The organism is Kitasatospora sp. NPDC002965, from assembly GCF_040611255.1.
Classification (GTDB): Bacteria; Actinomycetota; Actinomycetes; order Streptomycetales; family Streptomycetaceae; genus Kitasatospora.
The window spans coordinates 1-54,748 of the sequence record NZ_JBEXNT010000045.1; the positions used below are offsets into that span (position 1 = coordinate 1).

The window sequence follows — 54,748 nt, forward strand, 5'->3', positions numbered from 1 at the left end:
GGCCGGACGATGTCCGGCCCGGGCCTCTTCACGTCCGGGCTTCCTCACGTCCGCCGCCCGTGCGCCACGGCTCCGGCCGCGCTGTCCGCGCGGAGGAGGTGGCGCCGGATCACGTGGGGAACTCGCCGTACCAGAAGCGTTCGAGGATGTACTTGGGGAGGTACCCGGACTCGACGCCGACGGGGAACTTGCCGTCGTAGGCGAGGCAGGCCATGGCGAACGGGCCGAGGGGGAGGGCACCGTCGACGTCGGTGGCACGGTCCTCGTCCAGGGTCCAGTAGGCCTTGTGGAGGTTGAGGGCCTCGGCGAGGGCGGGGCCGAACTCCTCCTTGCGCCCGCGCACGAAGTGGTAGAAGAGGTTGAGCGGGGGATACATGATCCCCTGCAGCGCGTCGACCGGGGTGTTCGGCGAGGCCTCGGGGGTCGCGGTCGCGAACGCCGCCGTGAGCTTCTCGACCAGTTCGGGCCGGCGGAGCCAGTAGGTCTGCTGGACGTCGACCCAGTGGAAGACGAACTCGTCGTAGGCGCCCTCGGCCGCGCGCAGCCGCTCCAGCGGGATCTCGGCGAGCCGGGTCATCCGCTGCCGGTCACGGCAGATGACGGCCAGCCAGAACGCGCTGAACCAGTTCCCGGCGTTGGCGAACTTCCGCAGGCCGATCGCCTGGACGGTCCGCTGCTTGTCCTCGATGAAGCACTCGACCGTCCCCTCGTCCGTCCCGGTCACGGCGAACAGGGCGTCGCCCAGCTGCATCGCGACGACCGCGGCCTGCCAGGTCTCCAGCCGGCTGCCTTCCGGGTCGGCGGCGATGTGGGACTGGAACGCGAGGACGGCGGTGCTGAAGGCGAAGTCGATCGATTCGGCGGACCGTTCGAGCCGGTCGACCCGACCGGAGACCGCCTGGCTCTGCCGGTCGGCGAACGCCTCCGCATCGGGGCGGGGCACCAGATGGCGTTCGACGGTCACGGTCACGGAAGAGTCCCCTTGCTGATGTCGAACCTCTGGTACAGAAGGCCATTGTAGCTACCGGTGTTGTAGTCGCCCTTGACGACGACATAGTCGAGCTTGCCGGGGGTGTCGAGCGCCTTTTCGATTTTCTCGACGAGGTCCGTTTCGCCGCGCTTGGTCATTTCCCGCAGGATGTCGAGGAAGTATTCCCGGCTTCCCTGGGAAACGGCCTGGCCCTTGACGCCGGGCATGCCGGAGGGCGAGGGGAGGTCGCGCTTGCCGAGCTCCGTCTTGGGGCCGCTCTTGGCCTCGATGACCAGGACGCGGCCGTCCTCGTGCACCCACACCTGGTCGAACTGGTCGCTGCCGCTCTTCGGGCCGAGGAGGGTCTCGCTCTCGAACCCCTTGTAGTGCTCGGCGACGAAGTGGTACTTGGCGGCGCCTTCGCCGAAGGCCTCGGCGGCGGTCCCCATCTCGGTGTGGGACGCCCGGTAGACGCCCTGGGCGTCCGGATGACCGGTGCGGTTCATCCAGTCCGTGACGAGGTTGTCCCACTTGATGGCGTTCTGCTGCTTCAGCGCGAGGTCGTCGAGGATCTTGAGCCGGACGGGATCCGTGACCTTGTCCGCGCCCAGCGGGACCTCGTCGATGTCGAGGTAGTGCGGGTCCGGCGCCTCGGGGGAGTCCTTGGCGCGGATCCACGGACCGTCCTCCGACAGCTTGGTGAGCTGCGGCGGGGGGAATCCGCTCTCGTCGATCGGCTTTCCGCTCAGGCGGCGGCCGAGGATGTTGTAGTGGTCCTCGAAGTAGCCGGGCTCCTCGTTGGCCCGGTAGACCTGGATCTCCTCGATCTGGCCCTTGTCGAGCCGGCCGCGCTCCCCGTACGGGTTCGGGCCGTCGAGCATGGTCGCGGGACGGGGCACGGGCTGGCGCGGGGTCGCGGCGTTGTCGCCGGCGCCGGCCGCGTTGTCGGCCGTGCCGGCCGGGCCGGTGCCCGGGGTGTTGTTGCCGTGGGTGCCGCCGCCGCCCGGACCGTCGTTGCCGTGCGAGCCGCCGCCGCCCGGACCGTCGTTGCCGTGCGAGCCGCCGCCGCCCGGGGTGTTGTTGCCGTGGGACCCGCCGCCGCCCGGACCGTCGTTGCCGTGGGACCCGCCCGTGGTCGGGCCGTCCCCGCCGTGGGTGCCGTGGGTGCCGTGGGTGCCGGGGGTGACCGGGCTGTCGCCGCTTCCGCCGCGCGGGGCGTTGAGGTCGTTGCTGGGGCCGTGGCCCGCGTGGCCGCCGGGGAGGTTGTCGCCGGCGTTGACGCGTCCCGTGGGGAAGTTGTCCGCCGGGTTGACCCGCCCCGTGGGGAAGTTGTCGGGGTTGACGCGTCCGGTGGGGACGTGGTCGGCGACGTTGACGGGGCCGGACACGTCGGAGGTGAGGCGGATGCCGTCGTTTCCGCCGCGGGCGCCGGCGCCGACCAGTTCGCGGGTGTCGACCTTGACGGGGGTCTCCGTCTTGAGGGGCGCGTGGTCCTTGGCGGGCCTGTCGACGATGTCGGGCTTGGCCTCGTCGACGTGTTGGGTGATGTTGCCGCCGGCGTCGTAGATGTTGCCCTTGGGGTCCATGAACCGCGGTGGGCCGTCGACGGGGAGTTTGACGGTGCCGGTGGGCAGGGTGGTGGTGTTCTTGGGGAATTTGACGGTGTCGTCGCCGACCTTGAACGCGCCGTCGGGGACGGCGACGTTCTTGGGGATGCGGATGGTGCCGTCGGGGAGTTTGAGGGCGCCTTCGGGGAGGGCGACGGCCTTGTCGATGTTGATGGTGGGGACTTCGAACTTCCCGAGGCCCTTGAGGCTGGTCATCACGTCGCCGATTTTGGTGAAACCGGCGCCGGCGCCCTTGAAGAGGTAGGTCATCGGGTCGATGACCCTGCCGGCCTTGCCCGCGAGGGAGATGGCCTTGGCGGCGGCGCCCGCCTTGCCTGCGCCGGAGGCGGCGCCGCCCGCGCCGCCGGTGAAGACGGTGGTGAGGACGTTGAAGGTGACGGCTCCGGCGGCACGGGAGGGGTTGGAGCCCCACTGGTCCCAGGCGAGGAGGGCCTTGCCGGTCTCCTTCATGGCGGTGCGGGAGTCGCGGAGCCAGGAGGGGAGCTTGTCGTCGGGGACGGCGAGGAAGAGCGGTCCGACGCCGGGGATCGCGGTGATGGCGAGGCCGGTGGCGAGTTTGGCGAGGCCGGTCCAGGCCTGGCCGGCGGCGTCCCAGCCCTGGAAGCCGACGAGGGTGCCGAGGCCGACGAGGGTGCCCCAGACGCCGTCGACGATGACGCCCTTGCCGAACTCCCAGGCGTGTTCCCAGACCTGCCACCAGGGGATGGACTCCTCGACGGCCTCGCCCCAGGGGAGGGTCTTGGACTGCTTCAACGCCTCGGCGTCGTAGCCGTACATGTCCTTGCCGTTGGAGCCGTCGTTGACCTTGAGCGGGGAGCCGCCGACGAGCGCGACGATCTTGGCGTGGGCGGCGCGTTCGACGGCCTGGAACTGGGTCCAGACCTCGGCGATCTCGTTGCGGCGGTCGTTGTTCTCGTCGACGAGGTCGCCGTCCTCGCGCCACTTGTCGTCGCTGTTGGCCTTGTTGCGGAAGGTCTCGGCCTCGTGCTTGAGGTCCTGCAGCTTCTTGACGATGGGGGCGGCGTCGCGGCTGTAGGTGCCGAGTGCGCCGGCGATGGTGCACAGGTCGGTGCTGAGTTTGAGGCCGAGGTCCTGGACGGGTTTGGTGGTCGCGAAGAGTTGCTCGGCCTCGGGCGCCTGGTAGAAGGCGCGCAGGCCGCCGAAGCTGGTGTGGACGTTGCCGGTGGCGGTGGAGATGGCGGGGCCACTGGTGGAGATGGCCTTGACGTTGGCGTCGAGGAGCGCGAGGTTCCCGGTGAACACCGGGACCTCGGACGGGTTGACCGGCTTGTTGTCGGTCACTTCTTGCCCCCCGGCTGGTCGCGCAGGGCTTCCAGGTTGATGGCCCGCGCCGCGTCCTGGGCCTGCTTCGCCGCCGTCAGGTCACCTTCGAGGTACTCGTTGGTGGCCTTCACCGCGCCGCGCAGGCACGCCTCGATCCGCTCCGACATCGACTTCAGCTCGGCCTTCCGGCCCTCCAAGTACTGGCTCAGCGCGGCCGCGACCGGGCCCATCGCCTTCTGCGACAACGGGGGCGCGCCGACCGGCACCGGCCCCTGCAGGCGGGTCTCCGACTGCGAACCGGGCACGGCGGTGCCCGCGTTCTGGGCCGCCTGGGACAGGTTCGTCATCAGGGTGTTCAGAGCTGTCTCCAGATCACCCGCATGCCCGCCGACAGTCTTCAACTGCCCCTGTACGCCCTGTGGCTTGATGTCCCAAGCAACCATCAACAACCCCCGTTGTCAGACCGTCCGGCAAAACCCGTTCGGCCGTGTTCAGCCGATGTTGGCGACGGCGGCCTTCGCCCGTGCCAGCGTCTGCTGGGCCGTGCCGTCGTTCTGCTCCAGCGTCGTCTTCAGCAGCTGGACGATGTTCCGCACCTCCTGCGAGGCGTTCTTCCAGCGCAGTTCCTTGGCGTGGTAGTCGTCCGCCACACCGTCGGCGGTGAAGTCCGCGATGGCGGCCTTCACCTGCGCGTCACGCGCCGCGATCACCTGTTCCAGCTGGCCGATGACCAGCTGGAGGTTGCGCTGCGCCTCGGTCGAGGCGCCCGAGTCGTACGAACGGCGGTCCGTTCCACCGGCCATCACACATCACTCCCCGTTGTGGTTCCAAGGTTCTGACGAAGGCTCCGGGGCCGTTCGTCAGCGGCTGCCCGAGAAGCGGGCCGCGTCGAAGTTCGCCGACGCCATCTGCTGCTTCGCGTTCTGGCCCTGCTCCTGGTCGCCGGAGCCGAAGGCCTGTTCCATGCCCGACTGGCCGCCCAGGATGGCCGACAGCGAGGAGTTCAGCGCCTGGGTGATCTCGTCCGACCGCGACTTGAACGAGTCGAAGGCGACCTTGCCCTGGCCGTTGAACTTGCCCTCCAGCGGCTGGGCGGCCTGCACCAGCTGCTTGATCAGCGTGCCCAGGTCCGCACTCGACGTCCGGGACCCGGACATCAGCTTGGTCAGCGCCTGCGTCCCCATGTCGAACTTCATACCGCTCCCCCGTCCGCTCGACCGAATGAATGTCTATCCAACTTGCTACCAACGTTCTATCAACTCCCCCCGACAACGCAAGCTGTCGGGGGGGACCGTGACGAACATATGACAAGGTGAAGGTGACTTCACGCGCCCTTCAAATGCCGCACCAGCCGCTCGAAGTCGGCCCACCCGGAGAGGTCGGACGGGTCCCCGGGCAGCGGGTAGTAGTAGGCGGGCCGGGTCTTCGGACCGAGCGCCACCGGCTGCTGCGACAGCGGCGTGCGCCGGGCACGGTCGTCCGGCAGCGCCCGGACCTCCTCCGCGCCGAGGACGAAGGCCAGCGGCACGCCCGGGCCCTCGAAGCGGGGCGGCACCGCCAGGTCGCGGCGGGCCCTGCGCAGCTGGAGGAGCATCGACTGGAGCCGGTGCCGGGTGACCAGCGTCTCCGCGACCCCCGGCAGCGCGTCCAACGGCGGCTCCTCGTCGGCCCCGTAGCCGAACGCGAGGGTCACGTCCTCCTCGACCCCCGCCTTGGTCCGGGTGACCTTCAGCGTGGCCAGACCCGGCCGCTCCGGGCTGCCGACCACCACGAACCAGGTCGGCTCGGGCGCCCGCGAGTGCGCGAGGTCGGTCAGCCGCCTGAGGGACCAGGGCAGGTTGGCGGGTTCGGCGGTGCCCCAGCCGGCCGGGGGCTCCCCGGTGAGCTCGCGCCAGACCGTCTCCAGGGCGCCGCCGAGGACCAGCCGGTCGTCCGCCGGGTGGACCGTCCGGAACGTGACCGCCAACTGCCGTTCGGCGCAGGCCCGGACCTCCTGGTACGCGGCCGCCACCGGGGTGCGCGGATCGTCGGCGGTGGCGTCCGCCGGCACCACGGTGGCGAACATGCCCTCCTGCCAGCGCAGCACCGCGCCCGTGTGCCCGTCGTAGTAGCCGTCGCGATCGTCCTGGACGACCCAGCGCGACGGCCAGCCCGGCAGGTTCGCGAGGACGGCGGGGGAGAGCGTCGTCCCGGCGGGGGTGACGATCTGCAGGCCCCGGCTGCTGGCGGCGGCGGCCCGGAAGGCGTCGGAGAGCCAGGCGGTCATGGCGACCACCGGGCGGTCCATGATGACCACGGCGACCTTGTCGGTCAGTACGTCGACGGCGGGCTGGGCGGCGGCGGGCGCCGGCGCCGCGGTCAGGCCCGCCGTCTCCACCACGGCCGTCGACCGCGCGGCCTGCGGCGGCCACGCGCTGCCCCCGGACAGGGAGGCCAGCCGGGCCGCGAAGGCGCCCGCGAGCCGCTCCGCGTCCGGGACGCCGGTGGTGGCCCGGGCCTCCGTCCACCAGAACGGGACCCGCGGCGGGTTCGCGCCGAGCAGTCGCTCGGCCTCGCCCCGGACCTGCACCAGCAGCGGCGCCTCGACGGAGAGCAGCGGCCGGCCCTGCTCGTCGCAGAGCTGGATGACCGCGTCCTCGCCCGCCGTGTTCACCAGCTTGTCGGGCCCGCCGGCGAGCAGGCCGGCGAGCACGCTCCAGGGGTCGGGCATCCGCGGGGTGAGGGTGATGACGTCCTTGGTCATGGGGTCGTGAGGTCCTTCGGGGTGGCGGTCGTACGGGTGGCAGGCGCGCGAGCGGTCGGGCGGGCACGCGTTCGGCTGTGCGGGGCGTCCGGGGTGTCCAGGACGCGGGGAACGCGCGGAAGGGACGGGCGGTGCGGTCAGTCGGCCGTGTAGACGGTCTGGATCAGGCGGTTCTCCTGCCCCCGGCGGACCAGGACCCCGCGCCCCGCGGGCTGCTGGGAGGCGTAGACCCCGGGGAACAGCTGGCCCTCGCCGCGGTCGCCCGCCATCACCACCGCGGTCGCCCCCGACTCGCGCAGGGCCTGCACCAGCGGCTCGTACATGCCGCGCGAGGCGCCCGCCACCCGGCGGGTCAGCACGAAGTGCAGACCGATGTCCGCGGCCGAGGGGAGGTAGGGCAGGAACGGTTCGAGCGGGCTCTGGCCGGCGGTGGTGAGCACGTCGTAGTCGTCGACGAGCACCACGATCCGCGGGCCGCCGCCCCAGCTGCCGGCTTCCAGCGCGTCCAGCGGCGCGTTCTCGTCGGGCAGCCGGCGTTCCAGCTCGGTGGAGACGCCGGCCGCCAGGCCCGCGCACATCCGGGCGTTGTACGCGTAGCCGCCGCTGTACTCCTCCGGGATCACGCCGCGCAGGCTGCGCCGCGGGTCCATCACGGCGAAGACCAGTTCGTCCGCGCCGTGCCGCTCGATCAGGCCGGCGGCGAGGGTCTTCAGCAGGTTGGTCTTGCCGCACTCGCTGTCGCCCATCACCAACAGGTGCTGGTCGTGCCGGAAGAGGTCCAGCAGGACGGGTTCCAGCGCCGCCTGGTCCAGGCCGAGCGGGACCCGCTTCGGCTCGGCGACCGGCCCCGGGAGCAGGTGCGGCTCCAGGACGTGCGGCAGGACCCGGACGGGTTGGGCGACCTCGCCGCTCCAGGTGGCGCGCACGGTGCGGGCCGTCTGCTCCAGGACGGTGCCCAGCTCCGCGGTGTCGGCGAGCCCGTCGGTCCGGGGCAGGGCGACCTGGGCGAAGAGCCGGCCGTCGGTCAGGACGCGGCCGGGCTCGTCGGCGGCGAGGGTCGCGGCGAGCTTGCGCTCGATGCTGGTCTCGGTGGGGTCGTTGAGCCGCAGCTCCACGCGGGTGCCGAAGTTCGACTGGGTGGCGATGCGGACGTCGTTCCAGCGGAGCATGCCGGCCACCACGTGGATGCCGTAGCCGCCACCGCGCTTGAGGATGTCGACGACGGCGTCGTCGAGGTCCTCGAAGTCGTCGCGCAGCGCGCCGAAGCCGTCGATGACGAGGACGATCTCGGCGGACGCCAGCCGGGGCAGCCGGCCCGCCGCGTGCAGGGTGCGCAGCTGCTCGACGGAGTCGATGTTGTGGTCGCGGAAGACGTTCTCGCGGGTGGTGAGCATGGTCCGCACCTCCTCGACCGTGCGGGCCGCCCGTTCGCGGTCGGCGCGGCCGGCGATGCCGCCGACGTGCGGCAGCCCCGACAGGGCCTGGAGGCCGCCGCCGACCAGGTCGAGGCCGTAGACGCCGACCTCCTGCGGGGTGTGGGTCAGCGCGAGCGAGAGGACGAGGGTGCGCAGCAGCGTGGTCTTGCCGGACTGCGGGCCGCCGATGACGGCGGCGTGGCCGCCCGCGACCGTGAGGTCCAGGAACCACTCGCCCTGCCACTGCTTCGCCGGGTCGTCGAGGAGCCCGAGCGGCACCTGGAGCCGTCCGCGCCGCCGGGCGAGCTGCAGCCCGCGCGGACCGACGTCCAGCGGGCCCGCGATCGCGTCGAGCGGGACGGCGCCGGGCAGCGGCGGCAGCCAGATCTGGCGGGCGGGGTCGGCGGCGTGCTCCAGCTGTCCGACGATGACGCCGAGTTCGGTCGGGCCGGTCTCGCGGCGCCGGGTGGCCGGCTCCCGCTGCTCCTGGCCCTCGGGCCGGGACATGCTGTTGAACGCCGGGTACTCCAGGGCGAGCGGTCCGCTCTGTTCCTGTTCGCTGCGCTGGACGGGGCCCCGGTAGCCGCCGGAGACGTAGCTGGCCTTGAAGCGCTCGTAGTGGCTGGTGTCGACCTTGAGGTAGCCGAAGCCGGGCAGTGGCGGGAGGTGGAAGGCGTCGGTGGTGTCCAGGACGGTGCGGGACTCGTCGGCGGAGAAGGTCCGCAGGCCCAGCCGGTAGGACAGGTAGGTGTCCAGGCCCTTCAGGTTGCCGCCCTCGATGCGCTGGCTGGACAGCAGCAGGTGCACGCCGATGGAGCGGCCGATCCGGCCGATCGACAGGAAGAGGTCGATGAAGTCGGGCTTGGCGGTGAGGAGTTCGCCGAACTCGTCGATGACGACGAACAGGTGCGGCAGTGGGTCCAGATCGGGCCGTCGTTCGGCGCGCAGGGCGGCGTAGGCGCCGATGTCGGCGACGTTGCCCGCGTCCTTGAGGACCTGCTGGCGGCGCTTGACCTCGCCCGCGAGCGAGGCGTGCACGCGCTCGACCAGGCCCGCCTGGTTCTCCAGGTTGGTGATGACGCCGGCGACGTGCGGCAGTTCCGCGAAGGGGGCGAAGGTCGCCCCGCCCTTGTAGTCGACCAGGACCAGTGCGAGGTCCTCCGGCGGGTGCGTGGCGACGAGGGCGAGCACCAGGGTGCGCAGCAGTTCGGACTTGCCGGAGCCGGTGGCGCCGACGCAGAGGCCGTGCGGCCCCATGCCCAGTTCGGAGGACTCCTTCAGGTCGAGCAGCACGGGCTCGCGGGAGTCGCTGATGCCGATGGGGACGCGGAGGAAGGCGCGTTCGCCGCGGGGCGCCCAGAGCCGGCCGAGGTCGAGGCGGGCGACGTCGTCGATGCCGAGCAGGTCGGCGAAGTCGACCGGGCCGGACAGCGGGGCGTCGACGAGCGACTCGGCGGACAGCCGCAGCGGGGCGAGCATCCGGGCCAGGCCCTCGGCGAAGGGGACGCCGACCTCGTCCACGGTGCCGTGGGCGCTGATCGGCTGCTCCTCGCGCAGGTCCTCGATGACCACCCGGTCGCCGTCGACGGTGATCCGCAGACCGATCTGTCCGGGTTCCTGGATCCGCTGTTCGAGCAGGTGCAGCACGGTGACGCCCATCTCCCGCAGCCCGACGGCCTCGTCGGGGAGCGGCAGGTCGACGGCGTCGTCGCCGTGCCCGTCGGCGATCACGAGCAGTCGGGAGGTCATGGAGAGGGCGTCCTGGCCGGACAGGCCCCGGCGCACCTCGGCCGCGTAGGAGGCGCGGCGGCGCAGTTCGGGGCCGAGCTGCTGGGCGAGCTGGGCCACGGAGGGGGCGATGCGGCGGGCGGCGACGGGACCGTCGAGCTGCTCGGTGTCGAGCAGGTGCGGCATCCACTTGGCCCACTCCCAGTCGGTGAGCCGGTCGCCGGGCACGGCGAGCGCGACGGTCACGTCGTCGGGTGCGTGCAGGGCGGCGGTCTGGACGAGCAGGGCGCGGGCGACGCGCAGGCAGTCCTCGCGGGGGCCGACGACGCTGATGTCGCCGACGCGGTCGAGCGGGACGGTGAGCGGGAGTTCGGTGCCGGTGCGGAAGCGGGTGGTGAGCGCCGAGGCCTCGTTGAGCATGAAGCGGTCCGGCGGGGTGAGGACGGACGAGCTCTGCTGACCGATCCGCAGGTCCCGGACGGGCATCTCGCCGGTGCCGACGCGGACCCGCAGGAAGTCGCCGTCGACGCGGCGGCGCTCCCACAGCCGGGCCGGGTCGCGGACGATGTCGTACAGGGCGGGCGGCGGCGGGTTGAGGACGCCGGCGTGCTCGCCCCGGTCGCGCTCCTCGCCGGCGAGTTCCTCGCGGAGGTCCTCCAGGTAGGAGAGGTACGCCTCGCGCTGGGTGCGGCGGGTGCGCTGGGCCTTGCCGCGCTGGGAGAAGACCAGGCCGAGGGAGCCGATGACGGTGACGACCAGGACCAGCGCGCCGAGGGCGGCGAACTGGCTGTTGCGGACGACCGTCATCATCACGACCGAGGACATCACGCCGGCCACCGGCAGCAGCGACATCGCGATGTTGCCGGCCTTCCCCTCGGGGAGGTTGGGCGGTGCCTCGATGGTGCGGGCCTCGGGGGCGGCCGGGGGCCTGACGGTCCTGGCCGGGCGGTGGATCAGTCGGGTGCTCATCGTCAGTGGCGCTTCTGGGAGAGCTCGAAGACGTCCGCGGCGAGCCGGGTGGCGGTCGTCCGGGTGGCCCGGGTGAGCAGGTCGGTGCGGATGGTGCCGCCGGCCGCGAGGTGGCGGTCGTACCGCAGGAGGTGGACGCTCGTGCCGGTGGAGCGGAGGGTGCGCACCGCGGCGTCGAGGTCGACGCCGGAGTGCGGGGTCTGCTCGGTGACGACGACGACCGTGCCGGCGATCACGTGCGGCGGCAGGCCGCGCATCCACTGGAGGACCTCGTGGGTGCTGGCGACGCCGTCGAGGGTGGCGGGGGTGGTCAGCACGCGGGCCTGGGAGGCGGAGAGCGCGACGCGGGCGACCTCGGCGGGCAGGGTCTGGCAGTCGACGACGGTGATGCCGAAGTAGCGGCGCAGGGCGACCATGACGCGCTGGTAGCCGCGGGCGTCCAGCATCGTGCCGATCTGGCCCTGGCTTCCCGGCAGCAGCCAGGAGTTGTTGCGGAGCTGGACGAGGTAGCCGGTGACGTCGAGCAGCGACATCTGCGGCTTGACGATGTCGGCGACGTCGCTGGTGGTCCACCGCACGGTCTCGGCGCCGAGCTTGACGGGCAGCGAGCCGAGCGCCGGATCGGCCTCGACGAAGAGGACCGGGTCCTTGCGGTAGTGCGCGTAGGTGGTGCCGAGCAGCGCCGCGACGGTGGACTTGCCGGCGCCGCCGCGGATGGAGGTGACGGCGATCTGGCGGCCGGTCGTGACCGGCTGCTGGAGGATCTCGGCGGTGCGGGTGGCCTCGGCGACCTCGCGGGCGGCGGACTTGGAGACGTTCTTCCAGACGGCGCGGGCGACGCGGGTCGCGAGGGCCTCGCCGCTGCGGGGCTTGCGGGCGACGGCGGCGAGGTTCCGGTCGACGGTGGGCCGGGAGTCGGGGGACCGGGGCGCGACGGCCTGCCGGCCGGGGGCGGCGCCCTGCGGCTGTCCGGCGGGGGCCTGCTCGTACCCCTGCCCGTACGCCTGTCCGTATCCCTGCTCGTATCCCGGTGCCGACCCCTGTTCGGGAGCGGTGAGGGCCTGGGCGAAGCTCTGCGCGGCGGTGGCCTGGGCCTGGTCCAGGGCCTGCAGCTGGGCCTGCGCCTGGGCCCGGGCCTGCGCCTGGTCCGGCGTCGGGCCGGGCACCGGGGCCCTCAGATCGCGCAGGACGTCGCCCTGCCAGTTCTCTCCGTTCGGCATGCCTGCAACCGCCCCTTCCACTCCACGTACCGCCCCGCCCGGAGCTCCTGTGCGTTGACTCGGAAACCGACTTCGACGTCGGTTCAGAACTTGTCGAGCAGTTGCCCGTACACCCCGAACACCCCGACGGCCAGCGGGAACAGCCCCACCATCCCGACGGACTCGACGAGGTCGGCCAGCCGCCGCAGCCGGACCTGGGTGTGCTCGGGCGGCTGGACCGCCAGGACGAGCAGCGGCAGCAGCGCGGCGGCGCACAGGACGGCCAGCGCCCCGGCACCCCCGCCGTGCCGCATCCACAGCAGCGCCAGGCGCACCACGAGGACCCCCGAGGCGGTGAACAGCGCCACGACCTCGGCGACCAGGGGGAAGGCCCGGGCCCGGGAGAGCAGCACCACGGCGACCAGTGACGGCAGCGCCACGGTCCAGACGTCCGGCTCGGCGGTCAGGGTGAGCAGCCAGCCCGCGCCGGCGGCCGAGACCGCGGTCGCGATGGTCGCGAGCGCCAGCCCGCGGTGGGTGGCGGCCAGGGCGTTGCCCACCTCGTGGCGGCTGACGGACGCTCCGCCGGAGCGGCGGTCGTCGAGCGCGGTGAGCCCCGATCCCATCAGCGCGAGGCGTGGCAGCAGTCCGAGCAGCACCACGGAGAACACCGCCATCACGGCGCCGATCCGGGCCGGGTCGGCCCCGGTGGCGGCGACGGCCTCCCACACGGCGGTGATCGCGGCGACGGAGACGGCGCCGATCAGACCGCCGCGGCCGAGCGGGGAGAGGACGCCGAGGAGTGCGACCGTCACGGTCAGCGCGCCCGCGACGGCGGCCAGCCGTACGCTCGCGGACCAGTCGAAGGCGTCGGCGGCGCTCCACGCGCCGAGGACGCCGAGTCCGCCCGAGGCGAGCAGGAGCGCGGTGGCCAGGCCCCGGTTGCCCTTCCCGATCCGGGCGACGAGTGCCCCGACGACCGCCAGCGCGGCGGCGAGGCCGAGCAGGACGCCGGCCAGCGCGTCGAGCGCGAACTCGCGCCGGGCGAGCAGGGCGGCGGTCACCGCGAAGGCGACGGTCGCCACGCCGGCGCTGCCCCGTCGGGCGGCCGGGCGCCAGCGCCAGGCCTGGAGGTTGAGGTCGTCGGCCACCAGGTCGATGACGTCGTGCACGACCGGGGCGGGCGGCGCGGAGTGGGTCCGCACGAGGCGCAGGACGGCGCCGTCGGCGACCCCCGCCGATTCCAGGGTGCTGTCGTGCGGCAGCGCGGAGCCGTCCGGCGTCATCAGCTGACGCGCCATGGGCCGGGACGCGGTCCGGTCGTCGAGCAGCTGCAGGATGTCCGGGAGCAGCACCCCGATCGGGGTGTCGGCGGGCAGGACCACGTCGGCCTGGCGTCGCTCCCCGATCAGGGTCACCCTGCTCTGCCGTGCCGGGGAAGTCGTTGCTGTGCTCACCACTTGTGGGAACCTATCATCGCGCCCTTTTCGACCTCTCGGACCAGTGCTTCCACGTCGCTGCCATGTCCGGGGTGCTACGGCCCGGTCGGGCCGGACGACGGCGAGGGGCTCGCCGTCGGCGCCGGACCCGGCGATCCGGTCGGCCCGCCGTACGGCTGCACCTGGCGTTGCTGCTGCTTCTGCTGCTCCGCCTTCTGCTTCGCGAGCGTGGCCTGGAGGAACGACCAGCCGACGCAGCCCGCGCAGAGGACGGCCGCGATGGCGATCCCCGCGAACACCTTCCCGAGCCGTTCGTCCGCCGCCCGGCGCACCCGCTCCGCGCCGAAGAGCAGCGAGTCCCGCATCCTGCGGCGGCGTACCGCCACCGACTCCAGGAGCTGACTGTCGTAGTCCCGTGCCATTCGCCGCCTGCCGTCTCCCCCGTGTGCTGCCTGTGCAACATAAAGCATGCACCCGTCACTGGACACCCCCGGCGGCGTGCGGGGCGGGGCCTGTGACGAGGCCAGGTTGTTCGTATGGGCGATTTGTACGCTCCGGGTGAATCTCCCGGGGAGCCGGCGGACCGGTGGGGCGGAACGGGCGCCCGGGGGTGGTGCCGGGGAGCCCGTCCGTTATTGCGACCGTCGTATGTGCAACCCGGAGGCGGTCTCGACCGTCTTCTCTGTGTGCAGTGCGTCCGGTCGCAGGGGGGCGCGGCGTCCGGCAGTGAAAGGTGCACGCATGTCAGGTCAGTGGGGCGAGAGCCCGGCTCGTGGCGACGACGCGCCCGGTGCGCTGACGGACGGCGGCGCGGCCGGCGGTGCGGTGCCGCCGCCGCGGACCGGTGGACGGGCCGAGGCCCGGCGGGCCGCGCAGGGCAGGGGCGGGCCGGGCAACGGCGGGCCCGCCAAGGCCGGGCCGCACAGGGGCGGCACCGCGGCACCGGGCACGTCTCCGGCGGGCACGTCCCCGGCGGGTGCGTCCCCGGCGGGCGGACGCGCGGCGGCCCGGGCGAGCCGGAAGCCGAAGCGGAACGTCAAGAAGATCGCCGCCTGGTCGGCCGCCGGCGCGCTGGTGCTGATCGCCGGGACCGGTGGCGCGATCTACTGGAAGCTCAACGGCAACATCAAGTCCTTCGGCAAGGACGGCGTCGCCGCCGAGCGCCCGCCGGAGGCGGCGGCGGACGCCAACGGCAACAAGCCGGTCAACATCCTGCTGATCGGCTCGGACAGCCGCGGCAAGGGCAACGCGGACCTCGGCGGCGGCGAGGACGGCGGCGCCCGCTCGGACACCACGATCCTGCTGCACGTCTACGCCGACCACAAACACGCGGTCGGGATCTCGTTCCCGCGCGACACCCTGGTCACCCTGCCCAAGTGCAAGCAGGCGAACGGGCAGTGGACGAAGGAGCACGTCGGGAAGTTCAACGAGGCCTTCTCGACCGGAGGGTCGGAGACGGGGAACCCGGCCTGCACCCAGAACGCGGTGGAGAAGATCACCGGCATCTTCGTCAACCACACCATCGTGGTGGACTTCCAGGGCTTCGCCGCGATGACCAAGGCGGTGGACGGCGTCGACATATGCCTGCCGGAGGACATCTACGAGAAGGACCTCAACCAGAAGCTGCCCAAGAAGGGCGACGTGGTCCTGAAGAGGGGTCCGCAGAAGGTGCAGGGCCAGCAGGCGCTCGACTACGTGCGACTGCGTCACGGCATCGGCGACGGCTCCGACATCGGCCGGATGAAACGCCAGCAGGCCTTCCTCAGCTCGCTCGCCTCGAAGATCAAGAAACAGGGACTCACCCCCACCAACCTGTTGCCGCTCGCCGACGCGGCCACCAAGTCGCTGACGGTCGACGAGGGCCTCGGCTCGGTCGACAAACTGATGTCCTTCGGTCTCTCGCTGAAGGACATCGACATGCACGACCTCAAGTTCGTCACCGCACCGTGGCGCATCCGCACCGACGAGGCCCTCGAACTCGTGAAGGCCGACGCGGACAAGCTCTGGGCGACCATCAAGGCCGACCGCACCATCGACGGCCAGAACGCCACCGGCGAGCAGCCCGCGGAGGCCACGACCCCGGCGGTGGCGCCCGCCGCGCCGACCACCCCCGCCGCCGCCACCACGGCTGCGGACACCGCCAACCAGAGCATCAAGGTGGGCGTCTACAACGGCACCGTCTCCCGCGGGATGGACGGCAAGGCGGCCGAGCTGCTGAAGACGGCCAAGTTCGCCGCCACCAGGATGGGCGCGGCGATGAACACCAAGTACGCGACCACGATGATCGAGTACGGCACGGGGCAGCGGGCGAACGCGGAGAAGGTCGCCGAGCTGTTCCCGGGGGCCTCCGTCGCGGCCGGGAAGACGGCCGGGATCACGGTGATCGTCGGCAAGGACTTCGCGGCGGCCAACGGCGGGACGGCGGACGCCACCGCCACCGCCCCCGGTGCCTCGGCCGCGCCGGCCACCCCGGCCGAGCCGGCTCCGCTGCCCACCAGCGTCATCAACGACACCCGCTCGGCGGACGACAACCTCTGCGAGGGCACGACCTACGGTTCCGGCGGCTGACCGGCCGACCGGCGTGCGTTGGCACGGACCGGCGCGCGTTGCCCCGGGCCGGCGCGCGTTGCCCCGAGTCGGTGCGCGTTTCCCCCGGCCGGCGCGCGGCCGACCCGCCCGCGCCGCCGCGGCCCGAAGGGTCCGCCACGAGGAGTGACCGCCCCGGCCGCCCCGCCGAGCGGTCGCCCGCCGGGGCGCCGTCCGGTGGCGGGATCGCGGGCGCGAGGCGATCGTGGGCGGTGTACGGCCGTTCGGTCGCGCGGCCGGTCGGCCGCGGCGTCCCGGACCGGCCGCGGCGGAGGACCATCGCTTGGGAGGCCCAGGAATGCCCGTAGTCACCGCACCGTACAAGCCCGGCACCCCGTGTTGGGTGGACCTGATGGCGAGCGACCAGCAGGCCGCACTCGACTTCTACCGTGACCTGTTCGGCTGGCAGGGCGAGGTCGGGCCGCCCGAGTTCGGCGGCTACTCCGTGTGCTCGCTGAACGGCAGGCCGGTCGCCGGGATCATGGGCAGGTCGGCCCCCGAGGGCCAGCCGCTGCCGCCGGTCGGCTGGACCACCTACCTGGCCTCGGACGACGTGGAGGCGACCGGCCGGGCGATCACCGAGGCGGGCGGCACCATCGTGTACCCGACGATGGAGGTCGGCGACACCGGCCGGATGCTGGTCGCCGGCGACCCGACCGGCGCGGTCTTCGGGGTCTGGCAGAAGCTGGAGTTCATCGGCGCGGGCGTCGTCAACGAGCCCGGCGCACTGGTCTGGAACGAGCTCAACACCACCGACACCGAGGCGTCGGGCCGGTTCTACCAGCAGGCGCTCGGCCTGCGCCCGGGCACCATCCAGGGCATGGCGGGGTTCTACTCCCTCAACGTCGGCGACCACACCGTGGGCGGGATGCAGCCGGTCGCCGGGTACCTGCCGCCGGGCACGCCCCCGCACTGGATGACGTACTTCTCCGTCGACGACACCGACTCCACGGTGGACGCCCTGGTCAAGGCGGGCGGCGCGGTGATCCAGCCGCCGTTCGACATGCAGGCCGGGCGGATGGCGGTGGTCCAGGACCCGCAGGGCGCCGTCTTCGCCGTGACCGCCACCCCCGACTCGCCCTGACCGACCCCGGCGCGGCCCCCGGCCGCCCGTTCCCGCGACGCGCCGCCGGGAATGGGCGGCTAGGTTCGCGTTCGCGGGTAAGACTGCACCCATGCTGGGGCTACCGGACGACATCCGCGCTTTCCTTTTCGACCTCGACGGGGTGCTCACCCAGACCGCCACGGTGCACGCCGCGGCCTGGAAGGACACCTTCGACGCCCTCCTGCGCGCCGAAGCGGCCCGCACCGGCGGGCCGTTCGTTCCCTTCGACGCCGTCGCCGACTACGACGCCCACGTGGACGGCCGTCCGAGACTCGACGGCACCCGCGCGTTCCTGCACAGCCGGGGCATCGACCTGCCCGAGGGCACCGACGCCGACCCGCCCGGGGCCCGCACGGTGCACGGCGTCAGCCGCGCCAAGAACGACACCGTGCTGCGGATGATCCGCGAGCAGGGCGTCCGCCCGTACGACGGCTCGGTCGCGTACGTGCGCCGGCTGCGCGCCCTCGGCCTGCCCACCGCGGTCGTCTCGTCGAGCGCCAACTGCCGGGACGTGCTGCGCGCCGCCGGCATCGAGGCGTTCTTCGACGTCGTCGTGGACGGCGTCGTCGCCAAGCGGGAGGGACTGCCGGGCAAGCCCGCGCCGGACACCTACCTGGCCGCCGCCCGGTCGTTGGGCGTGGAGCCCGCGCACGCCGCCGTCTTCGAGGACGCGCTGGCCGGGGTCGCCTCCGGCCGGGCCGGCGGCTTCGGCGCGGTCGTCGGGGTGGACCGCGCCGGCCAGGCCGACGAACTGCGCCGCGACGGCGCCACCGTGGTGGTCCGGGACCTCGCCGAACTGATCCCCGAGGAGACGGCATGACCGGCCAGGAACAGCCCTTCGTCGTCGACCCGTGGCAGATCGCCGAGCAGGGCCTCGACCTGGCCGCCATGGCCCGCGCCGAGTCCGTCTTCGCCCTCTCCAACGGCCACATCGGCCTGCGGGCGAACCTGGACGAGGGCGAGCCGCACGGCCTGCCCGGCACCTACCTGAACGGCGTCTTCGAGCTGCGCCCGCTGCCGTACGGGGAGGGCGGCTACGGCTACCCGGAGTCCAGCCAGAGCGTCATCAACGTGACCAACGGCAAGATCATCCGCCTGCTGGTGGACGACGAGCCGTTCGACCTCAGGTACGGCGAACTGCTCAGCCACCGGCGGTGGCTGGACTTCCGGGAGGGGCTGCTGCGGCGCTCCGCCGAGTGGACCTCCCCGGCCGGGCGGACCATCAGGGTCGAGTCCACCCGGCTGGTCTCGCTCACCCAGCGGGCCATCGCCGCCGTCGAGTACACCGTCGAGGCGGTGGACGGCCCGGTGCGGATCGTGCTCCAGTCCGAGCTGGTCGCCAACGAGCAGCTGCCCGGCGGTGCCGACGGCGACCCGCGGGCCGCCGCCGTCCTGGAGGCTCCGCTGCTCGCCGAGGTGAGCCACGCGGGCGGCACGAAGGCCGTGCTGGTGCACCGCACCCGGTACAGCGGCATCCGGGTCGCGGCCGGGATGGACCACGTCATCGAGGGCCCGGACCGGCTGGACACGGTGGCCGAGTCCGAGGACGACCACTGCCGGATCAGCGTCACCACCGTGCTCCGGCCCGGGGAGCGGCTGCGACTGGTGAAGTTCATGTCCTACGGCTGGTCGGCGACCCGTTCGCAGCCGGCCGTCCGGGACCAGGTGGAGGCCGCGCTGACCGCCGCCCGGTACACCGGCTGGGACGGCCTGGTCGCCGAACAGGCCCGGTTCCTGGAGGAGTTCTGGGACACCAGCGACATCGAGATCGAGGGTGACGTCGAACTCCAGCAGGCCGTGCGGTTCGCCGTCTTCCACGTCCTCCAGGCCGGTGCCCGGAGCGAGGAACGGGCCATCCCCGCCAAGGGGCTGACCGGACCGGGCTACGACGGGCACAGCTTCTGGGACACCGAGACCTTCGTCCTCCCGGTCCTCACCTACTGCCTGCCCTCCGCCGTCAACCAGGCGCTGCGCTGGCGGCACACCACGCTGCCGCTGGCCCGCGAGCGGGCGGCGCAACTCGGCCTGGCCGGCGCGGTGTTCCCGTGGCGGACGATCCGCGGTGAGGAGTGCTCGGGCTACTGGCCGGCCGGCACCGCCGCCTTCCACATCGGCGCGGACATCGCGGCCGCCGTCGCCCGGTACGCCCGGGCCACCGGGGACGTCGAGTTCGAGCGCGAGTACGGGCTGGAACTGCTGGTCGAGACGGCCCGGATGTGGCGCTCGCTCGGCCACCACGACGCGGCCGGCAACTTCCGCATCGAGGGCGTCACCGGGCCGGACGAGTACAGCGCCGTCGCCGACAACAACGTCTTCACCAACCTGATGGCGCAGACCAACCTGCGCGCCGCCGCCGAGGCCGCCGCCCGGCACCCGCGCGAGGCCTCCGCGCTCGGCGTCGACACCGAGGAGACCGCCGCCTGGCGGGACGCCGCCGCCGCGATGTTCGTCCCGTACGACGAGAACCTCGGCGTCCACCCGCAGGCCGACGGCTTCACCGACCACCAGCTCTGGGACTTCGAGAACACCCCGGCCGAGAACTACCCGCTGCTGCTGCACTACCCGTACTTCGACCTGTACCGGAAGCAGGTGGTCAAGCAGGCCGACCTGGTGCTCGCCATGCAGGTCCGCGGCGACGCCTTCACCGACGAGCAGAAGGCCCGCAACTTCGCCTACTACGAGCGGCTGACCGTCCGCGACTCCTCGCTCTCCGCCTGCACCCAGGCGGTGATCGCCTCCGAGGTCGGCCAGCTCGACCTCGCGTACGACTACACCGCCGAAGCCGCCCTGATGGACCTGCACGACCTCGGCGGCAACACCCGGGACGGCCTGCACATGGCCTCGCTGGCCGGGGCGTGCGTCGCCCTGGTGGCGGGCTTCGGCGGTCTGCGCGACCACGGCGAGACGCTCTCCTTCCGGCCGCGGCTGCCCAGCGGGCTGATGCGGCTCAGCTTCTCCCTGCTGGTCCGCGGCCAGCTGCTGGGCGTCCGGATCGGCCACGACGAGACCACCTACACGCTGCGCCGCGGCGAGGTGATCCACCTGCGGCACGACGGCGAGGCCGTCCAGGTGAAGGCCGGTGAGCCGGTCTCGCTGCCGACCACCGCCCCGCCCGCCCAGGAGCGGTGCAGCCAGCCGCCCGGCCGGGAACCGGCCCGCCGCCAGCCGCAGGCGGGCGTGGCGGGCGGGCGGGTCGGCGCGGCGGCGGACCACCTCGCGGCGGAGTAGGAGGACGCGAAGGGCCCGCCCCGGCCCTCCGTTCACCCGTACGGGCCCGCTCCGGCTGCGGGGCGGGCCCGTAGGCCGGACGGTGGCGGTGTCGTGCGGCAACCGTCGGCCGGTGGAGGAGAGCCCCGTGGTGAGTGTGGCCGAGCAGATGGTGGAGGTGCTCCGGCAGGCCGGGGTGGAGCGGGTCTACGGGGTGGTCGGCGACAGCCTCAACCCGGTGGTGGACGCGATCCGCCGAGCCGAGGGCATCAGCTGGGTGCACGTGCGCAACGAGGAGGCCGGCGCCTTCGCGGCCGCCGCCGAGGCCGAGCTGAGCGGGCGCCTGGCGGTCTGCGCGGGCTCCTGCGGGCCCGGCAACACCCACCTCATCCAGGGCCTCTACGACGCCCAGCGCAGCGGCCTGCCGGTGCTCGCGCTGGCCTCGCACATCCCGTCCGCGCAGATCGGCACCGGCTTCTTCCAGGAGACCCACCCCGATCGCGTGTTCACCGACTGCAGCAGTTGGTGCGAGACGGTCTCCACGCCCGCGCAGCTGCCCCGGCTGCTGCGGATCGCGATCCAGCACGCGCTGGGCGCGCGCGGTGTCTCCGTCCTGGCCTTCCCCGGCGACGTGGCCGCGCTGCCCGCCGCCGGACCGACCGGCACCGGCAGCTTCCTGACCGAGCAGGCCGTCGCCGCCCCGCCCTGGTCCCAGGTGCAGGCCCTCGCCCAGGCGCTCAACGCCGCCCGCCGGGTGGCCCTCTTCTGCGGCGCGGGCGTACGCGGCGCGCACGCCGAGGTGATGGCGGTCGCGGACGCCCTGCACGCGCCGGTCGGACACTCCCTGCGCGGCAAGGAGTGGATCCAGTACGACAATCCGTACGACGTCGGTATGAGCGGTCTGCTCGGCTACGGTGCCTGCCACGAGGCGCTCCACTCGGCCGACCTCGTCGTCCTCCTCGGCACCGACTTCCCGTACGACTCCTTCCTGCCGCAGGCCCACACCGTCCAGGTGGACCACGACGCCACCCGGCTCGGCCGCCGCACCCCGCTGGAACTGGCCGTGCACGGCGACGTCCCGTCCACCCTGCGGGCCGTGCTGCCGCTGCTGGAGCAGAAGACCGACCGGGCGTTCCTGGACGCCATGCTGGACAAGCACTGCCGCGCCCTGGAGGGCGTGATCGGCGCCTACACCCGGGACATCGGGAAGCACCTGCCGATCCACCCCGAGTACGTGGCCTCGGTCCTGGACGAGGTGGCCGCCGACGACGCGGTGTTCACCGTCGACACCGGCATGAACAACGTCTGGGCCGCCCGCTACCTGCAGCCCAACGGGCGCCGCCGGGTGATCGGCTCCTTCCTTCACGGCTCGATGGCCAACGCGCTGCCGCACGCGATCGGCGCCCAACTGGCCTGTCCCGGGCGGCAGGTGGTGGCGATGGCCGGTGACGGCGGGATCGGGATGCTGCTGGGCGAGCTGCTCACGGTCGCCAAGCACCGGCTGCCGGTGAAGACGGTGGTGTTCAACAACGGCGCGCTCGGCATGATCAAGCTGGAGATGCTGGTCTCCGGCTACCCCGAGTCGGAGATCGACAACGGCGACGTCGACTACGCCGGCATCGCCCGGGCGATGGGCATCCCGGCCAAGCGGGTCACCGAACCGGCCCGGGTCCGCGAGGTGCTGGAGGAGGCGCTGGAGCGGCCCGGTCCGGCACTGGTGGACGTGGTGACCGACCCGAACGCGCTCTCCATCCCGCCGCACATCACCGCCGCCCAGCTGAAGGGCTTCGCGCTGGCGGCCGGCCGGACGGTGCTCTCGGGAGGGGTGGGGCGGATGATCGACCTGGCCCGGTCCAACCTGCGGAACATCCCCAGGCCGTAGGGCGCGCCGCGGCCCTCGGGGGAGCCGGGGGAGCCGGGGGAGGCCGGAGGTGCCGGGGCCGTCGCCGGGAGGGCCGGCCGCCCGGGCGCGGGCACGCGGAGCCGAATTGCCTCTGAGGCAAGTTTCTTGCCCCTGCGGCATGTGAGGTGTCCACTGGACACATGAGCACCAGCCCAGCCGGTCCGCCCGCCGACCCCGGCGACCAGTTCGACGACCACGACGTGGCCGGCCTCGCCGCGAGGCTGCGCGAGCACCGGCTCGGCAGCCGCCTCACGCTGGAGGTCGCCGCCGCCCGGGTCGGGCTCTCCCAAGCGTACTTGTCCCGACTGGAGACCGGGCGCCGGCAGCCCTCGCTGCCCGTCCTGCTCGGCCTCGCCCGCGCCTACGGCACCTCCGTCTCCGGCCTGCTCGGCGAGAGCCTCGTCGAACCGGACCCGGTGGTGCGCGGCGGCGCCATCGAACCCGGCCGGGCCGGCGGCTGGGGCTACCGGCGGGCCGGCGCCCCCGGCCGCGCGATGCAGGCGCTGCGCGTGCACGTCCCCCCGGGGGTCCAGGACACGGTGGTCCGCGTCCACCCCGGCGAGGAATGGCTCTACGTCCTCCAGGGCCGGCTCAGGCTGACCCTCGGCGACCGCGTCCACCTGCTGGCCGAGGGCGACTCCGCCCACTTCGACTCGCTCACCCCGCACTGCATCGCCGCCGACTCGGCGGCCGGGGTCGAGCTGCTCTTCATGCACACCCTGCTGCAGAGCCCCGGCGGCGAACTCTGCCTCGGCGGCGGCCCTGCCCCGCACCACTGACCCGACGTCGGAACATCGGAACACTCGGAGGAGATCTCCCATGGCTGATCCCGCCACCCCCGCCCCGGCCGCCGCGCCCGCCGCGCCCGCCCCGGCCTCGGCCCCGAAGACCATCGACGCGGGCAAGTGGGCCAACCGCCGCGTCGGCATCCGGCTGGTGATCTACACGGTCGCCACCCACGCCTTCGCCGGTTTCATCCTGCTCCTCTTCGAGCTCGGCAACCGGAACAAGTAGCACCGGCGCCGGTCACTCGGTGACCACCCGCCACCCCAGGTGGCGCCTGCCGCTCACCGCGGTGAGCCGGACCAGCAGGCGCAGCGCGGCGTCGAGGTCGGCGTACGACTCCGGCCCCAGGTAGGCCGGGCGCAGGCCGGCCGCGCCGATCAGCCGCTCGACCGCGGCCCGGTCCGCCTCGTCGGCGGAGAACAGCAGGTCGGCGGCGGCCCCGTCGGGGTCCGGCCGGCCGAACAGCTCCACCCCGGCGCTGTTGAACGCCCGGGTGTACCGGGCCCCCGGCGCGTGCCGGGCCACGGCCTCGGCGTTGTGCAGGACGCCGTCCGGCCGCCCGGCCCGGTTGGTGGCGTCGACGACCAGCAGGCCGTCCAGGGCCGCGCCGTGCTCGGCGAGCAGCCCGTCCACGGCCGTGCCGGTGACGGCCAGGACGACGGTGTCGGCGCCCGCCAGCGCGTCGCCGATCCCCACCGCCTCCACCGGCCCGTCCGGGGCGGCGGCCGGGTCCCGGGTGCCGAGGGCGACGTCGAGCCCGGCGGTGTGGAAGGCCAGGGCCAGGCCGCGGCCGACCTTGCCGGCTCCGACGACGGCGATGCGCATGGCGGTTCCCCCTCGGGACGTGGACGGCTGCCGGAGTGAACTCCCCTGGACGGCACGGGTATTCCTGATTCGGAGCCCCGTGCTGCCGTCCCTGTCCGTGCTGCCGCCCCCCGCTCGCGCTGCGGCACCGCCGCCTCGGTGCCGCTAGCCGCCCGCTTCGGCCAGCAGCGCGCAGAGCGCGTCCAGGGCGGCCGGGAAGGCGTGCTCGGGCGGGGTGCCGTAGCCGACCACCAGGGCGGGCGGGGCGTTCGGGGCGAGCGACGGGTCGAGGAGGTGCGGGCCGAGACCGGAGACGACCAGGCCCGCCGCCCGCGCACGGGCGACCAGTTCCGCCTCCGGGCCCGCGCCGGGCGGCAGTTGCAGGACGGCGTGCAGCCCGGCGGCGATCCCGGTGACCCGGACGTGCGGGGCCCGCTCGGCGAGCGCCGCGACCAGACGGTCCCGGCGGCGCCGGTAGTGCAGCCGGGAGCGGCGGACGTGCCGGTCGTACCGGCCGGAGGTGATCAGCTCGGCGAGGGTCAGCTGGTCGATCACCGGGGACATGGTGTCCGCCAGCCGCTTGAACCGGGCGACCGGTTCGACCAGCGCGTCGGGCAGCGCCAGCCAGGCCAGCCGCAGGCCCGGGGCCAGGCTCTTGGCGGCCGTCCCCCCGTAGACCACGCGGTCCGGGTCGAGCGCCTGCATGGCGCCGAGCGGCTGCCGGTCGTACCGGAACTCGCCGTCGTAGTCGTCCTCGATCACGTAGCCGTCGTGCTCGCGCGCCCAGCGGACCGCCGCCGACCGGCGGTCGGCGGCCAGGGCCACGCCGGTCGGGAACTGGTGCGCGGGGGCGAGCAGCACGGCGCCGGCCGCCGGGGCGCCCGGCCCGGTCAGCAGGTCGGTGCGCGCGCCGTACCCGTCCATCGGCAGCGGTACGAGGGCGAGCCCGGCCGCCCGCAGGACGTCCCGCTGCGGCGGCAGTCCGTACGCCTCGACGGCCACGGCGCGGGCTCCGCGGGCGGCGCGGGAGCCGCCGTCGGCGCGACGGTGCCGCTCGCGCAGGGCTGCGGCGAGCAGACCGAGGCCCTGGCTGAACCCGGCGCAGATCAGCAGGCGCTCCGGGTCGGTGCGTACCCCGCGGACCCGGGCCAGGTAGTCGGTGAGCGCCCGCCGCAGCTCGATCCGGCCCAGCGGGGAGCCGTAGTCGAACACGTCGTGCGGTGCGGTGGCCAGCGCCCGCCGGGCGGCGGCCAGCCAGGCGGTGCGCGGGAACAGCGAGAGGTCCGGCCGGCCGGGCAGCAGGTCGTGCCGCCCGGTGGGCCGGATCCCCGGCGGCAGGGTCGCGGGGCGCTCGGCGGGGCGCGGCGTGGCGCGTTCGGCCACCGTGGTGCCGGACCCCTGCCGCGAACTGAGCCACCCCTCGGCGGTGAGCTGCCCGTACGCCTCCACGACGGTGTTCCGGGCGATCCCGAGGTCCTCGCCGAGCGCCCGGGAGGACGGCAGCCGGGTACCGGGCGCCAGCCGTCCGTCCTGCACGGCCTCGCGCAGCGCGTCCTCCAGGGCCGCCCGCAGCCCGGTCCCGGCGGCCCGCCGCCCGGTGAGGTCGAGGTGCAGATCGCCGCCGAAGGCGGTCCAGGAAGCGGCCCGGGGAGAGGGGCGGCGGGCGGCCCTGGAGGGCGGTCGGCGGGCGGTCATGTCCGGATTATCGCGGCACTCCCGTCACCCCGGGATCTCCGATACATTGCGCCCGACCGGGACGACCACGGTGGGGGTGGCGAACATGGCGCGGCGGTACGGCAGTTCGGGCGACGGCCCGAGAGGCGGCGGGCGGCGGTCCGGTGGCGGGGGCTGCCTGAACGCCTTCTTCATGCTGATCTTCTTCACGGTGCTGGGCTACCTGCTCGCCCTGCCCGTCCTGATACCCGCCGTCATGAAGGGCCAGACGCCGCCGCTGCACGCCACCCCGGCCCAGGTGGCGATCCTGGCCGGCATCTCCTACGCGGTCGCCCTGCTGCTGGACTGGCAGGCCGGTCGCCGCCGCCGGGTCGAACCCTGGGTGGTCCCGGTCCGGGCGGCGGCCCTCACCGGACTCGCCGCGCTGGTCGCCCACCTGGTCGGCGCGTACCTCGCCCCGCAGGTCTTCGGGGTGCGGGACCCGGCCGGGGCCAACGCCTCGGCCCTCCAGTGCGTCGTGGTCGGCGCGATCGCCTGGGCCTGGCGGCTCCGCGTCCGGTCCTGGGCCGGCGGCCCGCCGGAGCGGTCCTGGAACCCGCCGCGCCGCACCGACTCCCGGACCAGGACCGTCGCCCGCCCGGCCGCCGGGGAGGTGTGGGTGGCGATGGTGCCGTTCCGCGACCGGGCGGAGGCGGCCCGGCACTACTGCGTGATCCTCCAGGCCCAGCAGGGGTACGCGGAGGTCCTGCAGATCACCAGCAAGGACAAGGACCACCGCGACGACTACATCCGGATGGAGAACGAGGGCTGGGACCGCACCGGCAAGCCGTCCTGGGTCGAGGTCGGGATGGTGCCGCGCCGGGTGCCCTACGAGAGCTTCCTCTCCGACCACCCGCAGGGGCCCTGCCCGCCGCGGATCTGGCGTGAGATCCAGCGCCGTCAGTCCGCCCTCGGCCCCGGCCGTCCGCCCCGGCAGCGCCCGGTCGGCGGTTCCTCCGGCGGCCCGTCGGGCGGTCCGGCCGGCGGCTCCTCGGGCCCCGGCCGGCGCCGCCCGCCGAACTCGGGGCGCGGGCGCCAGTCCTGAGCCGGGCCGCCGCCCGCCGACCGCTCAGTTCCAGGTCGCACCGGCCGGCTCCTGGATCGTCGCGTTGATCCGGTTGAAGAAGTTGGTCAGCCCGATCATCAGGATGATCGCGGAGAGCTGCTCCTCGCCGAAGTGGTCCGCCGCCGCGTCCCAGACGTCGTCCGGCACGGCCTGCCCGGAGCGGTCGGCGATCCGGGTCGCGGCCTCGGTCAGCGCCAGGGCCGCGCGCTCCTCGTCGGTGAAGTACGGCGCCTCCCGCCAGGCGGCGACGGCGTGCAGCCGCTCGTCCGTCTCGCCGGCCTTCTTGGCCCCGGTGACGCCCGCGACGACGCAGGCGCTGCACCCGTTGATCTGGCTGGCCCGCAGGTGGACCAGCTCCATGGTCCGGTGGGGCACGCCGCCCTGGTACATCGCCTTGTAGATGTTCTGGATGCCCTTCATGGCGTCCGGCAGGACCATGGCGGGGTTCTTCATCCGGGCCGTGTGGGTGGTCATCTGATGGTCCTCCAGCTCAGGGGGCCCGGCGCGGGCGTCGCGCGGACCGGTTAACGTCCGTCGAAGCACTGACGGATCCCGACGCGAGGATGTGACAGGTGAACGGGGAAGATTTTCTGGCCGCGCGGTTCGAGGAGCACCGACCCCATCTGCGGGCCGTGGCCTACCGGATGCTCGGCTCGCTCAGCGAGGCCGAGGACGCGGTGCAGGAGGCCTGGTTCAAGCTGGAGCGGGCCGACACGAGCGCGGTCACCAACCTGGGCGGCTGGCTGACCACGGTGGTCGGCCGGGTCTGCCTGGACCTGCTGCGCTCGCGGGCCGCCAGGCGCGAGGACCCGATGCAGGACCGGGACGGCCGGGAGGTCCGGCTGCCCGACCCGGTCATCGGCGGGGCGCAGGCCGTCGACCCGGAGCACGAGATCCTGATGGCCGACTCGGTCGGCATCGCGCTGATGATCGTGCTGGAGACGCTCTCCCCCGCGGAGCGGCTCGCGTTCGTGCTGCACGACCTGTTCTCGGTGCCCTTCGACGAGATCGCGCCCGTCCTCGGCCGCACCGCCGCCTCCACCCGCCAGCTCGCCAGCCGTGCCCGCCGCCGCGTCCAGGGCGCCGCGCCCGCGCCGGACGCCGACCTGGCCCTGCGGCGCGAGGTCGTGGAGGCCTTCCTGGCCGCGGCTCGCGGCGGGGACTTCGACGCGCTGCTCGCGATCCTCGACCCCGAGGTGGTCGCCCGCAACGACGGCGGTGTCCTGCGGCCCGGCCTGGTCCGGCGCGGCGCGACCGAGGTGGCGTCCGGGGCGAGCGTGTTCGCGGCCCGGTTCGCGGGGGAGACCCGTCTGGTGCTGGTCAACGGCGAGCCCGCCGTCGCCGTGTTCGCCGACGGCCGCCCTGTCTCGCTCGCGGCGTTCACCGTCCGCGGCGGCAAGGTCGTCGCGATGGACATCTTCACCGACCCGGAGCGCCTGGAGCGGCTCGGCCTGTCGGCCTGACGGGTGCCGCCCGGCGGGAGCCCTCCCGCCGGGCGGCCGGCCGCGCCGGAACGCCGCCACCACCGCACCGAGCGCGCCCGCCGCCCGGAGGCACCTCGGACGGCCGGCCCGACCGGTCAGACGTCGCCGAACTCCCCGCCCCGGGCGGCGGTGACGAAGGCCTGCCAGGCGGCCGGGCTGAAGGTGAGGTCCGGCCCGTCGGGGTCCTTGGAGTCCCGGACCCGCCCCGGAGCAGCGTCGTCCACCTCAACACAGGTGCCGTTGTTGCCGCCGCTGTGACTACTCTTCCGCCAGCGGGCCAACTGCTGATCAGTCTCGCGCATTTTCGTGTTCCTCCGCCGCCGACAGGAGCAGGGCCAGGGACGCCTCCGGCGACAACGCGGCGGCCCGTGCCAGATCGTAGGACTCCTGGCAGCGGGCGAACAACTGGTAATCGTCGATCAGTTGACCTGCGTGTGGACCTTCGATATAAGCGAGCGGCGGCGCGTCGAGAAAGGTCATCAGCGACAGAATTCCCTCAAGTAGCGCATGGGCCCGGTCGAAGGGAGCGATCTGCACGATGACACGGCGCCGTTTGATCAGTTCTGCGACGTGGTGGAGCTGCGCAGCCATGATGTCTTGGCTGCCGATCGTTCGACGGATCACCGCCTCGTCCAGGATGTACCACAGCTTGGGGCCGTCGGGGTCGGCCACGAGGTTGGTTCGTTCCATCCGGGCGGCGATCCGGTTGTTCAGCTCGTCCTCTGTCAGCAAGGGTTGAGCGCTCAGAAAGATCGCCCTCGCGTACTCGGGCGTCTGCAGCAGGCCCGGTACCACCAGTGCCGCGAACTCGCTGATCGTGACGGCCTGGCTCTCGAACTCGGCCGCTTCCTTGAAGTAATCGGCGAAACGCGAGAATTCGAGCAGGTCGTGCAGTCGCTCCAACACGCCACCTGTTGAGAGTGCTTCGTCGATCCGGAGTGACAGGTCGATCTGCGGAACTCTGACGGCCGTCTCCAATAGTCCGATATAAGCACCGGAGACAAAGGTCATGGCCCCCAACTTCTCCTGGGACATCCTCGGGGTGGCGGATTCACGCAGCCTCTTCAGCTCGGATCCGTAGAACTCCCTCGGAGACTTCCCCGGTGGCAGGATCTTCTCCTTTGCCATCGAGCCCCCTTCGCCAACAAACCACAGGTAGCCGCATTCCTGCTTCCCAGCGTAGTCGTCGCCCTGTTTTCCTGGAGAGGAAATCGCAGAATTCACCGAAAGGCTCGAATCCCATGGCCTCCATGCTCAGAAGGATCACCGCCGAGGACCGCTCGGAGGCGGCCGAAGCCCTCGGTGACCTCACGGCGACCCTCGCCGCCGCCGGGACGGCCCTGCCCTCCACCGGCATCGACTGGAACTGCGCCTCCGTCACCGGCGTGGTCCTCATCGACCTCGGGGCCGCGCCGACCTCCGTCGTGCTCAAGCTCGTCGACGTGATCCGCGACGGTGTCCGGGCCCGCCGCGAGCAGGGCGAGCGGCACCCCTGGCGGCCCTCGGCCGGCCGGCCCGTCACCCTCGGTGCGGTCGGCGGCACCCCGCTCGCCGCCGAAGTCGTCGTCTCCACCGGCCGGTTGGTGACCGTCCGCCTCGCCGCCCAGTGATCCCGGAAGCGACCCGCACCCCATGAACACCGAACCCTCCCCCGTGCCCGGCCAACTCGTCCTCGACCGCCGCACCCGCCGTACGGGCGTCTACATGGACACCATCGGCGGCCGTCTCTACCTCCGCCCGGTCGGCGGGGGCGTCGAGTGGACCGCCCGGCCCGAGCACGTCGGCCTCCCCGCGCCCACCGACCCGGCACCGTCGGCCGCGAGGCCGCTTCCCGGATGAGCCGCCCGCCCCGCATGCTGCTGATCGCCGCCTCGGCCGCCTCCGTGGCGGCCGGCACGGTGCTCGCCGTACTCGCCAGCCACCCCGTCCGCCGCCACGGCCCCGGCGCGGCCAACCTGCTCTTCCTCCTCGTCCTCTGCGCAGGCACCCTTCTCGTCAACTCCACCCTCGGCCGTGCGATCGAGCGCCACTGGGCCACCCGCCGACGCTGACCCTCCCCGCACGGGACCTCGGCCCCTCCGACCTCCTGTGCAGGGCGCCTCCCGGCCCGGCTCGTTCCCCCGCTGCGTCACCGCGGCGGACAGCAGGGCCTTCGGTCACTCCACGCGTGCGGCGATGGTCCGTGCGCACTCCATCGACTCGGCCCGGGTGGTGTCCACCTCCAGGTCGTAGGTCACGCCCTGGTGGACCACCTCCGCCTGGGACACGGCCATGCCGATGGTCCGATCGCCCCGTGCGACCTCCCGCCCCGCGGCGACCGCACCGTCACACCGGACGCCGACCCACAGCACCCGCAACCCGCTCAGGGCCGTCCGCCACCGCTGCTGCGAGTCCGCTCCGCCGAGGAAGACCTCGTCGACGACGACCCGGGCACCCGCGCGGGCCATTGCGGCGATCCCCTCGATCCAGGCCGCTTCCAGCGTCCGGAACTCCGGCCCGACGATCACGGCCCCGTCCGGAGCGAACTCGATCCCGCCGTCCGCCGTCTGCATCGACATCGGCATCGCCTCGACCAGCGTGTCCGTCCCGAGGGCCAGCCACGGGTCCGGCAGGACTGCCTGGAGACACCTGATGATCCCGGACTTCCCCGAGCTGGAACCACCGTTGAGAACGATCACCTGAGTCATCACCGCGCCACCGTAGAGGCGCCGGCGCCGTGCCCGAAGCGGATTTCCGCGCCCCCTGGGGCCGTGTCGCCGCCCCTGGGTCCGCCCGGCGGCAGGCGGCACGGCGGGATGCCGCAACGGGCGGACCTGGACGCGGGGTTGAGCCCGCCGCTCCGCCGCCGGGGGGATCCGTGGCTGCGGGCCGGACGAGTTGGGTCGCGGCGGGCTCCGTCGCTGCTCAACCCCCTTGTGGCGACGGGGCGGGAGGCTCGACAGTGGGTGCGAGGGGGCGTGGCAGACTGTTCGCCTGCCGACGCGTTCGGTCGCGTCCGACGGAGGGGCTGGGGATGAGTGGTCGGGGGACCGTGCTCGGGGGGCGCTACACGCTGACCGCGCGGATAGGCGGCGGCGGGATGGGGTCCGTCTGGCAGGCCGACGACGCGGTGCTGGGGCGGCAGGTCGCGGTGAAGATCCTCCACGCGGCGCTGCTGGAGGACGGCACCTTCGCCCGGCGCTTCCGCCGTGAGGCCCAGCTGCTCGCCGCCCTGAGCCACCCCGGTGTCGTGGACGTGCACGACTACGGCGAGGAAGGCCCCGACGAGGACGGCGAGCGCGCCGCCTACATCGTCATGGAGCTGATCGACGGCCGTCCGCTGGACAAGGTGCTCGCCGAGGACGGGGTGCTCCCGCCGGACCGCGCGCTCGGTCTGCTGGCCGCCGCGCTGGACGCCCTGCACGCCGCGCACCGGCGGGACATCGTGCACCGCGACGTGAAGCCGTCCAACCTGATGGTCCGGGACGACGACCGGGTGACGGTCACCGACTTCGGCATCGCCCGCGCCACCGCCGGGACCAGGCTCACGGCCTCGCACGCGGTGATCGGCACCGCCCTCTACATGGCCCCCGAGCAGGCCGAGGGCAAGGAGATCACGCCCGCCGCGGACCTCTACGCGGTCGGCGTGGTCTGCTACGAACTGCTCACCGGCAGGCCGCCGTTCACGGGCGAGAGCGTGCTGGAGGTGGCGCTCAAGCACCTGCGCGAGCCGGTGCCGGCGCTGCCGGAGTCGATACCGGCGGCGGTGCGGGCGATCGTCACGACGGCGCTGGCCAAGCAACCGGGGGACCGTTTCGCCGACGCGGCGGCCATGGCGGAGGCCGCCCGCGCGGCGGTGGCTCCGGGGGCGGTCGCGTCGCCGGTCACACCCTCGGTCACACCCCCGGCCGTGCCCGCCGCGCCCCCCGCCGCGCCCCCCGCCGCGCCCCCCGCCGTGGTCGGCGAGGTCGTGTCCCGCGCGGCCACCGAACCCGTTCCCCGCAGCCGGCGGCGCGGCTTCCTGGTGCCGATCGTGCTCCCGCTGGTGATCTCGGTGGGGACGGCCACCGTGTTGCTCATCGACAAGGCGCCGTTCACCTCGGAGGCGCAGACGCCGGGCTCCGCCCCGCCGGTGGCGGTGACCGTCACCGCGACCGTCCCGGCCGCGCCGCTCCCCGCCACCGTGCAGCCCACCGCGGCGCCGTCCGGCACCCCGTCGGGGACGGAGACGGCGCTGCCGCCCGCCACCGGCTCGTCGAAGTCCGCCACCGGGCCCGCCCGGACCACCGCGCCGCAGCAGCCGCCCGCCGCCACCGCGCCGGGCGCCACGGGGCCCGCCGCACCGCCCCTGCCGTCGGCCGTCACCGCTCCGCCCGTGCCCTCGGGCGCCACCGCCGCGGCCCCGGCTCTTCCGCGGCCGTCGGCCCCCGCCGCCTCCCCGTCGGCCCAGCCTCCGGCCGCCGTCCCCGCCGGATGCGGCGGCACCAACTGGGGCTACCTCACCAATGTCGGGGACGGCCTGCGCGTCGGTCTCTCCCAGGACAGCCTGGCGGGCGGCCAGGCCGTGGTGATGGGAGGCGCGAGCGCCTACGGCTGGGTGCACACCGTTCCGAGCAGCTGGCACCAGTTCAACCCGTGCAAGCTGAGCGCCCCGCCGCTCGTGCAGGACATGGACGGCAAGGTGGTCCTCTCCAACGGCTTCAGCTTCATGACCAACTGGACGGTCACCCCCGCGACCACCTCCGGCGCCTTCTACCTGAAGGACTACATGGGCCAGAACTGCCTGACCGACAACGGCGCCGGTGCGCAGCTCACCATGACGGTCTGCACCCCGGGCAACAAGTCCCAGGAGTTCCGCGTCCCCTGATACCTCTCCAAGCCCCTTGAAGGGTGTTCATGCTTATTAAGGGGCGTTAGTGGCTGGACACCGGTGCTGACGACATGCCATGATCAGGCATGTCGCCGCACGGAGCGGCAGTAGCAAGGGGAGGAACGTCATGACCCAGGAGAACCCGGCGTACGTGTCGGTGCCGGTGCCGGCCCATCTCGTGCCGGCCGTCTACGCCTTCATCGCCGAGCGCAGCGGGGCGACCGCGGCCCCGGCCGCAGCCCCGGCCGGCGGGACGGGGCCCACGTCGAGGGACCCCCAGGGCGAGCACCAGCGGCGCCGCGACGAGTGGGCCGTGGAAGACCTCCGCGCCCTGATCAGCGACCGTCGCGACTCCGTTCAGGTGGTCGTCGCGATCCTCGACATCCTCGCGGAGCAGCCGGGCGTGAAGGTGAGCTACGGGGCGCTGGTCGCCGCGCTCGGCCTCGACCGCACCCGGCTCCGCGGGTCGCTGTCGGGCTTCAGCCGGGTCCTGAAGGCCCACTACGAGCGGGAGTTCTGGCCGATGTGGTGGACGGAGATCGCGAGCGAGGACGAGGACCGCGCGACGGAGTACTGGTACTACGTCAGCGAGACCGTCGCGAAGCGCTGGCTCCAGGCCCGCGCCGAGGGGTGAGCGCCCGGTACAGCACGTGAACGCCGCTCGGCGCCGGTCGCCGGCTTTCCCGGCGGGGTGGGGGCAGGCCGTCAGGCCGCCTCCACCCGGCGCCAGTCGCCGTCGCCCTCCACCGGTGCCGGGCCGAAGTCGTAGCGGACGCCCGCCGGGCCGAAGGCCAGCAGGGATATCGACGACGAGCCCCAGATCCGGCCGTCGCCGAACTCGCGGCGCTGGACCAGCGCAGCCGGGTCGTCCAGCGGCAGTCCGTCCCCGGCGACGATCGGCAGCCACGCGCCCCACGCCTCGCCGGTCGACACGGCCTCGGGGAGCGGCTCCGGGCGGGCGGCCGTCTCGAAGCGGGCGCGGAAGCGGGCGGCCCGGGCACCCATCAGCGAGCGGATCCGCTCGGAGGCGGTCCGGTTCTCCGCCATCCCCTCGGGGCCGTCGTTGAGCACGACGCTCAGGCCGGTGGGCAGGTCCAGTTCCGCGAGCCGGCTGCCGCTGCCGCCCCAGCTCAGGACGCGTACGCCGCCGGCCCGTGCCACCACCAGGTGGAAGGGGTCGTACCGGTCGAGGTCCAGCCGGTCGATCCGGCCGCCCCGGACGGCGAGCAGCGGCAGTTCGCCGCGCGACTGCCGGGCCTGCGCGGGGGCCAGGGTGCCGAAGCCGTTCAGCAGGCAGGCCGCGACGGCTTCCCCGACCGCCCCGGCTTCCCCGCCCGCCCCGGCGGAGCCGACCGCCAGCCAGGTGCCGCCCGCGACGAGGTCGAGCCCGCCGACCGCGGAGGGCTGTGCGGGCCAGTGGCGGCCGGGCGGCGCCCACCGCCGGCCGGCGTACTCGTCCCGCACCGCCAGCACCAGCACCGGTACCGCCGACGACGGCTCGATGCTCACGAACGCCGTACACACGTCCTGTCCCCCTGACCTCGTCCGCACCGGGCGGCGCCGGGATCCCACCGGTACCGCCCCACCCTGCGATCCTCGCACGCCCGTTCGCGCCCGGAGGGGCGACCGGAGCCACACCGGAGGCGAGCGGAGGCGCACCGACGAGACGCCGGAGGCGAACCGACGAGGCACGGGAGGGGCGCCCCGGGCGCACGGCCACGGCCACCGACCGGGCGTCCGGGGACTTCCGCCGGAAGCCCGGTCGTGCCAGACTCCGCGCACCACGGCCGCGGCGGGCCGGCCGGGGCCCGGCGCACCCTCGAAGTGGCCCACGATTCCCGGGCCCGAACGCACCAGTAGGGCAGGCCACCCGGCCCCTAGGCTGGCAGGCATGACGACGAACGAGACCTCGGCCGACACCCCCGTCCCCGCCCCCGAGCAGCGGATCTCCCTTCCCGACCTGGCGCCCGACTTCTACAGGGCGATGTTCGCGGTGGAGCGCGCCGCCCGGCAGGGCGTGGACCCGGTCCTCGCCGAGTTGGTCAAGGTGCACGCCTCGATGATCAACGGGTGTGCGTTCTGCATCGACATGCACTCCACCGACGCCCTGAAGAACGGCGAGCGGGACCACCGGCTGCTCTCCCTCCCCGCCTGGCGCGAGACGCCGTGGTTCACCGCCCGGGAGCGGGCCGCGCTCGCGCTGACCGAGTCGGTCACGCTGCTCACCCAGGGCCACGTGCCGGACGCCGTCTACCAGGAGGCCGCCGCGCAGTTCGAGCCGGCCGAGCTGGCGCAGCTGATCGCACTGATCATCACCATCAACTCCTGGAACCGGATCGGTGTCACCTCCCGGCTCAGCCCGGCCGCGAAGTAGGGTTCCCGACCATGACGGCACAGCAGCAGGCCAAGGCCCGGATCCTCCGCGAACTCCACCGCCCCGGTGACCCGTTGGTGCTCGCCAACGTCTGGGACGCGGCGAGCGCCCGACTGGTGGCCGCCGCCGGGGCGCGCGCCGTGGCGACGGCCAGTGCGAGCGTCAGCTGGACGCTCGGCAGCGCGGACGGCGACGCCGCCGACCGGGACGAGGTGCTGGCCCAGACGGCGCTGATCGTCCGCGCGGTCGGCCTGCCGGTCACCGCCGACCTGGAGAGCGGGTTCGCGGAGACGGCCGCCGGGGTGGGCGGGACGGTCGCGGGGCTCCTCGCCACCGGGGCGGTGGGGGTGAACCTGGAGGACGGCCGGCGGCCCGTGGCCGAGGCGGCCGAGCGGATCGCGGCGGCCCGCGAGGCGGCGGTCGCGGCCGGCGTGGACCTCTTCGTCAACGGCCGGACCGACGTCTTCCTGCTCGGCCTCGGAGAACCGGAGGGGCGGTTCGACGAGGCGGTCGCCCGGCTGCGCGCGTACGTCGAGGCGGGCGCCGACGGGGTGTTCGTGCCCGGCGTGGCCGAGCCGGAGGTGATCGCCGCGCTGGTGAAGGCCGTCCCGGTGCCGCTCAACGTGCTGGCCGGGCCGGGCTCGCCGTCCGTGCCGGAGCTGGCGCGGCTGGGGGTGGCCCGGGTCAGCCTGGGGCCGGGTCTGGCCCGGGCGGCGTACGCGGCGGTGCGCCGTGCCGCCGAGGAGGTGTACGCGCAGGGCACGTACACCGCGCTCGACGGCGGGCTGGGCTACCAGGAGTTGCAGGAGCTGAGCGCCCCCGCCGAGTGAGCCGGCTCAGGACCGGCCGGTGCGACCGTGCGGAACCGGTCCGTCGCACCGGCCGGCCGGTTCCGCGGACGGCCCGCGGGCCGTCCGCCGGCCGGTCTCACAGACCGTGGCCGATCTGGCCGCTGAGGCCGGGGTGGGTCATCTGGTTGGTGCCGATGGCCTCGACCTCGCCGGCGGCGTGGCCGACCAGCGGCAGGTCCTTCGCCTCGTGGAGGAGGAGGTCGGCGGGGGAGAGGGTGAGCCCGTTGGAGAGTCCGCCGAGGGCGTCCGGGGAGGCCGCGGTGGAGGTGGCGGCGGAGGCCGCCGGGACGGCGGCGGCGAGACCGGCCATGGTGAGGGCGGCCAGGGTGGCGAGTTTCTTCATGGAACCCCCAACGACCCGGCCGCCCCGCGGTCACTTCCGCAAGGTCAGACGGTCACCCGCAGCGTCCGCACGCTGTTGCTGACGAAGGACCCGATCGGCTCCGGCGCCGGGCCCTGCGCGAGCGCCAGCCCGGGGTACCGCGCGAACAGGGACCGCAGCGCCGTCTCGGCCTCCATCCGAGCGAGCCCGGAGCCGAGGCAGAAGTGCGGGCCGTGGCCGAACGACAGGTGCCGGTTCGGCTTGCGGGTGAGGTCGAAGCGGTCGGCCTCCTCGTAGTGCCCGGAGTCCCGTCCGGCGGCGGCGTACGAGGCGAGCAGAGCGTCCCCGCGCCGGATCACGGCGTCCCCGACCGGGATGTCCTCGACCGCGTACCGGAGCGGGAACTGGCCGACCGGCGAGTCGTAGCGCAGCGTCTCCTCCACCACCGCGGACCAGGACGCGGTGCCGTTCAGCACCAGCTCCAGCTGGTCGGGGTGGGCGAGCAGCGCCCGGACGGCGTTGGTGATCAGGTTGAGCGTCGTCTCGTGGCCGGCCACCAGCATCAGCAGCAGGGTGCCGACCAGCTCCTGTTCGCTGAGCCGGTCGGTGTCCTCGCGCGCGGCGATCAGGTCGGTGGTGAGGTCGTCGCCCGGTTCGGCCCGCTTGGCGGCGACCACGGAGGCGAGCAGGGCGAACAGCGCCCGCTGGGCGGCGACCGCGGCCTCGGGGGTGGCCGAGCTGGAGACCAGGGTGTCGGAGAGCTCGTGCAGCTCGTCCTGCTGCTTGGGCGGCAGGCCGAGCAGCTCGCCGATCACCTGCATGGGCAGCGGGTAGGCGAAGTGCTCGCGCAGGTCGAACTCGCCCTCCAGGCCGGCTATCCGGTCGAGCAGGGCGACGGTCCGGGCCTCGATGGCGGGTTGCAGCGCGGCGACCCGGCGCGGGGTGAACGCCTGGGTGACCAGGCCGCGCAGCCGACGGTGGTCGTCGCCGTCCGTGGTGATCATGCCGGGGACGGTGACGAAGTTGATCAGCGGCCACCCCTCGGGCAGCCGGCCCTCCCGGAACACCGTCCACAGCTGCGGGTTCTTGCCGACGCGCGGGTCGGCGAGCAGCTCCTGGAGGGTGTCGTGATGGGTCACTGCCCAGACCACCACCCCGCCAGGGAGCTCCACCAGGACCGCCGGGCCGGCTTCCCGGAGCCGGAGGTTCTCCCCGTGCTGGTCCCGTCCGAAGGGGTCGAGCCGGACGGGGTCGGGCCGGCCGGGCGCGCCTGCCCCGGCGTCGGACCCCCCTCGGAGGGGGACGGCTCCGTGGCCGGGTCGGTCGTGCTCGGCGGCTGCGGCGGTGTCCATGCGGCGGGCCTCTCGGGGGCTTGCGGTCGGGGCGGGGTGAAGGCGCTGTAGAGCACCGGCAGGCTGACCAGGGCACGCGACCAGGGCGACGGACGCCAGGCCAGCTCGCTCGGCGGTACGGCCAGTTGGAGGTCCGGAAGGCGGTGGAGCAGGGTCTCGACGGCGGTCTCGACGATGATCCGGGCGGGCTGCTGGGCCGGGCAGACGTGCTTGCCGGCGCCCCAGGCCAGGTGGGCCCGGTTGCCGCCCAGCGCGCCGTGCCCGGGCGTGCCGGTGCCCTGGGCGGCCGGGTCGGCGTTGGCGGCGGCCAGCCCCAGGACGAGCATGTCGCCGCGGCTGATGTACTGGCCGCCGAGGACGGTGTCGCCGGTGGCCCACCGGCCGGGGAAGTTCTGCGTCGGCGGGTCGCGCCAGAGCACCTCCTCCAGCGCGTCGGCGACGGTCAGCCGCCCGCCGGTGAGGGTGGCCCGGAACCGGCGGTCGGTCAGCAGCAGCCGCAGCGTGTTGCCGGTCCAGCAGATGGTGGTCTCGTTTCCGGCGACCATCATCACGACCAGGTGGTGCACCGCCTCCTCGTCGGTCAGCCCGGCCGGGTGGGCCAGCAGCCAGGAGGTGAGGTCGGCACTGGGCGTGGTCCGGCGGAGGCGGACCAGGTCGACCAGGATCGCCTGGAACTCGGCGTTGGCCCGCACCGACTCGGCGCCGCTGTCGGCGATGTGGCTGATCAGCTGGATCAGGTGCTGGCCGGTCTCGGCGGCCAGCCCGAGCAGCTGGGTGAAGACGAGCAGCGGCAGCCGGCGCGCGTACTGGGCGACCAGGTCGGCGGTGCCGTCCGGGCCCCAGCTGTCGATCAGCGCGTCGGCGGCGGTCTCGGTGGTCTCGCGCAGCTGCCGGTGGTCGATCTGGGCGAGCGTGTCGGCCACGGCGGCGCGCAGCCGCTGGTGCTCGGCGCCGTCCAGGTTGAGCAGGGTGGGGCGCCAGGCGGTCATCGGCTGGAGCCGGGAGTCGGGGGCCAGCCGGCCCTCGGCGGGGACCCGCCAGCGGCGCGAGTCCTTGGAGAACAGCGCCTCGTTGCGGGTGAGTTCGAGCAGCTCGGGGTAGCCGACGACCAGCCAGGCCTCGACACCGGGCTCCAGCTCGATCGGCGCGACCGGGCCGTACTGGGCGCGCAGCCGGGCGTACAGACCGTGCGGGTCGTCGGCGACGGCCGTGCCGTACAGCGGGGTGAGCGGCACTCCGACCGGCAGCCCGCCGGGGAGCCCGCCGGACGGTGGGCCGCCCGCGTGCGCGGGGCAGCCGGGCGGCGGAAGCGCGGTACCGGGCTCGGGGGTCGTCATCGCTGGAGCTCCAGTACGGCCGTGGAGTGCAGGTGGTCGACGAAGTCGATCAGCAGGTCGTACGAGGCCCGCCGGTCCCGTGCGTCGCAGTACAGGATCGGCGCCTCGGGCAGCAGGTCCAGTGCCGACCGCAGCTCCTCCTCCGGGTAACTCGGGGTGTCCGGGAAGGTGTTGACGGCCACCGCGAACGGGATCCGTTGTTCCTCCAGCCGGCCGAGCACCTCGAAGCTCTCGTCCGGGCGGCGCAGGTCCACCATGGCGATGGCGCCGAGCGCGCCGCGCGACAGGTCGTCCCAGAGCGGCCAGAACCGCTGCTGGCCCGGCGTGCCGAAGAGGTAGAGGGCGAGCCGGGCGTTGAGCGTGATCCGGCCGAAGTCCAGCGCGACCGTGGTGGTGGTCTTCTCGCTGCGCCCGGTGAGGTCGTCGACCCCGCTACTGGCGGCGGTCATGGTCTCCTCGGTGCGCAGCGGGGTGATCTCGCTGAGCGAGCCGACCAGGGTGGTCTTGCCCACCCCGAACGGGCCGGTGACGAGGATCTTGACGGCGCCCTGGACGGACGGCGGCAGGTACCGGGGTTCGGCGGGGCGGTCGGCGGACGCGCCGGCGGGAGCGCCGGCGAGGGCGTCAGCGGAGTTGGCGGAGGCCAACGAGTACCTCTTCCAGGAGGGTTGTGGGCAGGCGTTCGGCCTGCGGGACGGGCGGGAGCACCTGGACGGCGCCGAGGTCCCAGAGGTCGCCGACCAGGACCTTGACGACACCGAGCGGCAGGCCCAGGTAGGCGGCCACCTCGGCGATCGAGAGCAGGCTGCGGCAGAGGTCCAGGATCCGCTGGTGCTCGCGGTTGAGCAGCGCGTCCTCGGGCAGTGCGGGCCGGTCGGGTAAGGCGGTGACCAGGCTCTCGACGGCGAGGGCGGTCCTGGTGGGACGGCTGCGGCCGCCGGTGATGACGTAGGGCCGGACCGGCCCGTTCACCGCAGCCCCTCCGCCGCGAGGTCGGCGCGCGGCGGACTCGTGAGGTGGGAGCCGATCCGCTCGACCAGGACCTGCATCTGGTAGGCGACCAGCCCGGCGTCCACCGCCTCGGCGGTCACCACGGCCAGGTGGGCACCGGCGCCTGCGGCGACGATGAAGAGGTAGCCGCCGCCGTACTCGATGATGATCTGGCGGGTCGCGCTGCCGTGGCCGCCGAAGCCCTGGGCGACGCCGCGGGCCAGTGACTGGAGGCCCGAGCAGGCGGCGGCGAGTCGTTCGGCGTCCTCGCGCACGATGCCCTCGCTGCGTCCGATCTCCAGGCCGTCGTTGGACACCACGACGGCGTGCTGGACCTCGGGGACGGAGACGATGTCGGCGAGGAGCCAGCCGAGGTCAGGGGTGGTGGTCATGGAACTCTCCGGAGCGCTGGGGAAGCTGGGGGGAAGCGGGAAGGGAAGGGTCGTGCGGGGCGTGCGACCGGCCGGGGTTCTGGCCGTGGCCCGGGGAGTGGGCCCGATCGTCGCCCTGAGGGTGGCCCTGAGGGTGGCCCGGGGAGTGGGCCTGGGCCTGGACGGCCGAGCGGCCGCTGGCCGTGCCGGCCTGGAACATCGCCATGAACGTCTGCGCCTGCTGGGCCGAGCGGTACGGCGGAGCGGCCGGCGGGGTCGGAGCGGCGGACGCGGCGTGCCGGTTGGCCCGGTCGCGCCGGTGGCTCCGGCGGGGCAGCGGCGGCGGCGTGGCGCCGGCCTCGGCGGGCCGGTCGGCCGACGGGGTGTCGGCCGAGGGGATGCCGGGTGCTCCCGGCGTGCCGGTCACCGGCGGGTAGCCGGTCGCCGGGGGGTACAGCGGCGGGTACTCGGAGGGTGCCGGGTACCCGTACGGGTCCTGCGCGGACTGCGGCCCGGTCGGGCCCTGCTGCCCGTAGGCGCCCGGTGCTCCGAACGCGCCCTGCTGCCCGTACCCGTCCGGCTGCCCGTACGCGCCGGGTGATCCGTGAACGCCCGGGGACCCGTGCGCGCCGTGCGCGTCGGGCGATCCGTACGGACCCTGCGGCCCGTGCGTGCCCTGGGGGCCGTGTGCCGGGGACCGGCCGGGCGCGGGGGAGCCCGACCGGGGAGCGGCGGACCGGCGCGGACCGTGGCCGAACACGGCGTCGTCCGTGCCGAGGCCGGGCACGGTCGACGGCAGCGGTTCGGTGAGCAGCGCGTTCGGCAGCAGCACGACGACCCGCACTCCGCCGTACGGCGAGGGCGCGGAGCTGAGGGTGACCCGGAACCCGTACTGCTCGGAGAGCCGGCCGACCGCCGCCAGCCCGAGCTGCGGGACCTCGCCGAGGCGGGAGACCTCGATCGCGGGCCCGCCGCCCAGTGCGGCGGCCGCCTTGGAGACGGCCTGCTCGGGCATGCCGACGCCGCCGTCGTCGATCTCGATCACGGCGCCGTTGTGCACGGGCATCAGGGTGACGAACACCTGGGTGCTGGGCGGGGAGTAGCGGGTGGCGTTGTCCAGCAGCTCGGCGACGGCGTGGATCAGCGCCTCGGCGGCGGCCCCGACCACGGCGGTCTCGATCCGGCTGCGGACCACCACCCGCTGGAAGGGCAGGATCCGCGACTGCGCACCGCGCACCACGTCCTCCAGCGTGACCGGCTCGGGCCAGTGCCGGCCGGCCCGGGCGCCGCAGAGCACGGCCAGGGTCTGGGCCAGTCGTGCCTGTTGGGCGGCGGCGTGGTCCGCCTTGAGCAGGCCCTCCAGCAGGGCCGGATCGTCGTGGGTGCGCTCCATCTCGTCCAGCAGGGCCTGCTGGTCGTGCGCCATCACGAGGATCCGGCGGGCCACGCTGAGGAACGCCCGCTGGGTGGAGGCGTTGAGCTCCTGTTCCTGCTGGACGGCGGCCAGTTCGGCGCCGCGGCGGCTCAGTTCGGCGGTGAGCTGTTCCTTGAGGCGGTCGATCTCGCGCTGCTGCTGGGTGACCCGACGTCGCTGGGTGGCGGAGACCGCGCGGTAGCGGGCGGCGGCCACGAGGGCGAGGGCGGCGAGTACGCCGGTTGCCGTTGCGCACCACTGAGTCATCGTCACGCCGCGAATTCTAGGGTGATGATCCTACGAAGGTGTGAACGGATCTCGCCAAGTGACCAGAACTCGTCGATATCCCGTCAATAGCACGCCGATCCACCGTTCTTCGGGCCCGACCGGACGGTCACCGAACACTTCGTCCGCGCCCGTGCAAGGGCCTTATTGCCCTGATGACAAGCGGTGCAGCAACAGGAGGGCGACGTCGTCCGGACGGGAGCGGCGTTCGGTCACGTTCAACGTGAGCAGATCGGCCAGCCGCTCCAGCGCCGGCCCCGGCCCGACCCGGACCGGACCGGTGTTGCGCGCCCACAGCTCCAGCCCGCCGAGCATCCGGTGCACCGACTCGTCGTAGTCCTCCTCCCGGTCCTCCACCAGGCCGTCGGTGTAGGCGAGCAGCGTCTCGCCGGGCGCCAGGTGCTCCACCACCAGCGGGTAGGGCGCGTCCGGGTCGACGCCCAGGGGCGGTCCGCCGGGCAGCTCCAGCTCCACCGCCCGGGCGTTCTCGGCGATCCGGACCGGGGCCGGGTGCCCGGCGCGGGCCGCCCGCAGGGTGCCGTCCGCCGGATCGAGCGTGAGGTAGAGGCAGGTGGCGAACAGGTCGGTGTCCAGCTCGGTGAGCAGCCGACTGGTCCGGGACAGCGTGGCGGCCGGGTCGTGCCCGTCCGTGGCGTACGCCCGGAGACCGCTGCGCAGCTGCCCCATCACGGCCGTCGCCTCGGCGTTGTGGCCCTGGACGTCACCGATCACCAGGCCGATCCGGCCCTCCGGCAGCCGCAGCAGGTCGTACCAGTCGCCGCCGATCTGCATGCCCTCGGTGCTCGGCAGGTAGCGGGCGGCGCTGGCGATCCCGGGCAGCCGGGGCAGCGAACGCGGCAGCATCGCGCGTTGCAGCTCGGTGGCCCGGTGGTGGTGGGTGTCGTAGAGCCGGGCGCGTTCCAGCGACTGGGCGAGGATGCCGGCGAACGCCGAGTAGAGGGTGCGGTCCTCGCGGCCGAAGGCGCGTTCGGTGGCGAAGGTGATCAGGCAGGAGCCGACCTGCCGGCCGGAGGCGATCAGCGGCAGCACCGCCCAGGCCGCCGGGGCGAGCGGCCCGTCCCCGGTGCTGCCGTCCCCGCCCTGCCCGTCCGGGTCCTGTCCGTCCCCGCCCTGCCCGTCCCCGTTCCCCGCCTCCGCCGACGCCCCCCGCCCGGGCCCGCCCGGGCCCCGCGCGGTCCGGCCGGGCTCGCTGAACAGGGGTGCGGAGCGGGCCAGGGCGCGCTGCATCACCCCCTCCGAGAGGTCGGCCAGCCGGGTCAGCTCGGTACGCCGCGCACCGCCGTAGACGGTGTGCGAGACGGGCAGCAGCCGGCCCTCGTCGACCAGGTCGAGCACGATGCCGGCGGCGCCGAAGGCCGGCCGGGCGACATCGGTGACCGTCGTGGTCACGTCCCGGACGGTGACCGCCCGGGAGAGGGCCCGGGTCAGGGCCAGCAGCAGGGCGGAGCGGGCTCCGACGGCCGGGGTGCCGCTCTCCGGGGCGGCCGGGCGCTCCTCGGGCGCGCGGCCGTGGTCGCGGTCGGCGAGCAGTCCGGCGATCCGGACCGGCCGGCGGTGCACGTCCAGCATCACCTCCCCGGTCTCCTCGATCCGGATCACTCCGCTGCCGCCCCGGCGCGGTACCCGGTAGCGGATCCGGTACGGACCGCCGGTGGCGAGCGCCTCGGCGAGCGCGGCCTGGACGTCGGGCAGGTCCTCGGGGTGGACGAGCAGGTCGAGGTCCGGTGCGGGGGCCGGCCCGCTCCCGTCCGGTGCGGGTCGGCCGACCAGCCGGTGGGCGTGGGCGTCCCAGTAGGTCTCGCCGGTGACCAGGTCGCGCTCGAAGGCGCCGTGTCCGGCGGCCCGGAGGGCGAGCGAGAGCATCGGGTGGCCCGGTGCGGAGGCCGGACCGGTGCCGTCGGGATCCGGCCCGGGGCGCACACCGCCCGGCCCGCGCCGTCCGGCCGACCCGTGCGACCCGGCCGACCCGCCCGGCGCGGCGGGTGCGCCCCGGTCGGTCCGGGCCCGGCGTTCGGGGTGTGCGTGGTCGAGCAGGTGGGCGAGCCGGTGGGCGCAGGCGTCGCCGAGGGTCTCCAGCACGTCCAGGTCGCGTCGGGGGACGGTGCCCCGGTGGGCGAGGGCGAGGGCGAGCACGCCCACCGGTTGTTCGTCGACGACCATCGGCAGGGCGATGACGGCGACCATTCCGGTGCCCATCCCGGCGTTCCGATTGGGGTAGTCGACGCTGGTGCGCTCGGGGCTGAGGAGGTACGGCCGGCGCAGCCGGAGCGCCGTCGCGGCGGGGAGGTCACCGGCCGGATCGACGACGCCGTAGCGCTCGTGGGCCCAGTCGGGGAGGCCGTGGGAGGCGGTGAGCCGGAGCATTCCGGTGGAGTCCAGCAGGTAGAGCGCGGAACCCTCGCCGGTGATCCAGGCCGGCCCCTCGGCGAGGACGGTTCCGAGCAGTTCGGCGGCGCTGGTGCAGCCGAGCAATAAGCGGACACAGCGCATGGCACTGCGCGCGGTGGGGCTGCTGCGCGGGTCCACGGGATTTCCGGCCTTTCCGGTTCCTTATGAGCCAGTCAATTCTTAATACCCTATTTCCAGTGCTGGCGAGCGGTAGCCCGGACGGCGTACCGGACTCGGGGTCCGGCCGTCGGTGGTGCCCGCCCTGCGTCGCCGGTGGGCGGCCCTTCCGGACGGCCGTCCGCCGGCCGGGCCAATCTAACCCCTGGTGGTCGATTGATCCCGTTTGTCCGTTCGGAACCGCCCGCGGGGCGGCCGGTGGCGTGGCACCCCCTTCCGGTCCGGTACCCTTCTCCGTGCAGCACGGGGCTATAGCTCAGACGGTTAGAGCGCTTCCCTGATAAGGAAGAGGCCACAGGTTCAAGTCCTGTTAGCCCCACAGCACCGAAGGGCCCGGAGCATCCCCCGCTCCGGGCCCTTCGTCGTTCTCCGCCTGCGGACCGCGGCCCCCGCCCCTTCTCGCCGCCGCAGGCCCTCCCTCCCGCACGGCGCCGGGCGCGGGGCTCGTGGGCCGGGGCCCGAGCGCCGGGACGCGCCGGGACGCCCGCGGGCCCGGGGGCCCTCAGGGCCGGGGCCAGCCGTGCAGTCCGGCCGTCAGCACGGTGATCATCCGGTCCTGGGTGTCCTCCAGGTCCTCGGCGAGCCGGAAGCCGCCGCCGATCGAGAGCGCCGCGAAGCCGTGGGCCAGCGAGCGGAAGGTCCGGGCCGCGTGGATCGCCTCGGAGCCCTCCAGCCCGTACGCGCGCAGCACCGCGACGATCACTCCGACCAGCCGGGCCGCCGCCGCAGCGAGGTCCTCGTCCGGCTGCGGCGCCTGCGGCAGGGCGCCGTACCGGTGCGGGTGCTCGGTGGCGTACGCGTGGTAGGCGCGCAGGACGGCGGCGACGGCGTCGTCCCCGCCGCGTCCGACGGCGGCCTCGGCCAGCCGGTCGGCCAGTTCTCCGGTCACCCGGACCGCGACCAGCCGGCGCAGCTCGGCGAGGCCGCCGCTGACGTGCTTGTACAGCGAGGGGGTGGCGACGCCGGCGCGCCCGGCGACGGCGGCCAGGGTGAGGGCTTCGGGGCCCTGCTCGTCGACGAGGGCGAGGGCGTGGTCGACGACCTGCTCGGGGGTCAGACCGACTCGGGGCACGGCGGGTCTCCAGGGTGCTTCGGTGGTGGCTGGGGCTGCGAGGGGCGCGTACGGCCGCTCAGGGCCGCGCGGAGCCGCTCAGGGCCGGGCCGCGCGGTTTCGGGCCCGGGGGGAGCCGGGCCCCGTGGGCGGCTCAGGCCAGGGCGGCGAGGAAGGGCAGCAGGGCGTCGGCGGTGGCCTGCGGGTGGTCGGCCATCGGGTAGTGCCCGGAGCCCTCGATCATCACCTTCCGCGCGTCGAGCGCGGCGGCCTGCCGGTCGGCGACCAGTTCCGGCTTCGAGAAGTCGGGGTCCTTGGAGCCCATCACGACCAGGGCCGGGCACCGCACGGCGGAGGTCCAGCCGGTGGGCGCGGAGTCCCCGCGGACGTAGCCGCGGGTGGCGGTCTTCCGGCCGGGGGTGCGCATCGCGGCGACCAGCCCGTCGACGTAGGCGTCGTGGTCGGCCGGCTTGGCGGTCGGGTAGGCGAACTTCCGCTGGTACAGGCCCCAGAAGGCCGGCGAGTGGACGAGGAGGGCGCCCATCGCGCCGACCACCGCGCGCTGCAGGGCGTTCGGCGGCGGGTTCTCGACGAAGGCGTCCAGCAGGACGATCCCGGCGACCCGCTCCGGCGCGTCCCCGGCGGCCCTGACCACGGTGGCGCCGGTGTACGAGCTGCCCGCCAGGGCGGCCCGCTCGATGCCGAGGTGGTCGAGCAGGGCGAGGACGTCGCGGGCGATCGCGGCGGGCGAGTAGTCGTCCCAGGTGATCGAGGACTCGCCGAAGCCCCGCAGGTCCATGGTGATCACCCGGCGGCCGGCGGCGGTCAGCAGCGGGCGCAGGTGCCGGTAGGCGGCCCGGCTGTCGAGCATGCCGGGGAGCAGGACGACGGGGACGCCGTCGCCGTGGCCGGAGTCGTCGAAGGCGAGTCGGCCGCCGGGGAGGTCGAGGTAGCGGGTGACGGGGGCGGTGCCGGTCATGGTGGGCCTCCTCGGTCCGCCGCGGGCGGGCTCGCCGCGCGGGTTCGGGTCGTCGGCGACTGCGCCGATAGCCATAAAGCTAAGGCTAATAGCCTTAGCCGTCAAGCTACGACCCGATTCCGAGGGGGGTGGGCGCGGCGGCCGGGCGTGACGACCGGTCCGGCGGCCGGCCCGGTGACCGCTCCCGGCGGAGGCGCCGGGGCGCCCTCCGCCTCAGACCCCCTCCACCTTGAACGGGTCGTGCTCGGCCAGCAGCTTGTCCAGCCGGGCCTGGTCGACCCGGGTGACCAGCTCGGTGGACTCCTGGCGGTCCCGGACCACCTTGGCCAGCGTGAACGCGGAGGTGATGGTGTAGAGCAGGCCGAGGCCGAGGAAGGCCCGGGTCCAGGCCCCGACCGGGAGGTAGGCGATGCCGATCGCGAGGGCGACGGCGGACAGGAAGAAGGACAGGACGGCCTGGACGTAGTACGCGGCCGTGGTGCGTGACTGCATCGGTGTGCTCATGGCGCCAGGATGGCCGCGCGGACTCCGGTCGCACATGAGTAGAGGTACTCAGATGGGGGGCCGTTCGTTGACGTCCTATCACGTTCGGTAGTGTCAGTTGTCGTCAATCGTCCCAAAACGCCCATCGGACCGCGCGCGTCCGGCCCGTATCCCGTCGTCCTCAACAGATGGCTTGGAATCGGGGGCCTCTCGGATTAACGTTTGATAACGCAGCGCGGTCCCTAACGCCGTAACCAGACGGCACCGTGCGCCGTCGCCTAATCCCGCCGGCCGGCCTTCGGGCAGGCCAGGGAGCCGGGGAACCATGTTCCTTGGGGTGAATCGGCCGGGCCCAGGCCCAGCCGTAGGAGACCTTCCTGCTCCGAACCCGTCAGCTAACCCGGTAGGCGCGAAGGAAGGAAAGGAGCGCGCCTCCGTGGCGTCGACGCACACCCCGGCACACCCGTCCGGCTTCTCCGCCGGTACCCAGCTGCTCGACCACCCCCGCACTGCGGCCCACCCGGGCCTGTTCGGCGGCCCGGCGGACGAGACCGCTCCGCAGACCGCCGAGATCAACCGGCACCGGATGCCCCGTCAGACCCGCGGCACCGCTCCGCTGCTCGGCGTCACCGCCGTCGCGGCCACCCTGGGCGCCACCGGCTTCGCCTCCGCGACGCCGGCCGCCGCGCCCGCCGTCGAGGTGCCGGACGAGACCCCGGTCGCCCTCTCGGCCGACCCCGGGCTCGCCCTCGCCGCCAGGATCCAGCAGCAGGCCGACAGCCAGCGCACCGCCGCCGACGAGACCGCCCGGGTGCAGGCCGCCCAGGAGGCCGAGGCCAAGCGCGCCGCCCAGGTCGCCCAGCAGGCGCAGGCCAAGCGCGCCGCCGAGGAGGCCGAGAAGGCCAAGCTCGCCGCCATCAACCTGCCGGTGCGCGACTACAGCCTCTCCGCCCACTACGGCCAGAGCGCCCGCTACTGGGCCCACCTGCACACCGGCCTGGACTTCGCCGCCGACACGGGCACCGCCGTCTACGCGGTCGGCCAGGGCACCATCACCTCGGCCGGCTGGGCCGGGTCCTACGGCTACCGGATCGTCGAGACCCTGCCCGACGGCACCGAGATCTGGTACTGCCACCTCTCCTCGATCATCAAGGGCTCGGGCAAGGTCGTCCCCGGCCAGCAGATCGGCAAGGTCGGCGCCACCGGCAACGTCACCGGCCCGCACCTGCACCTGGAGGTCCGGCCCGGCGGCGGCGCCCCGGTCGACCCGGAGAGCTGGTTCGAGCAGCGCGGCATCAACCCCTGATCCCTGCGACCCCTGCGACCCCTGCCGAGCCGCGCTGAGCCGAGCCCGGCAGCCCCGCGAGGCGCTGCGACCCGTTCGACGCCGAGGAGCCCCGGCGCGGTCCTTCGAGGACCGCGCCGGGGCTCCCGCGCGTCCGTCACGCCCCGGGCCGCTCCCCGGACTCTTCCCCGTGCGGCTCGCCCGACGGGTCGTCCCACCGGTCGTCCGACGGGTCGTCCCACCGGTCGTCCGACGGGTCGTCCGACAGGTCGTCCGACAGGTGGTCCCACCGGGGGTCCGACGGGTCGTCCGGCGTCTCCTCCGGGAGCGCCGCCAGGTAGGCGTCGATCTCCGCCTGACCGGGCTCCGCCGCCAGCTCCGGGAACTCGTCCACCAGCAGCCACGGCAGCCCCGGCACCGTCCACTCGCCGGAGAGCTCCAGCGCCGCCCCGACCGCCGCCTCCTCGAACGCCCCGAAGTCCCCGGCCAGCTCGGACGGCATCGGCCGGCCCAACGCGGTCAGCTCCGCCAGGTTCCGGTAACTGCGCTGCATCAGCCCCTGCTCCAGCAGCCGCCGCGCACCGTCCGACGCCATCCCGACCGCCAGCTCCCTGGTCCCGCCGCCCCAGCCCCCGTCGTCCACCGGGTCCAGTGTGCCGTCCTCCTCCAGCGCCGCGAACGCCGCCAGCCGCTCCTCCTCGGCCAGCCCGCCGAAGGCCTCCAGCCAGGACCGGACCGCGTCCCCGTCGGCGGTGTCCACCCCGTCGGCACGCAGCAGCAGGGTGTACAGCCGCGGCCAGGTCACCAGGTCGGCCCGGCGCAGCAGCCCGGTCGCCAGCTCGCCCTGCCACTCGGCCTCCGCGTGCAGCCGCTCCTGCCGCTTGGCGTTCAGCCGCCGCGCCGCCCGCTGGTGGTCGATCAGCAGCCGCACCGCCGCGCCGTACGCCAGCGGGTCCTCCCCCGGCGCGGGCTGGACGTACAGGTGCAGGCGTTCGTACAGCAGGTGCTCGACCGCGCCCGAGGTCAGTTCGGGCCAGCCGTCGTGCATCCTGCCCCCGCCCAGTTCCAGCAGCGCCAGCACTGCCCGGAGCGGGCCTTCCGGCACCGGCGCGCGGCCCTCCGTCTCCGCCCAGGCGAGCAGTTCGGCGGCCTTGGTGCGCGGGGCGAGCCGCAGGTCTTCGTCTTCCATAACCACGAACCGTAACCGCTGGTCGGGGGTAGGGTCGGCAGGCATGGTGCCCGTCCGACTCACCGGCCCCCGGCTGGCCATCCGCGAGTTCCACCACACCCCCGAGGACGTCGAGGCGCTGTACGCGGTCTTCGGTGACCCGGAGGCCACCCGGTACCTCCCGTTCGAGACGCGCGACCGGGAGGACTGCGCCGACCAGATCGAGCAGTACCTGGAGGAGGCCCACCAGGAGGAACGGACGGTCTACCGGCTCGCCGTCACCCGGCTCGCGGATGCCGAGGACCCGGCCGACGCCGCCCCGATCGGCAACGCCGCGCTCGGGCTCGGTGACCGCCGGTCCGCGTCGCTGGGCTACGCGCTGCGCCGCGACGTCTGGGGCCGCGGCTACGCGGGCGAGATCACCGAGCTGCTCTGCGGCCTGGCCTTCGGTGCGCTCGGCGTGCACCGGCTGGAGGCCCGGGTGGACGTCGACAACGCGGCGTCGGTCCGGGTCCTGGCCAGGGCCGGGTTCCGGCCGGAGGGCCGGATCCGGCACGACGTCCGCCCGGGCGGCCGCCGGCACGACTCCTACCGGTACGCCCTGCTCGCCGAGGAGTGGCCCGGTCCTGCGGGGCGGTGACGGGGAGGCCGGCCGGGATGCCGGGGGGAGGGGGGATAACCCCACCTCCGGTTCGCCGGGGAGCCGGATGTCCGCCGCGACGGCGTTTCGGCAGGCTTGAGGAGTCAGCAGGACACGCCGCACGAAGACCGACCCGAGGGACCGAGACCCCGCCATGAGCACCCACAGCATGCAGCGCAGCGAGTACGACGCGTACGACGCGTACGACCGCCACGACGGCGTCGTCCGTCGTACCGAGGAGCCGCCGTACGCCTGGCGGGCCCCGTTCACCTCCTACTTCTACCGCGAGCTCGGCTACACGCTGACCGGCCTGCCGGTGGTGACGGCCGGCTTCACCCTCGCCGTCACCCTGTTCTGCCTGGGCCTCGGCACCTTCGTCACCGTCCTCGGCCTGCCGGTGCTGGCCGCCCTGACCACGGCCGCCCGCGGTTTCGGCCGGCTGGAGCGGTCCCGGGTGCGCACCATGCTCGCCCTGGACGTGCCCGGCCCGGAGCCGGTCGTGGCCACCCGGCCCGGCGTCTGGGGCGGGGTCACCGCCCGCCTCGCCGACGCGGCCGGCTGGAAGGCCGTGCTCTACCAGGTGGTGATGTTCCCGTGGGCGATCCTCAGCCTCGTGATGTCGACGGTCTTCCTGACCGTGGGCTGGTCGCTCGCGCTCTACCCCGTCTACCACTGGGTCTTCCCGACCTACACCGACTGGCCCGGCTACAAGCTGTTCGACTTCTACGACAGCGACGGTGTCGAGCACGTCTTCTACGTCGAGTCGGCGCCGCAGATCGCCGGCGTCTGCCTGATCGGCCTGCTCTTCGTCTTCGTCACCCCGCAGCTGGTGCGCGGCCTGACCAACGTCAACCGGCTCGCCGCCCGGGGCCTGCTCGGCCGCTGACCGCCCGCCTCGCCCGACCGCCGCTCCGCCCGCGCTTCCCGCTCCGCCCGTGCTTCCCGCTCCTCCTGACCCCCGGCCACTCTCGGTGACCTTCCGGCCCCGCCCGCCCCGGACCACTCCGGATGCGGGCGGGGCCGGCCCGTGTTCGGATGGCCACGATGGCCTCCCGAACCGCGATCCGCACCGCCGCCGCCCGGCCCGCCGGCCCCTTCGCCACAGCGCCCGCGGCCCCGCACGCGGCGTCCGGCACCCTGGTGACCTCCCGTCCGCTGGACGAGTACTGCGGACTCTTCGGCCTCACCCGGGCCCGGCTCGCCGCCCTTCCCGGGCCCCTGCTGGACTGCCCCGGCGGCGCCGCCGGACTGGTCGCCGAGGCCCGCACGCTCGGCTGCCGGGCCATCGCCACCGACCCCGTGTACGCCCGGCCGACCGCCGAGATCGCCGCCCTGGCGCTGGCCGCGCGGTCCGTGATGGCCGCCACGATGGCCGCCCGCCCCGAGCTCTACCCGGCGCCCCGGCACTGCCCGCCCGACCGCTACCTGCGCAGCTGGGACCGCGCCCGCCGACTGTTCGCCGCCGACCGCGCCGCCCACCCCGAGCAGTACGTGGCGGCCGCGCTGCCCCGGCTGCCCTTCGCGGACGGCACCTTCGCGCTCACCCTCAGCGGCTTCCTGCTCTTCGCCTACCCGGAGCTGTTCGGGGCGGACCGGCAGCTGGCCGCGCTGGCCGAACTGGTCCGGGTCACCGCCCCCGGCGGCGAGGTCCACGTCCACCCGCTGTACGACGGAGAGGGGCGGCGCAGCGCCCGGCTCGACACCGTCCGGTTCGCCCTCGGCGAGCTCCGGATCGCCAGCGAGATCCGCATCGTCCCCCCGGTCGGCGGCGGCCGGCGCCGGCGCGTCCTGGTGCTCCGGAGAGTCGGCCGCCCGCCCCGGGGCGGCCCGGGGTAACGGCGTCCTCCCGGGCCCGTCCGGTCCTGGGGCCAGGCCCCGGCACCCGGCCTACGGTGTGCCGGTCTGCTGCGCCGCGGCCGGCTGCGCTCCCGCTGCCGTGGCCCCGGCCTCCACCGGTCCGGCCTGCTGCGGGAGGAAGACCGGCGTGTCCAGGCGGGACAGTATCTTCTCCGCCAGCCAGCTCCGGTCGGAGCCGTAGGGGATCCCGTCCGGGGCCATCAGCCGGCCCGCCACCGCCTCGTGCAGCCGCCGGGCCTCGCCGTCCGGCAGCCGGGAGAGCAGCCCGCGGGCCGCCAGCAGCGCGTGGTACTGCTCGAAGCCGGAACGCGGACGCTCGATCGCCTCCAGCACGCTCGTCAGGTCGGCCAGCGCCGGATCGCCCTGCATCAGGGCGAGGGCCTGGATCCGCCGGCCCTCCGAGCCGTCCGCGAACAGCTCCCGCACCTGGTCCGCCGTCAGCGCCGAGCGCCGCGCCGTCGACCGGACCTCGGCCACCACGCTCTCCGGGCCGGCCGCGAGACCGGGGGGCAGCACCGAGCCGGGCAGGTCGCCCGGCCGCTCCGTACTGGTGCCCACCAGACCCAGGTGCTGCATCGCCCGCATCCGCAGGTCCTCCGCACCGACCTTGTCGCCCTTGCGGTCCCGGTCCTGGCCGGCGAGGAAGAGGTCCAGCGCCTGATCCGCGTCGGAGAGCACCTGCGGCAGCGCCAGCCGGGTCAGCAGCCACCCGGCCAGGAAGCCGAGCAGCAGGAAGTAGAGGACCAGCGCCGCCGAGAACGGCACCGCGTCCGCGTCACCGCCCAGGACGGGCGCGAGGGCCGTCCCGAGCTGGTGCAACCGCTCGCCGAGCGAGCCGAGCTGGGTCAGTCCGACACCGAGCAGCACCTTGGTCAGCCAGTCGGAGACCTGCTCCAGATTGGTGTTCGGCGCGTACGAGCCGTGCGGCTCGGAGCCGCCGGTGGCGGTGCGCACCCGGGGCACCCCGAACAGGAAGCCCAGCGCGCCGCCGACCATGACCGCCGCGCAGGCCACCACCAGGCCGCCGCCCAGCGCCTGCCACGGTCGTGCGCGCCCCAGGGAGAACAGCAGCAGCCCGAGCGCCCCCGTGCCCAGCAGTGCCCCGGCCGCCGTCCGCTGCGCCGTCCGCATGGCCGCCGCACCGCCGGTCCGCCGTGTCGTCCCCGCCATCGCCCACCCCCCGTGCCCGTGCCGCTCCGCTCCGGAGTGCGCGCCGACTCTAGCGGGGATGCCCTCGGAGCATCCCGGGAAACGCCCGCAGCCGCGCCCGGCGGTCCTCGGGCCCCGGGCGGTGCCCGGAGAGGGGACACGGCCCGGGCCCGGACATGCAGACGGCCCGCGGGCTGCTCCTCGGTGCCGGACCCCGCGAGAGGTCCGGCACCGAGGCACCGGGGATGTTCCGGTGAGCCCGCGGGCCGGGTGACTGCTATGGATTTCGCCTGCCGGAGGCCAGGGGCCTCACCCTGCGCAGGCAGGGCCGCTCTAGCGAGCAGCCACCTCACACATCCTGATGGAACTCAAGCTCAATCCAGATCCGCCAAAGCACCCGCCACGAGTGAGCGCGCTGCTGCGCCCCGGACTGCGCCCTGTGCGAGCCGTTCAAATGCTCGGGTGTACAGATCCACCTGGCTGGGTTGCGTGAGTGTGGAGGCAGCATCCAGCGTGTCGGCGTGGACCCTGGTGGCATCGAAGATCGTGAAGGTCGGCATGGGCCAGACGGTCCGCTGTGCCGCGAACGGGATGATGCCCAGAGCGACGTTCGGAAGATCCATGACTCCGAGCAGGTGGCCGAGCTGTGCCGCCATGGTCTCGGCACTGCACACGCGGTACCGCAAAACTGACTCCTCCAGCACGAACGAGAACCGACGTGCGCCGTTGCTCAACACCGCGTTACGCCTCATACGGGCCACCACGGCGTCACTCACGTCGTCGGGGGTTCCCCGGAAGTCGGCGATGGACGACAGCAGAGCGGCGGCATACCTGGGAGTCTGGAGGAACCCGGGGATGACGTCGGAGACGTAGGCCCGGAACTGCCTGGTCTGTTGGTACAGGTCGCCCGTGGACTCTTGCAGGCGGCGGAGCCCACTCCGCTGGAGCCGTCTCCACTGCACATGAGCATCGGCGGACTGCCTGTTGGCGGCGATCAGGTCAGGGGCTTGATCGCCGGCCCCGCAGGCGTCGCACCAGGCCCTTATGTCTGCGTCAGAGGGACGTGTCCTGGCGTTCTCGATCCGGGATGACTTCGATTCTGACCAGCCGCACCTGACGGCCAGCTCCCGCCCGCTGATCCCGGCATCCTTCCGAATCTCGCTCAGCCGACCGGCAAGGGCTTCGCGAGCCTTCTGAACGTTCGAAGAGGGGTGCGCGGGCATGGAGCCGGCCTCGTCAGACTTCGTACAGATGGTGCGGGATCGCGCGCTCCCAGACTGCTTCGAAGGCAGCGGTGCACAGCTTTACGGTCTCCGGGTCTGCCGTGATCTCATCTTCGACCACCGCGCCGTCGCCGGAGAAGTGGTGCACGCGGA

At 74.0% G+C, this 54,748-nt stretch carries 53 protein-coding genes, 1 tRNA gene and 1 riboswitch (1 of these 55 cut by a window edge); of the genes, 21 read left to right on the top strand and 33 right to left on the bottom strand.

Going from position 1 to position 54,748, the window contains the following annotated elements; genetic code table 11:
- Positions 1-109: 109 nt before the first annotated feature.
- From ABZY91_RS19040 to ABZY91_RS19085, 10 genes are all read right to left on the bottom strand, one after another.
- A complete protein-coding gene (locus ABZY91_RS19040) occupies positions 110-970 on the bottom strand; it encodes an immunity 49 family protein (RefSeq protein ID WP_329878623.1) in 861 nt (286 codons plus the stop codon).
- The gene (locus ABZY91_RS19045; protein WP_355403725.1) at positions 967-3,900 is read right to left on the bottom strand and encodes a hypothetical protein; all 2,934 of its coding nucleotides are present in this window, start codon (positions 3,898-3,900) and stop codon (positions 967-969) included. Before ABZY91_RS19045 ends, ABZY91_RS19040 begins: the two co-directional genes overlap by 4 nt.
- Complete coding sequence (locus tag ABZY91_RS19050) at positions 3,897-4,325, bottom strand: DUF6507 family protein (RefSeq protein WP_329878619.1); 429 nt, start codon at positions 4,323-4,325, stop codon at positions 3,897-3,899. The genes ABZY91_RS19045 and ABZY91_RS19050 overlap by 4 nt, the downstream gene beginning before the upstream one ends.
- Before the next feature lie 48 nt (positions 4,326-4,373).
- A complete protein-coding gene (locus ABZY91_RS19055) occupies positions 4,374-4,685 on the bottom strand; it encodes a pore-forming ESAT-6 family protein (protein ID WP_329878617.1) in 312 nt (103 codons plus the stop codon).
- Between the two features lie 57 nt (positions 4,686-4,742).
- Entirely contained in the window at positions 4,743-5,078 is a 336-nt protein-coding gene (locus tag ABZY91_RS19060; RefSeq protein ID WP_329878615.1) for a hypothetical protein, read from the bottom strand.
- Positions 5,079-5,206: 128 nt separating this feature from the next.
- Positions 5,207-6,625: a DUF6177 family protein gene (locus tag ABZY91_RS19065; RefSeq protein WP_355403727.1), complete on the bottom strand. Its 1,419-nt coding sequence runs from the start codon at positions 6,623-6,625 to the stop codon at positions 5,207-5,209.
- A gap of 137 nt (positions 6,626-6,762) precedes the next feature.
- Positions 6,763-10,737: a type VII secretion protein EccCa gene (eccCa, locus tag ABZY91_RS19070; protein ID WP_355403729.1), complete on the bottom strand. Its 3,975-nt coding sequence runs from the start codon at positions 10,735-10,737 to the stop codon at positions 6,763-6,765.
- A gap of 2 nt (positions 10,738-10,739) precedes the next feature.
- The gene (locus ABZY91_RS19075; RefSeq protein ID WP_355403731.1) at positions 10,740-11,957 is read right to left on the bottom strand and encodes a MinD/ParA family protein; all 1,218 of its coding nucleotides are present in this window, start codon (positions 11,955-11,957) and stop codon (positions 10,740-10,742) included.
- 83 nt (positions 11,958-12,040) lie between these two features.
- The gene (eccD, locus tag ABZY91_RS19080; RefSeq protein WP_355403733.1) at positions 12,041-13,396 is read right to left on the bottom strand and encodes a type VII secretion integral membrane protein EccD; all 1,356 of its coding nucleotides are present in this window, start codon (positions 13,394-13,396) and stop codon (positions 12,041-12,043) included.
- A 74-nt stretch (positions 13,397-13,470) separates the two neighbouring features.
- Positions 13,471-13,797, bottom strand: coding sequence for a hypothetical protein (locus tag ABZY91_RS19085; protein ID WP_329878608.1), 327 nt, complete (start codon positions 13,795-13,797; stop codon positions 13,471-13,473).
- A 319-nt stretch (positions 13,798-14,116) separates the two neighbouring features.
- Between ABZY91_RS19085 and ABZY91_RS19090 the strand changes: the two genes are divergently transcribed.
- The 7 genes from ABZY91_RS19090 to ABZY91_RS19120 all read left to right on the top strand — a co-directional run bounded on the left by ABZY91_RS19090 (position 14,117) and on the right by ABZY91_RS19120 (position 23,190).
- Complete coding sequence (locus ABZY91_RS19090) at positions 14,117-15,943, top strand: LCP family protein (protein ID WP_355403735.1); 1,827 nt, start codon at positions 14,117-14,119, stop codon at positions 15,941-15,943.
- A 316-nt stretch (positions 15,944-16,259) separates the two neighbouring features.
- On the top strand, positions 16,260-17,045 hold the full coding sequence (locus ABZY91_RS19095) for a VOC family protein (RefSeq protein ID WP_355403737.1): 786 nt from the start codon (positions 16,260-16,262) through the stop codon (positions 17,043-17,045).
- Between the two features lie 91 nt (positions 17,046-17,136).
- Positions 17,137-17,886, top strand: a complete 750-nt coding sequence (locus ABZY91_RS19100; RefSeq protein ID WP_329878602.1) for a beta-phosphoglucomutase family hydrolase — start codon at positions 17,137-17,139, stop codon at positions 17,884-17,886.
- On the top strand, positions 17,883-20,294 hold the full coding sequence (locus tag ABZY91_RS19105) for a glycosyl hydrolase family 65 protein (protein ID WP_355403739.1): 2,412 nt from the start codon (positions 17,883-17,885) through the stop codon (positions 20,292-20,294). The genes ABZY91_RS19100 and ABZY91_RS19105 overlap by 4 nt, the downstream gene beginning before the upstream one ends.
- A 112-nt stretch (positions 20,295-20,406) precedes the next feature.
- On the top strand, positions 20,407-22,155 hold the full coding sequence (locus tag ABZY91_RS19110) for a pyruvate dehydrogenase (RefSeq protein ID WP_355403741.1): 1,749 nt from the start codon (positions 20,407-20,409) through the stop codon (positions 22,153-22,155).
- A 161-nt stretch (positions 22,156-22,316) separates the two neighbouring features.
- Positions 22,317-22,955 carry an XRE family transcriptional regulator gene (locus tag ABZY91_RS19115; protein ID WP_329878596.1) on the top strand — a complete coding sequence of 213 codons (639 nt, stop codon included), beginning with the start codon at positions 22,317-22,319 and terminating at the stop codon, positions 22,953-22,955.
- Between the two features lie 40 nt (positions 22,956-22,995).
- The gene (locus ABZY91_RS19120) at positions 22,996-23,190 is read left to right on the top strand and encodes a DUF6126 family protein (protein WP_355403743.1); all 195 of its coding nucleotides are present in this window, start codon (positions 22,996-22,998) and stop codon (positions 23,188-23,190) included.
- A 12-nt stretch (positions 23,191-23,202) separates the two neighbouring features.
- Here ABZY91_RS19120 and ABZY91_RS19125 read toward each other — a convergent pair whose 3' ends face one another.
- The 3 genes from ABZY91_RS19125 to ABZY91_RS19135 form a co-directional block, all read right to left on the bottom strand.
- Positions 23,203-23,787: an NAD(P)-binding domain-containing protein gene (locus ABZY91_RS19125; protein WP_355403746.1), complete on the bottom strand. Its 585-nt coding sequence runs from the start codon at positions 23,785-23,787 to the stop codon at positions 23,203-23,205.
- Between the two features lie 144 nt (positions 23,788-23,931).
- The gene (locus ABZY91_RS19130; protein ID WP_355403748.1) at positions 23,932-25,461 is read right to left on the bottom strand and encodes a PLP-dependent aminotransferase family protein; all 1,530 of its coding nucleotides are present in this window, start codon (positions 25,459-25,461) and stop codon (positions 23,932-23,934) included.
- 24 nt (positions 25,462-25,485) lie between these two features.
- Complete coding sequence (locus ABZY91_RS19135; RefSeq protein WP_355403751.1) at positions 25,486-25,650, bottom strand: hypothetical protein; 165 nt, start codon at positions 25,648-25,650, stop codon at positions 25,486-25,488.
- Between ABZY91_RS19135 and ABZY91_RS19140 the strand changes: the two genes are divergently transcribed.
- The gene (locus tag ABZY91_RS19140) at positions 25,634-26,524 is read left to right on the top strand and encodes a hypothetical protein (protein ID WP_355403753.1); all 891 of its coding nucleotides are present in this window, start codon (positions 25,634-25,636) and stop codon (positions 26,522-26,524) included. The genes ABZY91_RS19135 and ABZY91_RS19140 overlap by 17 nt on opposite strands.
- Before the next feature lie 24 nt (positions 26,525-26,548).
- Here the strand turns inward: ABZY91_RS19140 and ABZY91_RS19145 are convergent, their stop codons facing one another.
- The gene (locus ABZY91_RS19145; RefSeq protein WP_329947874.1) at positions 26,549-27,019 is read right to left on the bottom strand and encodes a carboxymuconolactone decarboxylase family protein; all 471 of its coding nucleotides are present in this window, start codon (positions 27,017-27,019) and stop codon (positions 26,549-26,551) included.
- A gap of 98 nt (positions 27,020-27,117) precedes the next feature.
- Between ABZY91_RS19145 and ABZY91_RS19150 the strand changes: the two genes are divergently transcribed.
- A complete protein-coding gene (locus tag ABZY91_RS19150; protein WP_355403755.1) occupies positions 27,118-28,008 on the top strand; it encodes a sigma-70 family RNA polymerase sigma factor in 891 nt (296 codons plus the stop codon).
- Between the two features lie 116 nt (positions 28,009-28,124).
- On the opposite strand, the gene ABZY91_RS19155 is transcribed toward ABZY91_RS19150, so the two are convergent.
- On the bottom strand, positions 28,125-28,331 hold the full coding sequence (locus ABZY91_RS19155; protein WP_355403758.1) for a DUF397 domain-containing protein: 207 nt from the start codon (positions 28,329-28,331) through the stop codon (positions 28,125-28,127).
- Complete coding sequence (locus ABZY91_RS19160; protein WP_355403760.1) at positions 28,318-29,157, bottom strand: helix-turn-helix transcriptional regulator; 840 nt, start codon at positions 29,155-29,157, stop codon at positions 28,318-28,320. The genes ABZY91_RS19155 and ABZY91_RS19160 overlap by 14 nt, the downstream gene beginning before the upstream one ends.
- A 122-nt stretch (positions 29,158-29,279) precedes the next feature.
- Here ABZY91_RS19160 and ABZY91_RS19165 point away from each other — a divergent pair, with 122 nt between their 5' ends.
- The 3 genes from ABZY91_RS19165 to ABZY91_RS19175 are packed head-to-tail and all read left to right on the top strand — an operon-like array spanning position 29,280 to position 30,080.
- Positions 29,280-29,639: a hypothetical protein gene (locus ABZY91_RS19165; RefSeq protein ID WP_355403762.1), complete on the top strand. Its 360-nt coding sequence runs from the start codon at positions 29,280-29,282 to the stop codon at positions 29,637-29,639.
- A gap of 22 nt (positions 29,640-29,661) precedes the next feature.
- On the top strand, positions 29,662-29,868 hold the full coding sequence (locus tag ABZY91_RS19170; protein WP_329878577.1) for a hypothetical protein: 207 nt from the start codon (positions 29,662-29,664) through the stop codon (positions 29,866-29,868).
- Complete coding sequence (locus ABZY91_RS19175; RefSeq protein WP_355403764.1) at positions 29,865-30,080, top strand: hypothetical protein; 216 nt, start codon at positions 29,865-29,867, stop codon at positions 30,078-30,080. The genes ABZY91_RS19170 and ABZY91_RS19175 overlap by 4 nt, the downstream gene beginning before the upstream one ends.
- A 105-nt stretch (positions 30,081-30,185) precedes the next feature.
- Here the strand turns inward: ABZY91_RS19175 and cpt are convergent, their stop codons facing one another.
- Positions 30,186-30,716 carry a chloramphenicol phosphotransferase CPT gene (cpt, locus tag ABZY91_RS19180; RefSeq protein ID WP_355403766.1) on the bottom strand — a complete coding sequence of 177 codons (531 nt, stop codon included), beginning with the start codon at positions 30,714-30,716 and terminating at the stop codon, positions 30,186-30,188.
- Positions 30,717-31,042: 326 nt separating this feature from the next.
- Between cpt and ABZY91_RS19185 the strand changes: the two genes are divergently transcribed.
- Complete coding sequence (locus ABZY91_RS19185) at positions 31,043-32,875, top strand: protein kinase (protein WP_355403768.1); 1,833 nt, start codon at positions 31,043-31,045, stop codon at positions 32,873-32,875.
- Positions 32,876-33,005: 130 nt separating this feature from the next.
- A complete protein-coding gene (locus ABZY91_RS19190; protein WP_355403770.1) occupies positions 33,006-33,512 on the top strand; it encodes a hypothetical protein in 507 nt (168 codons plus the stop codon).
- Positions 33,513-33,583: 71 nt separating this feature from the next.
- Here ABZY91_RS19190 and ABZY91_RS19195 read toward each other — a convergent pair whose 3' ends face one another.
- Positions 33,584-34,387 carry an NRDE family protein gene (locus tag ABZY91_RS19195; RefSeq protein ID WP_355403772.1) on the bottom strand — a complete coding sequence of 268 codons (804 nt, stop codon included), beginning with the start codon at positions 34,385-34,387 and terminating at the stop codon, positions 33,584-33,586.
- A 382-nt stretch (positions 34,388-34,769) separates the two neighbouring features.
- Between ABZY91_RS19195 and ABZY91_RS19200 the strand changes: the two genes are divergently transcribed.
- Together ABZY91_RS19200 and ABZY91_RS19205 are read left to right on the top strand one after the other, a co-directional pair.
- Positions 34,770-35,252, top strand: a complete 483-nt coding sequence (locus ABZY91_RS19200; RefSeq protein WP_329947882.1) for a carboxymuconolactone decarboxylase family protein — start codon at positions 34,770-34,772, stop codon at positions 35,250-35,252.
- 11 nt (positions 35,253-35,263) lie between these two features.
- Positions 35,264-36,082, top strand: coding sequence for an isocitrate lyase/phosphoenolpyruvate mutase family protein (locus ABZY91_RS19205; protein WP_355403774.1), 819 nt, complete (start codon positions 35,264-35,266; stop codon positions 36,080-36,082).
- A 97-nt stretch (positions 36,083-36,179) separates the two neighbouring features.
- On the opposite strand, the gene ABZY91_RS19210 is transcribed toward ABZY91_RS19205, so the two are convergent.
- The 8 genes from ABZY91_RS19210 to ABZY91_RS19245 all read right to left on the bottom strand — a co-directional run bounded on the left by ABZY91_RS19210 (position 36,180) and on the right by ABZY91_RS19245 (position 44,721).
- The gene (locus tag ABZY91_RS19210; RefSeq protein ID WP_329878564.1) at positions 36,180-36,446 is read right to left on the bottom strand and encodes a hypothetical protein; all 267 of its coding nucleotides are present in this window, start codon (positions 36,444-36,446) and stop codon (positions 36,180-36,182) included.
- 44 nt (positions 36,447-36,490) lie between these two features.
- Complete coding sequence (locus ABZY91_RS19215; RefSeq protein ID WP_329947884.1) at positions 36,491-37,564, bottom strand: cytochrome P450; 1,074 nt, start codon at positions 37,562-37,564, stop codon at positions 36,491-36,493.
- Positions 37,561-39,114 (bottom strand): cytochrome P450, encoded by a 1,554-nt coding sequence (locus ABZY91_RS19220; protein WP_355403778.1) that lies wholly within the window; start codon positions 39,112-39,114, stop codon positions 37,561-37,563. The genes ABZY91_RS19215 and ABZY91_RS19220 overlap by 4 nt, the downstream gene beginning before the upstream one ends.
- Positions 39,111-39,680, bottom strand: coding sequence for an ATP/GTP-binding protein (locus ABZY91_RS19225; protein WP_329878645.1), 570 nt, complete (start codon positions 39,678-39,680; stop codon positions 39,111-39,113). The genes ABZY91_RS19220 and ABZY91_RS19225 overlap by 4 nt, the downstream gene beginning before the upstream one ends.
- A 58-nt stretch (positions 39,681-39,738) precedes the next feature.
- Positions 39,739-40,086, bottom strand: coding sequence for a DUF742 domain-containing protein (locus ABZY91_RS19230; protein ID WP_329878558.1), 348 nt, complete (start codon positions 40,084-40,086; stop codon positions 39,739-39,741).
- Positions 40,083-40,496, bottom strand: coding sequence for a roadblock/LC7 domain-containing protein (locus ABZY91_RS19235; RefSeq protein ID WP_329878555.1), 414 nt, complete (start codon positions 40,494-40,496; stop codon positions 40,083-40,085). The genes ABZY91_RS19230 and ABZY91_RS19235 overlap by 4 nt, the downstream gene beginning before the upstream one ends.
- Positions 40,480-42,156, bottom strand: coding sequence for an ATP-binding protein (locus ABZY91_RS19240; protein ID WP_355403808.1), 1,677 nt, complete (start codon positions 42,154-42,156; stop codon positions 40,480-40,482). Before ABZY91_RS19240 ends, ABZY91_RS19235 begins: the two co-directional genes overlap by 17 nt.
- 162 nt (positions 42,157-42,318) lie before the next feature.
- On the bottom strand, positions 42,319-44,721 hold the full coding sequence (locus ABZY91_RS19245; RefSeq protein WP_355403780.1) for a SpoIIE family protein phosphatase: 2,403 nt from the start codon (positions 44,719-44,721) through the stop codon (positions 42,319-42,321).
- Between the two features lie 284 nt (positions 44,722-45,005).
- On the opposite strand from ABZY91_RS19245, the gene ABZY91_RS19250 reads away from it, so the two are divergent.
- Positions 45,006-45,079 (top strand) — tRNA-Ile (locus ABZY91_RS19250).
- Between the two features lie 183 nt (positions 45,080-45,262).
- Here the strand turns inward: ABZY91_RS19250 and ABZY91_RS19255 are convergent.
- The 3 genes from ABZY91_RS19255 to ABZY91_RS19265 all read right to left on the bottom strand — a co-directional run bounded on the left by ABZY91_RS19255 (position 45,263) and on the right by ABZY91_RS19265 (position 47,294).
- Positions 45,263-45,832 (bottom strand): TetR-like C-terminal domain-containing protein, encoded by a 570-nt coding sequence (locus ABZY91_RS19255; RefSeq protein WP_329947887.1) that lies wholly within the window; start codon positions 45,830-45,832, stop codon positions 45,263-45,265.
- 133 nt (positions 45,833-45,965) lie between these two features.
- On the bottom strand, positions 45,966-46,865 hold the full coding sequence (locus ABZY91_RS19260) for an alpha/beta hydrolase (protein WP_355403783.1): 900 nt from the start codon (positions 46,863-46,865) through the stop codon (positions 45,966-45,968).
- A gap of 138 nt (positions 46,866-47,003) precedes the next feature.
- Entirely contained in the window at positions 47,004-47,294 is a 291-nt protein-coding gene (locus ABZY91_RS19265; protein WP_329878547.1) for a YiaA/YiaB family inner membrane protein, read from the bottom strand.
- Positions 47,295-47,538: 244 nt separating this feature from the next.
- Positions 47,539-47,697, top strand: a riboswitch (cyclic di-AMP (ydaO/yuaA leader).
- Positions 47,698-47,709: 12 nt separating this feature from the next.
- On the opposite strand from ABZY91_RS19265, the gene ABZY91_RS19270 reads away from it, so the two are divergent.
- On the top strand, positions 47,710-48,579 hold the full coding sequence (locus tag ABZY91_RS19270; RefSeq protein ID WP_355403785.1) for a M23 family metallopeptidase: 870 nt from the start codon (positions 47,710-47,712) through the stop codon (positions 48,577-48,579).
- 136 nt (positions 48,580-48,715) lie between these two features.
- Here ABZY91_RS19270 and ABZY91_RS19275 read toward each other — a convergent pair whose 3' ends face one another.
- Positions 48,716-49,747, bottom strand: a complete 1,032-nt coding sequence (locus ABZY91_RS19275; RefSeq protein ID WP_355403787.1) for a hypothetical protein — start codon at positions 49,745-49,747, stop codon at positions 48,716-48,718.
- Between the two features lie 43 nt (positions 49,748-49,790).
- On the opposite strand from ABZY91_RS19275, the gene ABZY91_RS19280 reads away from it, so the two are divergent.
- From ABZY91_RS19280 to ABZY91_RS19290, 3 genes are all read left to right on the top strand, one after another.
- Complete coding sequence (locus ABZY91_RS19280; protein ID WP_355403789.1) at positions 49,791-50,366, top strand: GNAT family protein; 576 nt, start codon at positions 49,791-49,793, stop codon at positions 50,364-50,366.
- Between the two features lie 154 nt (positions 50,367-50,520).
- Entirely contained in the window at positions 50,521-51,252 is a 732-nt protein-coding gene (locus ABZY91_RS19285) for a sensor domain-containing protein (RefSeq protein WP_355403792.1), read from the top strand.
- A gap of 158 nt (positions 51,253-51,410) precedes the next feature.
- Complete coding sequence (locus ABZY91_RS19290) at positions 51,411-52,202, top strand: class I SAM-dependent methyltransferase (protein WP_355403794.1); 792 nt, start codon at positions 51,411-51,413, stop codon at positions 52,200-52,202.
- A 51-nt stretch (positions 52,203-52,253) separates the two neighbouring features.
- Here ABZY91_RS19290 and ABZY91_RS19295 read toward each other — a convergent pair whose 3' ends face one another.
- From ABZY91_RS19295 to ABZY91_RS19305, 3 genes are all read right to left on the bottom strand, one after another.
- On the bottom strand, positions 52,254-53,393 hold the full coding sequence (locus ABZY91_RS19295) for a hypothetical protein (RefSeq protein ID WP_355403796.1): 1,140 nt from the start codon (positions 53,391-53,393) through the stop codon (positions 52,254-52,256).
- Positions 53,394-53,746: 353 nt separating this feature from the next.
- Positions 53,747-54,595, bottom strand: coding sequence for a helix-turn-helix transcriptional regulator (locus ABZY91_RS19300; protein WP_355403798.1), 849 nt, complete (start codon positions 54,593-54,595; stop codon positions 53,747-53,749).
- 13 nt (positions 54,596-54,608) lie between these two features.
- On the bottom strand, positions 54,609-54,748 hold the 3' end of the coding sequence (locus ABZY91_RS19305) for a DUF6879 family protein (RefSeq protein WP_355403800.1). 376 nt of this gene lie beyond the right edge of the window; only the last 140 of its 516 coding nucleotides appear in the window; the start codon falls outside the window, past its right edge — the gene reads right to left on this strand; its stop codon occupies positions 54,609-54,611.

What these genes read in the sequence shown, in the direction of transcription:
- ABZY91_RS19145 (WP_329947874.1), bottom strand. Translation starts at nt 27,019, where the DNA reads ATGACCACCCACACGGCCCGGATGAAGAACCCCGCCATGGTCCTGCCG.
- ABZY91_RS19125 (WP_355403746.1), bottom strand. Translation starts at nt 23,787, where the DNA reads ATGCGCATCGCCGTCGTCGGAGCCGGCAAGGTCGGCCGCGGCCTGGCC.
- ABZY91_RS19235 (WP_329878555.1), bottom strand. Translation starts at nt 40,496, where the DNA reads ATGACCACCACCCCTGACCTCGGCTGGCTCCTCGCCGACATCGTCTCC.
- ABZY91_RS19050 (WP_329878619.1), bottom strand. Translation starts at nt 4,325, where the DNA reads ATGGTTGCTTGGGACATCAAGCCACAGGGCGTACAGGGGCAGTTGAAG.
- ABZY91_RS19100 (WP_329878602.1), top strand. Translation starts at nt 17,137, where the DNA reads ATGCTGGGGCTACCGGACGACATCCGCGCTTTCCTTTTCGACCTCGAC.
- cpt (WP_355403766.1), bottom strand. Translation starts at nt 30,716, where the DNA reads ATGACTCAGGTGATCGTTCTCAACGGTGGTTCCAGCTCGGGGAAGTCC.
- ABZY91_RS19240 (WP_355403808.1), bottom strand. Translation starts at nt 42,156, where the DNA reads ATGACTCAGTGGTGCGCAACGGCAACCGGCGTACTCGCCGCCCTCGCC.
- ABZY91_RS19095 (WP_355403737.1), top strand. Translation starts at nt 16,260, where the DNA reads ATGCCCGTAGTCACCGCACCGTACAAGCCCGGCACCCCGTGTTGGGTG.
- ABZY91_RS19090 (WP_355403735.1), top strand. Translation starts at nt 14,117, where the DNA reads ATGTCAGGTCAGTGGGGCGAGAGCCCGGCTCGTGGCGACGACGCGCCC.
- ABZY91_RS19120 (WP_355403743.1), top strand. Translation starts at nt 22,996, where the DNA reads ATGGCTGATCCCGCCACCCCCGCCCCGGCCGCCGCGCCCGCCGCGCCC.
- ABZY91_RS19300 (WP_355403798.1), bottom strand. Translation starts at nt 54,595, where the DNA reads ATGCCCGCGCACCCCTCTTCGAACGTTCAGAAGGCTCGCGAAGCCCTT.
- eccCa (WP_355403729.1), bottom strand. Translation starts at nt 10,737, where the DNA reads ATGAGCACCCGACTGATCCACCGCCCGGCCAGGACCGTCAGGCCCCCG.
- ABZY91_RS19130 (WP_355403748.1), bottom strand. Translation starts at nt 25,461, where the DNA reads ATGACCGCCCGCCGACCGCCCTCCAGGGCCGCCCGCCGCCCCTCTCCC.
- ABZY91_RS19140 (WP_355403753.1), top strand. Translation starts at nt 25,634, where the DNA reads ATGCTGATCTTCTTCACGGTGCTGGGCTACCTGCTCGCCCTGCCCGTC.
- ABZY91_RS19275 (WP_355403787.1), bottom strand. Translation starts at nt 49,747, where the DNA reads ATGGAAGACGAAGACCTGCGGCTCGCCCCGCGCACCAAGGCCGCCGAA.
- ABZY91_RS19160 (WP_355403760.1), bottom strand. Translation starts at nt 29,157, where the DNA reads ATGGCAAAGGAGAAGATCCTGCCACCGGGGAAGTCTCCGAGGGAGTTC.
- ABZY91_RS19165 (WP_355403762.1), top strand. Translation starts at nt 29,280, where the DNA reads ATGCTCAGAAGGATCACCGCCGAGGACCGCTCGGAGGCGGCCGAAGCC.
- ABZY91_RS19280 (WP_355403789.1), top strand. Translation starts at nt 49,791, where the DNA reads ATGGTGCCCGTCCGACTCACCGGCCCCCGGCTGGCCATCCGCGAGTTC.
- ABZY91_RS19185 (WP_355403768.1), top strand. Translation starts at nt 31,043, where the DNA reads ATGAGTGGTCGGGGGACCGTGCTCGGGGGGCGCTACACGCTGACCGCG.
- ABZY91_RS19205 (WP_355403774.1), top strand. Translation starts at nt 35,264, where the DNA reads ATGACGGCACAGCAGCAGGCCAAGGCCCGGATCCTCCGCGAACTCCAC.
- ABZY91_RS19065 (WP_355403727.1), bottom strand. Translation starts at nt 6,625, where the DNA reads ATGACCAAGGACGTCATCACCCTCACCCCGCGGATGCCCGACCCCTGG.
- ABZY91_RS19260 (WP_355403783.1), bottom strand. Translation starts at nt 46,865, where the DNA reads ATGGCTATCGGCGCAGTCGCCGACGACCCGAACCCGCGCGGCGAGCCC.
- ABZY91_RS19190 (WP_355403770.1), top strand. Translation starts at nt 33,006, where the DNA reads ATGACCCAGGAGAACCCGGCGTACGTGTCGGTGCCGGTGCCGGCCCAT.
- ABZY91_RS19175 (WP_355403764.1), top strand. Translation starts at nt 29,865, where the DNA reads ATGAGCCGCCCGCCCCGCATGCTGCTGATCGCCGCCTCGGCCGCCTCC.
- ABZY91_RS19295 (WP_355403796.1), bottom strand. Translation starts at nt 53,393, where the DNA reads ATGGCGGGGACGACACGGCGGACCGGCGGTGCGGCGGCCATGCGGACG.
- ABZY91_RS19220 (WP_355403778.1), bottom strand. Translation starts at nt 39,114, where the DNA reads ATGACGACCCCCGAGCCCGGTACCGCGCTTCCGCCGCCCGGCTGCCCC.
- ABZY91_RS19290 (WP_355403794.1), top strand. Translation starts at nt 51,411, where the DNA reads ATGGCCTCCCGAACCGCGATCCGCACCGCCGCCGCCCGGCCCGCCGGC.
- ABZY91_RS19060 (WP_329878615.1), bottom strand. Translation starts at nt 5,078, where the DNA reads ATGAAGTTCGACATGGGGACGCAGGCGCTGACCAAGCTGATGTCCGGG.
- ABZY91_RS19200 (WP_329947882.1), top strand. Translation starts at nt 34,770, where the DNA reads ATGACGACGAACGAGACCTCGGCCGACACCCCCGTCCCCGCCCCCGAG.
- ABZY91_RS19085 (WP_329878608.1), bottom strand. Translation starts at nt 13,797, where the DNA reads ATGGCACGGGACTACGACAGTCAGCTCCTGGAGTCGGTGGCGGTACGC.
- ABZY91_RS19155 (WP_355403758.1), bottom strand. Translation starts at nt 28,331, where the DNA reads ATGCGCGAGACTGATCAGCAGTTGGCCCGCTGGCGGAAGAGTAGTCAC.
- ABZY91_RS19075 (WP_355403731.1), bottom strand. Translation starts at nt 11,957, where the DNA reads ATGCCGAACGGAGAGAACTGGCAGGGCGACGTCCTGCGCGATCTGAGG.
- ABZY91_RS19115 (WP_329878596.1), top strand. Translation starts at nt 22,317, where the DNA reads ATGAGCACCAGCCCAGCCGGTCCGCCCGCCGACCCCGGCGACCAGTTC.
- ABZY91_RS19210 (WP_329878564.1), bottom strand. Translation starts at nt 36,446, where the DNA reads ATGAAGAAACTCGCCACCCTGGCCGCCCTCACCATGGCCGGTCTCGCC.
- ABZY91_RS19105 (WP_355403739.1), top strand. Translation starts at nt 17,883, where the DNA reads ATGACCGGCCAGGAACAGCCCTTCGTCGTCGACCCGTGGCAGATCGCC.
- ABZY91_RS19170 (WP_329878577.1), top strand. Translation starts at nt 29,662, where the DNA reads ATGAACACCGAACCCTCCCCCGTGCCCGGCCAACTCGTCCTCGACCGC.
- ABZY91_RS19055 (WP_329878617.1), bottom strand. Translation starts at nt 4,685, where the DNA reads ATGGCCGGTGGAACGGACCGCCGTTCGTACGACTCGGGCGCCTCGACC.
- ABZY91_RS19265 (WP_329878547.1), bottom strand. Translation starts at nt 47,294, where the DNA reads ATGAGCACACCGATGCAGTCACGCACCACGGCCGCGTACTACGTCCAG.
- ABZY91_RS19285 (WP_355403792.1), top strand. Translation starts at nt 50,521, where the DNA reads ATGAGCACCCACAGCATGCAGCGCAGCGAGTACGACGCGTACGACGCG.